The sequence below is a fragment of the Acidobacteriota bacterium genome (genome assembly GCA_016195325.1).
GTDB lineage: Bacteria > Acidobacteriota > Polarisedimenticolia > JACPZX01 > JACPZX01 > JACPZX01.
In genome coordinates this window covers 1-57,231 of record JACPZX010000078.1, presented here as the reverse complement: position 1 = coordinate 57,231, position 57,231 = coordinate 1, and the positions used below count along the sequence as shown (strand labels likewise).

The window sequence follows — 57,231 nt, the reverse complement described above, 5'->3', positions numbered from 1 at the left end:
TGACGCGTGCTCCACAGGATCCTCGCGAAGCTCCTGGACGCGATCCTCGCGCACCCCGGGCGGGCGCTCGGGTTCGGGATCGGCGCCACGGCGCTGGCCCTCGCCCTCGGGTCGCAGGTCGAGTTCCGCACGTCGCGCGCCGACCTCGCGCCCCCGGACGATCCCGACCAGAGGCGCTTCGACGCCTTCCTCGAGGAGACGGGCGGCGCGCTCGATCTCATCGCCTGCGTCGAGGCGGCGCCGGGGGTCGACAAGCCGCCCGACGACCTGCGCCGCTTCGCGGATCTCCTCGCCGCGGACTTCGCGAAGGACCCTCACGTCGAGCACGTCTTCCACAGGGCCAGCCTCGACTGGTATCTCGAGCGGGGGTTCCACCTCGCCCCCCCCGCGTGGATCCACCAGGCGGTGGCGGCGGCGCGCAAGGAGCAGGCCAGCTTCGACCTCATGCCGGCACTCACCGGCCTCGACGGCGTCAACAACGCCCTCGCCGCGCGGCTCGAGAAGGGGCTCACGGAGGGAGGGTCGGTTCCCGACGCCGCCGAGGCGGCGCAGGGGATCGAGCAGCTCACCGAGTTCCTCAGGCTCGAGCGGAAGTTCCTCGCCGATCCCGCCGGATCGGTCGCGGCGCTCGAGGCGGAGCCGCCCCTCGTCAGCCTCGCCGGCGACCGGCCGGAGATCGCCGCGCGCGGGTACCTCACGACGCGCGACCGGAAGACCCTCTTCATCCTGATCTCCCCGAAGAGCAGGGACGATTCCCTGCCGGTCCTCGAGGAGCTCGTGGGTTCGATCCGCGCGCGCGCCGCGGCGATCTCGCGGTCCTCCCCGGGTTTCCACGTCGCGTTCACCGGCGAGCCGGCCACCACGGTCGAGGAGATGGAGGTGGTCCAGCGCGACACCTGGTTCACGTCGTGCGTGGCGGCGGCGGGGGTCACGCTCCTCACGCTCTTCGTCTTCCGGTGGAAGAGCCACGCGCTCCTCGTCCTCGCCTCCCTCGCCATCGGCGTCGCGTGGGCCTTCGGGGCCGTGAAGCTCGAGCTCGGGTATCTGAACCTCATCACGTCGTCGTTCATCTCGACGCTGGTCGGCCTCGGCATCGCCTACGGGATTCACCCCGTCTCCGAGTACGAGCTGCAGGGGGCGCACTCTCTCGACCCCGCCGCCGCGATCCGGAAGGCCTATCTCGCGACGGGCGCGGCGGTGACCGTCGGGGCGGTCACGACGTCGGCGGCGTTCCTCTCAATCCTTCTCATGAAGTTCAAGGGGTTCGCCGAGCTGGGGCTCGTCGCCGGGATCGGCGTGCTGTTGTGCCTCCTCGCCTCGCTCCTCGCGCTGCCCGCGATCCTCATCCTCTACGGCCGCTGGCGACACGCGCGGGATCGCGAGGGGAGGGGCCAGGACGCGCTTGCGGCGGTGGACAGGCTGTGGGTCGAGCGGGGCGCGGGGCTCGTGTGCCGCCACCCGTGGACCGTGACGATCCTCTCGCTGGCGCTGACCGCGGTTCTCGGATGGGAGGCCCTCGGCGTCGGCTTCGATCCCAACATCCTCGCTCTCCTGCCGCGGAACTCCGAGTCGGTCCGGTACCAGAACCGGATGATCCTCGAGTCGAACCTCTCGCCGAACTTCACCGTGGTCGTCGCCCCGGACATCGCGGCGCTCCGCGACATCCGGGATCGCGCCGCCGCCGACCCGGCGATCGAGCGCGTGGACTCCGCGCTCGAGCTGATGCCCGACGACCCCGCCGCCTCGCGCGCCGCGGTCTCGGATCTGCGCGCCTTCCTCGACGGCGTGAAGCTCCCCTCGAAGGTCGCCGCCGCCAATCGGCCGGCGCTCGAGGCCTCGTTCCGGCGGCTCGAGGAGGCCTTCGCGCAGGCGGGGGAGGCCGCGTTCGGCGCCGGCCTCGGCGCTCTCGCCGGCCCGCTCGAGGGGGCGCGCGCGGAGGCGGAGTCGGCGCGCGCGCAGGTCGCCGCCGCCCCCCCCGGCAGCGAGGCGGCGTGGGAGGACGGGGAGCGAAGGCTTCTCGCGTGGGCGGGCCGTGCGCTCGAGGATCTGAGGCGCGCCTCCCGGACCGAGCCGCCGGCCCCCAAGGACCTTCCGGCCGAGGCGCGCGATCACTTCGTGAAACAGGACGGCCGCTTCTTCGCGTACGTCTACCCGAAGGGAAACGTCTTCGATCCCCCGTTCCTCGACAGGTTCGTGGCGGGGAGCCGCCGGCTCTCCGCCGACGCGCTCGGCTTTCCGATCGTCTTCCAGAGCATGACCGGCCGGATCACCTCCGGCTTCCACCGGGCGGCGACGGCCGCCGGGATCCTCGTCCTGGTGCTCCTGTACGCGAAGTTCGGCAACGTGAAGGACACCTTCCTCGCGCTCATCCCGAAGCTGATGGGGGTGGTGTGGATGATGGGAGGGATGCGCCTCCTGGATCTCTCTTACAACTTCGCGAACCTCGTCGCGATCCCCCTCATCCTCGGCGTCGGGATCGACACCGGGGTGCACATCATCCACCGGATGCGCGCGGAGGGAGAGGGGGGAATGACGCTCGTCCTCCGGCACACGGGGCGCGCCATCCTCATCGCCGGCCTGACGACGATGCTCGGCTTCGGGAGCCTCGCGCTCGCGTCGCACCGCGGGCTCGCGAGCCTGGGGACGGTTCTCCTCCTCGGCCTCGGCTCGTGCATCGTCACGGCGACGATCGTCCTGCCGAACATGCTCGTCGCCTTCAGGCTCGTGAAGCGGTGAGGCCACCGCGTTATGATGCGCCCGTGGTGCGCCTCCGTTCGCTCCTGCGCCCCCTCCTCGCCGGCGCTCTCGCGCTTGCGGTCTCCGCGCTCGCCGCGGCGACCGGCGCGCGCGTCGCCCTCGTCGTCTGCGCCCCTGGTTTTCCCGGAAACACCGAGCAGGCGAAGCCGACGATGGACGCCCTGGCCGGCGAGATCACCAGGGCCGCGTCCCTTCCCGGAGGCGGCGCGATGGAGGCGGCCTACTACGAGACCGAGGAGGGGGGGATCGCACGGCTCGGCAGGGGAGACGCCGGGCTCGCACTCGTCCCCCTGCCTTTCTACCTCAGGCACGCGCGCGATCTGGCGCTGGCGCCGAAGCTCCAGGTGGTCCAGGAGAAAGGGGCGACGCAGGTCTGGAGCCTCGTGGCGAAGAAGGGATCGATCCCGCGGGCTGCCGCCCTCGCGAGGTGGGAGGTCACCGGAGTTCCGGGGTACGCCCCCGCCTTCGTCTCGGCTGTCGCGCTCGGCGGCTGGGGATCTCTTCCGGCGGACGCGAAGATCACCTTCACCCCGCGCCCGCTGTCGGCGCTGAGGCGGGCGGCCGCGGGGGAGAAGGTGGCGGTCCTCCTCGACGGCGAGCAGACCGACGCGCTCGCCTCGCTCCCCTTCGCCGCGGATCTCGAGGTCGTCGCGCGCTCGAACTCCCTCCCCGGAACGCTTCTCTGCTCGGTCGGTGATCGCGTCGCCGGGGCCGATCTCTCGAAGCTCCTGGCCGCCCTCGCGGGCCTGTCCGGATCGCCTTCGGGGGTCGCCGTCCTCAAGGAGCTTCGGATGAAGGGGTTCGAGCCCGCCGATGCCGCCGCCCTCGACGCGCTCCTCAAGACCTTCACCGCCCCCGCAGGCCGGTGACGTTTCCTCGCGCTCTCGCCCTCGCCTCCCTCTCCCTCCTCGCGACCCCCGGCTGCGTGAGGGCGCTCCGCGAGCCCCCTCCTCTCGCCACGCTCGGCGGGGCCGACACCCTCGAGCCCGCGGAGACGGCCGTCCCGGAGCTTCTTTCGAGGGCCGAGTTCCTGTATGCTCGCCGGACTCTTCCCAGTGTGCACGACGCCTCCGAGACCTGGCTTGCGGCCGCCCGGGGCGACGCGAACCGCATCGAGGGCCTCATCGGGGCGGCGCGCGCCGGCGTGTGGCTCGCCGATCACGAGACGACGGGGAAGGGTCGGGAGGAGGCCGCGACACTCGCGGTGCAGTCGGCCCAGTGGTGCGGGCGGACGGCCCCGGGGAGCGCCGCGTGTGATTTCTGGCTGGGGGCGGCTCTCGGAGTCCAGGCCCGGGAGCGGCGGACGACGGCTCTCGACGCGCTGCCGAAGATCGAGGCGGCGTTCCAGAGGGCGGCCGCGGCCGACCCCGGGATGGAGGAGGGGGGGCCCGATCGAGCGCTCGCGCTGCTCTACGCGAGGGCGCCCGGCTGGCCGGCCGGTCCGGGGGATCCGGACCTCGCGCTCGAGCACGCGCGGAAGGCGGTGGAGCTGAGACCGGATTTCGCGCCCAACCACCTCGCGCTCGGGGAGGCGCTGGCGGGAACGGGGGACAGGGCGGGGAGTCGGGGGGAGTACGAGCGCGCGCTCGATCTGTCGCGCGACGCCCTGCGCGGTGGGGACGCGGAAGCGCGGGAGTGGATCGAGGAGGCCGAGAAGGCGCTCAGGTGAACGCGGCGCGCGACGCTGTGCTCCTCATCGTCATAATTCCGGTCGCGTGGTTCTTAGTGTCGATCGTCAAGGGAGTGGCGGTTGGCCGATTGAGACCGTCGCTGCTCGTCACCCACTTTCTGTTCGGGCTCCTGGGCGCGCTCGCGTTCCTCGCGTACGGGTTGACGAGGGGATGCAGGTAGCGACGGAATCTCACAGTGGGGAGGATGACCGAACATGCGCGCCGGCCACGCCGACGATGTGCACAGGCGATCATTGGACTTCGTATTGCCCAAGCGCCCCGCCCGCGCTCATCGGGAATCGCGGGTCGGAGCTCAACGAGGATGCCTGGCGAACATGAACCGTTGCGCATTCATATGAATCGATGGAGAGCACACGGGAAGAGTCACCACTCAGGAGAGTGAACCTGGTGAAGGCGGCGCGGGTGGATGTCGCGTGTCTAGTTGTTGCCGTGGCACTGTCGCTGCGTCGGTGGGCGCACGGAAGTAGCCTTGAAAGTGCGCTCGTCATTTCAGGCGCGGCGCTCCATCTAAGCATTCGGATTGCGGCAAGATCGTCGCGGCTTGAGCGGTTTCGGGGCGGCCTACACGCCGTCGGGGGACTCACTCGATCTCTCCTCATCGCAGGCATTCTCTGGGAGGCGGTCAGTGCTCCTTCCTGAAGTGTCTCGTACAAACTGGCGCTCTCGCGACATGTGAATACCGCGCGGCCATGGAACAGTTTGGTCATCCCTTGGGCGCGGAGGACTTCATGCGAATTCTGAACGGAGACCGCCAGGATTCTCGGACTGGACGGTGACGCGTCCAACTGATCAGCCCCCGCCCCCTCTACCCCCAGATCTCCCTGAACATCTTCAGCATCGCCGCCCACGACTTCGCGTCCGCGTCGGCGTCGTAGGCGAGCGCGGCCATGCCGGCCTTCGCGGCGTCGGGGTTCGTGAAGCTGTGCTTGGCCCCCGGATACGACACCACCTCGAACTTCGCCCCCGCCTCCGCCATCTCTTTCTTGAACGCCTCGACCGTCGCCGCCGGGACCATCGGGTCGTCCTCGCCGGTGAGGACGAGGATCCGCGCCTTCACCATCCCTTTAGCCGCGGGAGTCTTCGTGCCGATCGCGCCGTGGAAAGTCACCACGGCCGCGAGGTCCGCCCCCGCGCGCGCCTGACCCATGACGACGCTCCCGCCGAAGCAGTAGCCGATCGCGGCGATGCGCGAGGGATCGACGTGAGGATCTTTCTTCAGCTCCGAAAGCGCCGCGTTGAAGCGCGCGGTGACGACCTGCGGATCTTTCGTCGCCTCCGCCACGAAGGCCTGGGCGTCCGCCGGATGCGTCGCGACCTTTCCCTTGCCGTACATGTCGAGGGCGAACCCGACGTACCCCGCCTCGGCAAGCCTTCGGGCCTGGTTCCGCGCGTGCTCGTTGTGCCCCCACCACTCGTGAACCACGAGGACGCCGGGGCGTTTGTCCTTGAGGGCGTCGTCCCACGCGACGAACCCCTGGAGGACCGTCTCACCCTGCCGGTACTCGATCTCGCGCGTCATCACGGCGGCGCGCGCCGGCGCGATCAAGGCCACGAGCACCGTCGCGACCAGCCATGTCATCCCTTTGCGCATGATTCACCTCCTCGCGCGCATTCTTGCACGCCTCCCGTTATCTCCGCCTCCCCGGTTTCACGCCATCACGAGTGACACCGCGCGGCTCGCGCCGCTGGCGGACACGACGCCGGCCGCGCCGGCCACAACTGAAAGGGGAGGAGCCACCATGCGCATCCGCACGCTCACCCGCGTCGCCGCCGCGGCGCTCGTCATCCTGGCGAGTCCGGCCGCCCGCGCGGTCCAGATCGCGCCGTACCAGTGTCCCGAACAGCTCACGAACGAGACGAAGATCAGCCCCTCCGACGGGAACCTCGGAGGGTTCTTCGGCCAGGCGGTGGACGTCGACGGGGACTTCGCCGTCGCGGCGGCGCCCGGGGACGACGACGACGGCGTGCCGAACGCCGGCGCGATCTACGTCTACCACAAGGATGCGGGCGGCGTCTGGAACCAGGAGGCGAAGCTGAGGCCGCTGCCGTCGCAACTGGGGGATCTCTTCGGCCAGTCGGTCGCGATCAGCGGCGACACGGTCGCGGTCGGCGCCCCCGGGACGACCCTGGCCGGTCTCCCGCGCACCGGCGCCGTCTACGTCTACCGGCGCAACGTTGCGGGGATCTGGGGCCTCGAGGCGTTCGTGACCGCGATCGATCCCGGGCCCCAGATCGGGCCCATCGGCGACCAATTCGGGTTCGCCGTCGATCTGCGCGGCGACCGGCTCGTGGCCGGAGCGACGAACGACGACGACATCGCGTCGGACGCGGGGGCCGCGTACGTCTTCGACCGCACGGGGACGACCTGGACGCAGACCTCCAAGCTTCACGCGGGGGACGGAGCCGGAATCGACTCCCGGTTCTACGGGAACGACGTCGCCGTGGACGGGAACACGATCGTCGTCGGCATCACACACGATCACACGCTGGGGCTCGACGCCGGCGCGGCGTACACGTACGCCTTCAACGGGACGTCATGGATCGAATCGAAGATCTTCGCGGCGGACGGCAAGGCATTCGATGTCTTCGGGCGGAACGTGGCGGTGAGCGGCACGTTCCTCGTCGCCGGCGCCTACGGCGACGACGACAGTCCGGCCGGCTCGCAGCAGCTCTTCAAGGGAGCCGCTTACGTCTTCGAGAGGAACGGGGCGGGCGCCTGGATCCAGAAGGCGAAGCTCGTGGACCCGAACGGCGGGAACCAGGACTACTTCGGGACGCAGGTCGCCATCGCCGGCTCGACGGTGATCCTCGGGAACGAGGAGCTCCCGTCGGCTTTCGGCCACGCGCACGCCTATCGGAGAAATCCCACGACGGGCGCGTGGCAGCTCCTGGCGCACTTCCAGTCGAGCGACATCGCCCCCGGTGACGGGTTCGGCATCGCGGTCTCGGTACGTGGGAAGACCCTCATGGTCGGGGCTTTCGGCGACGACGGGGTCGCACCGAACTCCGGGTCGGTCTACTTCTACGACGTCGTGGCGATCTGCCCGACGGTACCCTGAAACTCCGGAACGGTTATCTCCGGCGCGCGGTTTTCGCGCCTTCGAGGGTGACGGGGTGCGGGTCGGTCGTTCCCGGTGTCTCCGGGAGAAAAGGTGGGGGAGATGGGCGCACGAGGGGGTCGAGTGAGAGCAGGCGGGTCGCTGGCGTGGGCGGCCGTCCTCGCCGCTTGTCTCGCCGGAACGGGGGTGGCGATCGCGCAGGAGGAGGAGCCGGTCCCCTGCGGGACTCACCAGAGGTGGGTCGCCTCCGGCTCCCCTTCCTCAGGCCTCGCGCTGGACTCGCTCGGGTGCCAGAGGAACGGGTCGTGCGACGACCCAAACATGCGCGACCAGCACATCCCCTCCTCCTCGGCCCCCGTGACGGCGGTCACACTCCAGATCAACGTCTTCTGCAATGACGCGGGGACCTCCTGCCGCGCGACGCCCGCCCTGGTGACGAACGCGATGACCTTCCTGAACATCGACTACGCCGACCTGAACCATCAGGGGGTCGACTCGAGGATCCGCTTCATTCCCTTCGTCCGGTTCATCAACGATTCCCGATTCATGACGCTGACGAACTTCAACTTTCCGAACCCCGACGACTTTCCGATGAAAGATCTGTACGCGCGGAGCCCGCAGACCCTCCTGAACGTCTACGTCACCGACATGAGCCCGTCGGTCACCGGGCTCCGCGGACTCTCCACCTACCCGTGGGATCCCCTCGCCCTCCAGCCGCACGGAGGCATCGTCGTCGACTTCCGCGAGTTCGGTCTCGGCCGCGCCGTGCTCACGCACGAGATCGGGCACGCCCTCGGCCTCTACCACACGCACCGTGGTGGGACGACGGCGGAAGGGGAGTCGCAGTGCGGCCCGTGCTGGGAGAACCAGCACCAGGTTACGAGCCTCGCCGCGGACTTCGTCGGCGATTTCTGCCGCGACACCTTCGCGACCGATCCGACGTTCTGCGCGACGTCGGGCCTCATCAACCCGTGCTTCCTGAACGGAGGCGCTTGGACGTCCCTGGGATTCGACTTCGAGAATTTCATGGGCTTTGGGGCGCTGAACGGACCCTGCCGCGATCACTTCACCTCTCAGCAGCTGGGGCGGATGCACTGCTGGCTGCGGGACGCCGCGCCGGGGTGGATCAGCGGCGAGGCCGATACGTGTGCGGCGGCGGGGACGATTCTCCCGGGGCGCAACTTCGGCACGACGTTCGGCGCGACATCGACGATCCCGGCGATCGAGTCGAGGTGCGACAACGGGACCGACGACCTCCCCGACGTGTGGTACCGCTACGTCTCGGCCGCCGGCGGCCCGGTCACGCTCTCGATGTGCGGGACGTCGGCGTCGTTCGATTCGCAGGTGTCGGTGCACACCGACTGCGGGGCGCCCTTCCTGGCCGAGGTCGGCTGCTCGGAGGACTACCCGAACTGCGGCACGTTCGGCGCGCAGGCCCGGATGACTTTTCAGGCGGTGGCGGGACAGCCGTACTTCGTCAGGGTCACCTCCGACAGCGCGGCGCGCGGCGACTTCGAGCTCCTGCTCTGCGAGACGGGGAGCTCGGGGTGCGAGCCGCCCCCGAAGATCCGGCGGGCGGGCGCGCCCTGAACGGTCCGGCTCTCCCCGCGACCCCATCTGGTATCCTCGCTCCGGGGCCGAACGGCGCAGGGTTAGCCCCGGGAGCGCCGTACCCGAGGGGGACCGGCCGGATGCTCGAAGGGAATGAGCCGCCGCACGCGGGGGAGATCACGGTCCTCCTCGCGCGGTGGGGCGGGGGTGACGCGGCGGCGCTGGGCGAGATGATGCCGCTCGTCTACGCGGAGCTGCGGAAGATCGCCGGCCTGTCCATGCGGCGCGAGCGCGCCAATCACACGCTCGAGCCGACGGCGCTCATCCATGAAACCTACCTCCGCCTGGCGCGCGGGATCCCGCAGGAGATCGAGGACCGGCGGCATTTCTTCGCCCTCATGGCTCGGCTGATGCGGCACGTGCTGGTGGACCACGCCCGGCGGATCGTGGCCGGCCGGCGCGGAGGAGGAGCGCGTCGCGTTCCCCTGGAACAGGCCCCGTCGCAGACGGCGGACGGCCTCATCGATCTCGTCGCGCTCGGGGAGGCGCTCGACGTCCTGCGCGCCCTCGACGAGAGGAAGGCCCGCGTGATCGAGCTACGGTTCTTCGCGGGGCTGGACGTGGAGGAGACGGCGGACGTCCTCAAGGTGTCCGTGCCGACGGTCGTCAACGACACGCGCATGGCGCGCGCCTGGCTCTGCGATCGGATGCTCCGGGACTCGCCTCCGTGACCCCCGAGCGCTGGAGGCAGCTCGAGTCGCTCTTCCTCGAGGCGACGGCCCTCCCGCCCGCGGAGCGGATCGGCTTCGCCGCGCGCCGGTGCGCGGCGGACCCGGTGCTCGGCGAGGAGCTCGCGCGGCTGATCCGCGCGGAGGCGCGGCCTCCCGAGTACCTCGAGTCGATCGTGCGGGACGGAGCGGCCACCATGACCATTGCCCTCGCCGCCTCGCGACTAGGATCGCGCGTGGGCCCTTACCGCCTCACGGAGATCCTCGGCGAGGGGGGGACGGGGACCGTATTCCTCGGGCGTCGCGACGACGCGCAATACGAGGCCGTCGTCGCGATCAAGCTCCTGCACTCCGGCATCTCGCACCGGGTCCTCCTGGATCGGCTGAAGGCGGAGCGCCAGATCCTCGCGCAGCTCGATCACCCGAACATCGCGCGGCTCTACGACGGCGGGACGACGGACGACGGCGAGCCGTATCTCGTCATGGAGCATGTGAACGGGATCCCGCTCCTCGAGTTCTGCGAGCGCGGCGCCCTCCGCGGGCGCGCGCGCCTCGGGCTCTTCCTCGTCGTCTGCGGTGCCGTCGAGCACGCCCACCGCCATCTCATCGTGCATCGCGACCTGAAGCCCGGGAACATCCTCGTCACCCCTGAGGGGGTGCCGAAGCTCGTCGACTTCGGAGTGGCGAAGCTCCTCGAGGAGGCTCGCCCCGGCGCCGCGGCGGCGGAACGCACGCTCGCCCCGCTCAGGATGCTGACTCCTTCGTACGCCAGCCCGGAGCAGATCCGCGGAGATCCGGTGACGACGGCGAGCGACGTATACTCGCTCGGCGTCCTTCTCTACGAGATGCTCACGGGTTCGAAGCCCTACGCGATCGACCCCGCGATGCCGCTCGCCGAGATCGAGCGGCGGATCTGCAGCCTCGAGCCTCCCCGCCCGAGCGCCGCCACCCGGTCGGCCGCCTCGGGACGCTGGCTTCGGGGGGATCTCGACACGATCGTCCTCAAGGCGCTCCGGAAGGATGCGTCGCGCCGGTACGCCACCGTCGCCGAGCTGCGAGAGGATATCGAACGCTTCCTGACCGGCCATCCGGTGAAAGCGCGCCCCGAGAAGCTGGCGTATGTCGCGGGCAAATTCGTCTCGAGGCACCGGGCGGGGACCGCGCTCGGCCTCCTCGCGATGATCGCGATCACGGCCTCGGCCATCCTGGCGTGGGTTTCCGCCGCCCGCGCGCGCGACGAGCGCGACCGCGCGTCACGCATCGCGTCGATGCTGGTCGGAATGTTCGAGATCGCCGAGCCCGGCCACGGCTCCGAGCTGACAGTCCGCCGTCTCCTCGATCACGCGGCGAAGCAAGTCGAGACCCTCTCGGGGCAGCCTGAGACGCAGGCGTCCCTCACGCAGACGCTTGCCGGGCTCTACGAGAAGAGCGGCGATTTCAAGGAGGCCGCCGATCTTTACGCGAAGGTCCTGGCGCTCCACGAGGAGCGCGGGGCCGACCCCTCGACGATCGCGGCGTCGCTTCACCAGCTCGCGCGCGCGGTTGCCCGGGGGGGAGGGTACGCGCGCGCGGCCGCTCTCTTCGGACGGAGCCTCGAGATCCGCCGCGCGATCCGCGGCGGCCGCACCCCCGAGGTCGCGTCGACGCTCAACGCACGGGCGCTGGCCCTCCACGAGCTGGGCCGCTTCGATGAGGCGGAAACGCTTTACCGTGAGTCGCTCGCGCTGGACACCGAGCTACTCGGCGCCGGCCACGAGCACACCATGCTCGTCCGGGGAAACCTCGCGCTCCTCCTCCACGACACCGGCAAGCCGGTTGAGGCGGAATCGCTCTACCGCGCGATCCTCGCCTCGATCGAGTCGAGCGCGTCGGGAGGAGGCGACGAGCAGGAGGCCGAGATGCGCGACGGTCTAGGGCTCGCCCTTTTCGCTCAGGGGAGGTTCGAAGAGGCCGCTGGGGCGGCCTTGCAGGCGCTCGAGATCCGCCGGAAGCTGTACGGAGCCGAGCATTACCTCGTCGCCCGGTCGATGAGCCACCTGGGGGTCGCGCTCGTCCGACGGGGACGGCTCGCCGAGGCGGAGGCTCTCGTGGCACCGGCCGCCGACCAGCGTCGCCGGCTCCTCGGCGAGAGGCACATGGAGTACGCCGAGAGCCTGGTGGCGGAGGGGCTCCTCCTGGCGGCCGAGGGGCGCCCCCTTGCCTCGATCGATCTTTTGGATCGCGCCGTCGAGATCTACCGGGTGGCGCTCGGCCCGCGCCACCCTCTCGTGGCGGAAACGCTCGTCGAGCTCGGCCGCTCCCAGCGCACCGCGGGCCGTGAGGACACAGCCTGCCAATCGTTCGCCGCGGCGCGCGAAATCTACTCCGAGCGGGATCCCCGTGCGGCGCAGGCCGGGATCGAGCTCGCCTCGTGCCGCTGACTCAATGTCGCGTGGATCACCCCGCAACGCTCCCCATCGTCGCAACTGTTACACCCGCGGGAGCGAGGTGCTTCGCCATCGCCTCGCGGGCGCGCTCGACGTGGGCCTGCATCGAGGCGCGAGGGGTCGCAGGCGGCGCGAAGATCACCATCCAGAGCGACGTCGTCGAGGGAGTGACCGACGTCCGCAGCGAGTCCGACGTCGGGTTTCCGAACGGCCCCGTCTCGTCGCAGAGGACCGGCCGTCCCTCGAGGTTCACGTCGTCCTTGCGGATCCCGGGATACGACTCGCCGCGTTTCCCGCGCCGCAGCGTGACATTCCCCCGGATCTTCCCGACGTCGTAGAGGCCGATCGGGAGGAGGAAGATGAGAGAGCAGAGGGTGCAGACGTCGACCGCGTTGAGGATCTTCGGCATCGGCTTCGCCTGAAGGGCGCGGCGCACGAGCGCCTCGGAGGAGGGGCGCGTGTGCGTCGGGTCGATGCCGAAGGCGCGGTACAGCTCGCGCGCGGGGGCGAGCCCTTCGATCCCGCCCGGCGGCTTCCCGGCGTGCTGCGCGACCAGCCGGCTGCACTCCTCGACGATTTCGGCGGTGAGGGCGTCGCCCGCCGCGCCGACGGCGACGGGCTCGGCCCGCACGAGGCCGAGGAGCGGGCGGACGGGGAGGTCGGTGGAATGCTCGAACGCGACGGGGTCAATCATCGAGACCCAGTCTGAGTCAAAGCTTGAGCCTGCCTCCCGAGCCCTTGGATCGGCTTGGCGGCGACGTGTCGGCCTTCTTGAACTGCTTTCCGCACCATTCCATCCACGCTTGCGGATCCTTCCCCGTGCCGACCGGCAGAGCGCCGGCTACGTGCTCTCCCAGGGCGCGATACGCCTCGAACTGGTCGTCGTCGAAGAACTGGTCCGCCGTGGTCTGGTGGGGAAACGCCGGGTTCGCGTCGCGGTAGCTCCTCACCGTCACCGCCTCGTCGCCGGTGACCGACGTCTTCAGGTAGATCAAGTACCCGGTCTTTGCGACCAAGTCGGGATCTCCCGATTCGGGAGAACTCGTGCACTGAGGATAGTCGATCTTTCCGATAGCGATGTGGGACGTACTCAGTTTCGGGTCCCCCTTCGGCCGAATCTCGTTCGGGTCGATGGTGACTTTGATGTTCTCGTCGATGTTGATCATCTGGATCGCTGCGGAGAGCTCCGCCATCGCGTACCCGGGGTCGCACCCGGCGTCGGAAGCGATGATGATGTCGCATCGCCTCTGGAGCAATGGGTAGATGCCGACGTTATCCCCAGTGTGCCCTCCGTCCGAGAGGTGAACCATCTCGCGCTCCGCGTCGGTCTGCGCCATCATCTCGTGGAAGAGCCACTTGGGCCAGAAGACGATTTCCCACGCGCGCTCGAACTCAAGAAGGGCGGCGTGGGATTTCTGGATCTGCCGCATCTTTGTCGCAAAGAAATTCAATTTGGTTTCAGCCGGAGGTTCCGGGTCTTCTTCCTCGTGCGCCCCGGTGTACTTTCCAGGGTTGGTCATCCACTGACCGAGTCGCGCGTTGAGAACGGTCATGAGAAACGCCGCAGCGGTGTTTGTGTAATACCCCATGGCCGGAGAAGCCGCGGCCCCCGAGATTGTCATCGCACGGGCAAGATCGGTACGCCCATCGCGGTATTCCTTGGTCTGGACGTAGCCGGTCGTGGTCGATCCGCAGTAGTACTTTGAGAAAAGGAAGTGATCGGACTTCCGCGTACGGCGTGTGAGGTCGTTCGAGCCGGCGAGATTTAGGGCGCACACGATCAAATGGTACGGCCCGGCGCTTCCACTGCGGGTTTCCTCTCCGGGGTTGTCGTGGAGCTCGACGAGATTCATCATCCTGTCGTCGCGAAGAACCACTTCGCCTACGGCCGAGTCACCGACCGTCTCGGGATGAGTCCGTGTGGGACTGTGGTCGCGAAGGACTCCTTCGGTCTCGCCCGCCTTGCCGTCCGTTTTCAGATAGGCCTCACCCAACCTGTCGCGATAAAAGGTGTGCGGTGACACGCGATTGAAATTCACCAGGATGCCGAGGGCGAGGAAGGCCAGCGCGGCTGCGACCAGCGGGACAGAGAATTCGCGCACGCCAATCGTTCCGCCCGAGTTCCACACGATTAGGCTGGAGAGACCGATCAGGGTCACGAATACGAGCACGACGACCAGCAAATTGAGCGCGGCACCCCGAGCGGCACTCAGCAGGCGGTCGAGCGTGCCCGATGGAGCCTCTCCCGCCGTCGCGGGGGATGGGAGAAGGAACTTCCCGGCGAGAAGCGAGAGGAAAGCGCTCAGAGGGCCGTACCACTTGCCGGCGTCGAAGCGGCAGGCCGCGGCCACGAGGAACGGCGTGATCGCGAACAGGAGGGCTCCGTAGAACGAGTAGAGCGCGATCGCCTGCATCGACGCGAAGACGGAGCGAAACGTCGGCGACCATCTCTCTTTTCCCCTCGCGAAGAACGGATACGCGACGAGCGCCGCGATGCGCGCCCCGAGGAAATAGAAGGCGGGAATGAGCAGCCAGCCCGGATGACCATCGACCGGGACCCGCTGCCGCTCCGACTCTGAGCCGGCCCCGGTCGGGCCGCCTCGGGACTGATCGGTGGCCCCGGGCCCCGTCGCGGGCGCTGCCGCTGGCGTCGTTCCACTCTCGTCCATGCAGCAACAGGAGCCCGGATTGACAGGGGGCGCCTGACCGGGGGGCCTCGGAAACCTGTTCTCGTATTCCGACCGGAGATCCCTCAATTCGGCCGCGCCCGAGGGTGAGGCGGCGTCCGAGTGAATTCTGTCATAGAACGGCGTGAACGGGAGCAAGCATGCCAGCGCGAACCCGGCGAAGAAGATTCGATTAAACCTGTACCGCAGGAATTGCTCTTCGCGCGAAGAGTCGCTCGATCTCTCGGTCTGATTGGGGATCCGCCCGAATCTTGCCGAGTACGCCCCGACGGAGATCAACGCCATGAGACCGGCTCCGATCAGCGATGCGGTGATCTGCGGCGCGACGCTTTCGAACTCCGGGTGTGGCAGCAGCAGGAACCCCGCTCCGCGCCACCCCAGGTTGCGGTTGGTCGACCAGAGGAAACCCCACATGCCGTCTCCGGCAATCAGCCATGTGTAGCCGACGATTCCCGCGGCGACCGTGAGCGCGAGCATGATGAAAACGAGGAGAGACAGGATCATGTTGCTCACCTCGTTTCCGATCGCCCGGAGAGTCTCGATCGACAGCATTCGCCGGCGGACGATGAGGAAGTCACCGTGCTTGCGGAGGTGGTGCACCTGATCGCGATCCAGGAAGGGCATCGTGGCATTCGCGGGCAGCCGCGACAGCAGCGACGAGAGGCACGAGCCGATGTACCCTCCGCCCGAGACCGTGCTCATGTAGTCGATGAACTTGAAGGCGCCGCCCACGGCGAGCCGCTGGAGGACGCCGAGGTTGAATGTAGCCGACCGGATGCCGCCTCCCGAGAGGGCCAGCCCGACCCGGAGCGCTTCGCCGTTCGCCGGCTCCGGCACTCCAGCAGCCTGGCGTCGGGACCTGAGGTAGTCCCTTTCGGCTTTCCGCACCTTCCGGGGGAGTAGCAGTCGTCCGCGCAGAAACTCAGGTGTATTCAATGTCATCTCCGAGGACAAAATGCGACATTATGAGACATGACAAGTTCAACACAGTATAAACTATTTTTTTCGTTGACAACACCCCGCTCATCGCCGATAGTCAGGTCCTCACCCTTGGGGCGACCGGTCGCGTGTGGCGGCCGAGCCGCGCTCGGGTCCGGGGAGGTCTTCGATGAATCGTGCGGCTGGCATCATCACCATTTCACTCGTGCTCGTGATCTGTGGAGCGTCTCTGGGTCCAAGGACGATCGCGGCGTCACCGAACGACGGCAGGAGCTGCCAACTCAAGTCGGCGGAGGTCTGCGAGACGGTGTGCCAGTCGAGCTGCGCGATCGAAGCCGTGGACGCAAACACGAGCTGCCTGAGCGCGTGCGACGCGACGTGCGACGCCGATCCCAACACGGCGACCGACTGCAAGAAGAAGTGCGGGCCGTCCTGCACTGTCGATGTCGCCGCATTCCATCAATCGTGCGATGAGGAGTGCGTGGCCGTCTGCCGCAAGTCCGGCAAGAAGGCGGCCGGATGGCTGTACAGCGACTGGGACAACTCTTGCCGGAGCGTCTGCACCCGCGCATTCCCCGCGGATGCGGTCAACGAATTTGTCAGCGATCCAAACAAAGATCCCAACAGCGGTACACCCGGCGATTCACAGAAGCCGAGTTGTCGCGAGAACTGCCTCGCCGACTGCAAGAACGACAAGCCCGGCTTCCGCGGCTGGCTCCGATCCATCAACGATGGTCGGGAGAGGTTCGAGGCCACGGCGTACACCGGGTTCGCGATCGACACGTTCGCGGCGGGAGAGGTCAATAGCTACATCAATCCGAACGATTCGAGCCAGGTGAAGGAGCGAGCCGTCGCCGGTTTCGATTTCGCGTACCGTCTCGTCGGCAATGCAGGGGGCTCGCAACAGGTGTGGTTGTTCGGGGAGACGGTGCATGGCGTCCGCAGTGCCGAGACCGACTGCGGGAACCCGAACAACGCCAAGGCGCTTCCGGCCTGCCACTCGGGTCAGTTCCCGAGCGCGACAGGCGGGCTCGGCATCATCCGCAACGCGACGAGCCTCGAGGCGTTCGCAGGCCTTCGGTACGAGTTCTTGAGGCTCCAGGACAGGTGGAGCCCCCATCCCGCGAGCCTCTATCTCAAGGCGCAGGCGGGATTCCTCACGGTCGCGGGAAACGGCGGCGACGTCATCGACGTGCGGCATGTGGCGCTCGGTGTCGTGGCCACGAACGGGCGGTATCAGGACTCGTACTTCGAAGCCGGGGCCGGGCGCACGGATCTATTTCAGTTCCACCCCGGCCGGCGATTCAAGGTCGACGGGTACCTGACCTGGCGTCCTCGGACGGCCTCCGGTCGGCGGCCGCTCGTCCAGCCATTTGGTGAGATGACCGTGGACGCCGACCTCGGCCCCGGCTCGGACAGCATCCAGACATACGTCGGCTTGAACTTCGATCTCGACGAGCTGGGCTGGAAGTAGGACCCCCAGGCACCGCAGCCACGCTCTCGAAGCGGCCCCCCGGACTCCTCCCCGGGGGGCCCAAACCCCTGACCCTCCGCGATTTCTCGTCTATCGGGCCCCCGCGGCTCGATCGGGGCCTCCCGCCCGGACTTGCGACCAAACCCCGGGCTGATGCATCTATGAGGGCGTGATGACGTCGGCGTTCACCATCACGACGGACGAAATCGTCGTGACCCGCGCCCGGGCGGGCGACCTCGAGGCCCTCGAGTCCGTCTACCGGACGTTCGAGGGGCCGGTCTTCAACCTCGCCCGGCGACTCTGCCGCAATGCGGAGGACGCGGAGGACGTCATGCAGGAGACGTTCATCGAGGTGATGCGCAGCATCCACCGGTTCCGAGGGGACGGTCCCCTGGCCGGATGGATCCGGAAGGTCGCGGCGAGCAAGGCGCTCATGAAGCTGCGTCGCGGCCGCACCCGGATGACCGAGGCCCTCGACGACGACCTCGGGGATCCGGCGACGGGATCGGCGTCGGCCTCGGGGTGGCTCTCGGGGCTCTCCCACGACCGGATCGATCTCGACACGGCGCTCTCGACTCTGTCGGACACCGCGCGCAGCGTCGTCTGGCTCCACGACGTGGAGGGGTACACGCACGAGGAGATCGCCGAGCTGATGGACAGGACGCCGAGCTTTTCGAAATCGCAGCTCGCGAGGGCGCACGGGCGCCTGCGGCGCTGCCTGACGACGGGGAAGGAAGAAGAGGTCTGACAATGCACGCGACACTGGAACAGCTCCTGGCCGTGAGGGACGGGGAGGCCGCGCCCGGGACATCGGCGCACGTTCTGGCCTGCGCCGCCTGCGCGGGCGAGGTCGAGAGGCTGCGGCGCACCGCGGCCGCGCTCCGGGCGCTCCCCGAGATTCGCCCCGCGGCGGATCGGTGGCCCGCGGTCCGGGCGGCCTTCGAGGCCCGGCAGCGCCGCAGGAGGATCGAGTGGATGGGCGGCGCCGCCCTCGCTCTCGCCGCGTCGCTCACGCTCGTCGTCGTCGCCCCCCGCGCCCTCCGGACGATGCTCATCCCGACCACCGCACCTCCCACCGGAAGCGTCACCCGCACGGGCGCCGTGGGTTCGGAGCAGCTCGACGCGCTGGTTCGCCGATCGCAGCGGCTCGAGGCCGAGCTGCGAGGGGGAGAGCCCCAGGGGCGCGTCATCGACGCGGGGACGGCGAGCACGGTGGCCGACCTCGAGGACTCCATCGCCCTCATCGACGCCCGCCTCGCGTCGGCGCCGGCCCGCCGCGCCAGCTCGAGCGACGTGATCGGTCTCTGGCGCGAGAGGGTGCGCCTCATGAACGCGCTGGTCGACACGCACGACGCCCGTCCGGTCTACGCAGGTCTCTGACATGCCCACACCCAGACGTCACAGGAGTCTCCCGATGAACTCTCTCAAGCGAATCGTCGCGGTCGCCGCCTTCCTCGGCGCCGCGCTCGCGGCCCCGGCCATCACGGCGGGCGAGGCCTCAAGCGGAGATGCCGACGCGCGGGCGCAGCGGCGCGCGCGCGAGGCGGTCATGCGCGAGCTGGAGGATCAGCTCCGGGCCGCGCAGCTCCAGATGAAGGACGCCGCGCGCCGCCTCGCGGATCTCCAGGTTCAGCTCGACGCGGAATCCCAGAGCTCCGGCCGCGAGCGGACGCGGGCGTACGCCTGGCGCGGCACGGGGGGCTCGGGGAGCGCCTCGGGAAGCGGCACCGGCGGCTCGTGGAGCACGTCGTGGAGCGGCTCGTGGGGGAACCGCGCGGTCCTCGGCGTCGTGGTGCGCACGGCCGACGATGGAAGCGGCGGAGCCGAAGGGGCCAAGCTCGAGGCGATCACCCCCGGGGGCCCGGCGGAGCAGGCGGGGCTGAAGGCGGGCGACGTCATCACGTCGATCCAGGGAGTCAGCCTCGTGAGGAAATCCGGCGAGGCGCGGGTGCGCGCGCGGGATGACGCCGACGAGGACACCGCCGATGGGGACACCGACATCGACGAAGCCCGGCGCCTCTACTCGTCCGCCCTCCTGATCCGCGAGGTCTCGAAGCTCCACGACGGGGACAAGGTCGCGATCGAGTACTTCCGGGGCGGAGAGAAGCGCACGGCCACCGTCGTCGCCCGCGAGATCCCATCGACGTTCAAGATGATCGGCCCGCTCGCGCAGCTCGCCGGGCCCGGCACGCGCATCGAGATCAACGCCATCCCGGCGCCCGAGGTGCCGCCGACGCCGGTGACGCCGGAGGCCCTCTCGTCCGCCGCGCTGGCGGCGATCGCCCCCCTCGGCTCCTGGTCGCAGATGGAGCTGGTGGCCCTCAATCCGGATCTCGGCTCGTACTTCTCGACGGATCGCGGCGTCCTCGTCGTGCGCGCGCCGCGCGACGGCGCGCTCAAGCTGAAGGGGGGGGACGTCATCCTCCAGGTGGACGGCGAGGCCGCGGAGTCTCCGTCGAGCGCCATGCGGCTCCTCAGGTTCGGCCGCGCGAGCGAGCCGGTCCAGGTCCTCGTGCTCCGCAAGGGGCAGAAGCTCACGGTGTTGACCGATCCGGCGGCCGCGCCGGCGGCGGCGCCCGGGCCGCGACCCCGGCGCGTGGCCGCTCCCCGCGCCCCCGCGCCGCCCCCTCCGCCTCCGCCGAAACCGGGAGGCGCCGGCAACGATCTCTAGGCTCTCGGGTCCGCGCGGCCTTGTGGTACCATGACGCCTCGACCGGAGCCCGGCGCGGTGGACCCGTCATGAAGAAGTTCGACTTCGAGGCCGGAAAGAGATTCCGCAAGGAAGGCGAGATCGTCGAGGCGCTGCGGTGCTTCCGCGCGGCGCTCGACGAGGATCGCGACTCGGTCGAGACCTACCTCGAGCTCGCCGCCACGTACATCCTCGCGTTCGAGGGCTCGGGTGACCCGCTCTGCCTCGATTCGGCCAGAAAGGTCTGCCTGGCCGGCCTCAAGCGCGATCCCAGCGAGAAGCAGCGCCTCCATCTCCTCGGCATCCAGGACCGGATCGAAGATCTGATCCTCGATTCCGAGAAGGCCGAGGCCGACGCGATGTCCGATGCCATGGACGCCGGCGCCGTCTCGATTCCGGAGCCCGGCCCGGGGGACCTCTCGTCCGACGCAGCTCTCGAGGACGACGAGCTCGAGGGGCCGGACGAAGAGCGCGGCCACTGAATCGCCCTTAGACACCCCATCACGATTCGACCAGGAGCATCCGTGACCTCGAAGCGCCTCGCCGCCCTCACGTTGCTGACCATCGCGTTCGCCGTCGCGGCGTCCCGGCATGCCGCCGCCGTCCCCGACAAGCCCGCACCCGCCGCTCCCGCCATCGTGAAGCCCGAGACGATCGCGCGGGGGAAGTACTTGGCCTCGGTCGGAGGGTGCAGCGACTGCCATTCGCCCAAGGTCTTCGGACCCAAGGGTCCCGCCTCGGATCCGGCCCGATTGCTGTCGGGGCACCCGCAGGGCCAGAAGCTTCCGCCGATGCCCGCGGGTCTCATCGGTCCCAACGGTTGGGGTGCGGTGTGCAACAACGACGGCACGGCGTGGGTCGGCCCGTGGGGGACCAGCTTCGCGATGAACCTCACCCCGGACATGGACACAGGGATCGGGGGCTGGAACGAGGCGATGTTCATCAGGGCGATCCGCACCGGCAAGCACATGGGGGAGGGGAGGCCGATCCTTCCGACGATGCCCTGGGCCGAGTTCGCCGAGATGACCGACTCCGATCTGGGCGCGATCTTCGTCTATCTCAAGTCGCTCAAGCCGGTCGCGAACGCCGTCCCGAATCCGGTGCCCCCTCCGGGCCCCCCCGCGAAGTAGCGGCGGGCTTCAGTCGATCAGCGGCGCGAGCCTCTCGAGGATCGGGCCGTCGGCCGGCGGCAGCGTGAGCCCGGCGATCTCACGGGCGCTGAACCACCCGAGGTCGCGGACGCCGAGGCGTCTCGGCTCGCCGTCGAGACGCGCGAGGTAGGTGAGGAGGAGCACCTGCTTCTCGCCGTAGTCGTGCCAGTTGAAGGCGAAGGGGGCTTGCACCTCGGCCGCGACCCCCAGCTCCTCGCGGATCTCGCGCGCCAGCGCCTGGGGGGGCGATTCCCCCGGCTCCACCTTCCCGCCGGGAAACTCCCAGTGGAGCGCGAGGTGCGCTCCCTCCCCGCGCTGCGTCATCAGGACGCGCCGATCGCGGATCACCACGGCGGCGACGACGGTGATCGTGCGGAAAGGGGCGGCGGGCATCGGGCCATTATAGATGTGGGGGGCGGGGCGGCCGTTGAACCCCCCGCGCCTTTCCTGTAGCTTACGCCCATGATGGTACATCCGAAGAAGAAGGCCGCGCGTCCCAACCCCTCGAGGATCGCAGCCGTCGCCGAGATCGACCGCCTCGCGCCGTACGCGATGCGGGCGGAATCGACGCGCGGGCGCCGCCACCCCGAGAAAGAGCACCCCTTCAGGGGCCCCTTCCAGCGCGACCGCGATCGGATCATCCACTCGCGCGCCTTCCGGCGGCTCGAGTACAAGACGCAGGTCTTCGTCAATCACGAGGGGGATCACTTCCGGACGCGCCTCACGCACAGCATCGAGGTGTCGCAGATCGCGCGCACCGTCGCCCGCGCGCTCGGAGTGAACCAGGATCTCTGCGAGGCCCTCTCCCTTTCGCACGATCTCGGCCACACCCCCTTCGGCCACCTCGGCGAGGAGGTCCTCCACGCGCTGATGATCAAGCACGGGGGGTTCAACCACAACCGCCAGTCGCTCCGGATCGTCGAGTGGCTCGAGGACCGTTACCCCGAGTGGCCGGGGCTGAACCTCACGTACGAGGTCCGCGAGGGGATCGCCAAGCACTCCGGGCCGATCAATCTCAAGCTCGCGCCGGAGTTCGCCGAGTACGGCGCCGCGATCGCCCCGCCGCTCGAGGCGCAGATGATCGACCTCGTGGACGAGATCGGCTACAACCACCACGACGTCGACGACGGCGTGAGATCGGGGCTGTTGCCGGCTGATCGCCTCGCCGCCGACGTCCCGCTCTTCGGCGAGCCGTGGGCGCGCGCCCGGAAGGAATACCCGAAGGCCGCCGACCGGCAGATCGTCGCGGTCGCCCTCACGGGGATGATCGACTACCTCGTGACGGATCTCATCGAGACGTCGCGCCAGCGCATCCGGGCCGCCGGCGTCGCGTCGCTCGACGACGTGCGCGCGCACCCGTCGTGGCTCATCGGCCTTTCCGAGCGCGCGGCCGCGCGGAACGCCGCACTGAAGCGCTACCTCCACGAGCGGCTCTACCGGCATCACAAGATCGAGCGGATGAAGGACAAGTCGCGCCGGATGCTGAAGGCCCTCTTCGAGCGCTACATCGACAACCCGCGGCTCCTCCCCGAGTCCTTCCAGGAGCGGATCGCGCGCGACGGGAGGGAGCGCGTCATCTGCGACTACATCGCCGGCATGACCGACCGGTACGCCCTCGACGAGTACCGGCGGCTCTTCGATCCCGACGCGAAGCCTTGAGCGAGGGTTCCGCGCTCCGGGCCGCCTTCACAGGAGACACGATGATCGATCGAATCCGTGCCGCCGCGGTCGCCGCGGCCCTGGTCGCCGCCACCTCCGCGGCCGGCGCGCAGCCGGTCTCAATTTTCGTCGATGCGTCCGAGGCGCCGCGGAAGATCTTCCACGCGAGGCTGACGGTGCCCGTGGCCGCAGGGCCCGTGACGCTCCTCTACCCGAAGTGGCTTCCCGGCGAGCACGGACCGACGGGGCCGATCTCGGATCTGGCGGGGGTGAAGATCTCGGCCGGCGGGAAGGAGATCGCGTGGCGCCGCGACTCGGTCAACATGTACGCCTTCCACCTCGACGTGCCGGCGGGGGTCGCGTCGATCGACGTCGCGATCGACTTCCTCTCCCCGGCCGCGACGTCGGGCTTCTCGTCGGGGGCCTCCGCGTCGTCCCAGCTCGCCCTGCTGAGCTGGAACCAGCTTCTCGTGTACCCCGAAGGGGCGAAGGGGGACGAGATCCCGTATACGGCGTCGCTCCGCATCCCCTCGGGATGGAAGTTCGCGACGGCCCTCGGCGCCGGGAAGGAGTCCGCGGGGACGATCGAGTTCCCGACGGTGCCGTTGACCTCGCTCATCGACTCCCCCGTCCTCATGGGAGCGCACTTCCGCGTCTACCCGCTGGGTGACGATCTGGGGGCGGCCCACGAGCTGGACGTCGCGGCCGAGGACGAGGCCGATCTCGAGATGCCCGAGACCTGGAAGGCCGGGACGAAGGGGCTCGTCGCCGAGACGGGGGCCCTCTTCGGCGCGCGCCACTACCGGCACTACAACTTCCTCCTGACGCTGAGCGATCAGGTGGCGCACTTCGGCCTTGAGCACCACGAGTCGAGCGACGATCGCGTCCACGAGCGCACCTTTCTCGACGACGAGCCGCGCCTCATCCACACCGGCCTCCTCCCGCACGAGATGGTCCACTCGTGGAACGGGAAGTACCGGCGGCCGGCGGGGCTCAAGCCGGGGAGCCTCGATCAGCCGATGGAAGGCGATCTCCTCTGGGTGTACGAGGGGCTCACCCAGTATCTCGGGCACATCCTGACGGCGCGGAGCGGCTTCCTCACTCCCGAGCAGTACCGCGACAGCCTCGCGATCGTCGCCGCCGATCTCGATCACCGCGCGGGGCGCCAGTGGCGCCCCCTCGCCGACACCGCCGTCGCCGCGCAGATTCTCTACGGCACCGGCGGCGCCTGGACGACGTGGCGGCGGGGCGTCGACTTCTACGACGAAAGCGACCTCATCTGGATGGAGGCCGACACGATCATCCGGGAGAGGACGAAGGGGGCGAAGTCGATGGACGACTTCTGCAAGAGGTTCCACGGCGCCGCGGGCGGCCCCCCGGCGGTGAAGCCGTACAATTTCGACGACGTGGTCGCGACGCTGAACGACGTGACCCCCTACGACTGGAAGGGCTTTCTCAGATCGCGGCTCGACTCGACGGGGTTGAAGGCGCCGCTCGGCGGCCTCGAGGCGGCCGGCTGGCGCGTGGTCTACACCGACGCGATCTCCGAGCGCCTCGGCGCGATCGAGAAGCTCGACGAGATCGTCGCCCTCGACGACTCCCTCGGGATGACGCTCAAGAAGGGGGACGGAAGCGTCGTCGACGTCGTCCCCGGCCTTCCCGCGTACGCGGCGGGGATGGGGCCGGGGATGAAGATCGTCGCGGTGAACGGCCGGAAGTTCTCGAAGGACGTCGTCAAGGAGGCGGTGGCCGCGACGAAGACGTCGACGTCGCCGCTGGATCTCCTCGTCGAGAACGGCGAGTACTTCAAGACTTTCTCGATCGACTACCACGGCGGCGCGCGCTACCCGCACCTCGAGGCGATCCCGGGGAAGCCCGACGTGCTGGGCGACATCATCAAGCCGCACGCCGCGCGTCCCGCGGGCGCGTCGAAGTAGCGCGTCAGGCCCCGGCCCGGTGCCTCCCGAGAAGGTCGCGCGGGTCCACGGCTCCGCGATCCGCTACGTCGAGGCGGGGACGGGGGAGGCGGTCGTCCTCCTCCACGGCCTCGGCGGATCGCGCCTGAGCTTCAGCGCGAACCTCCGCGCCCTCTCGGCGCGCCACCGCGTCGTCGCGGTGGACCAGGTAGGCTTCGGCCGATCCGACAAGCCCCCCCTCGACTACACGTCGGCCACCTTCGTCGATCATCTCTCCGGATTCCTGCGCGAGACCGGGATCGACAGGGCGTCGCTCGTCGGCAACTCGCTCGGCGGGGAGGTCGCGATGCGCTTCGCCCTGAGGTGGCCCGGGCGCGTGGCCCGGCTCGTGCTCGTCGCGTCGGGGGGCATTCGCCACGATGAAGGGGCCGAGTGGGGGGAGGTCGATCCGACGCCGCCGACGATCGACGGGATGCGCGAGTTCCTCCTCTCGCTCTTTCACGACGCGGCCCTCGTCACCGACGATCTCGTGCGCCTCGCCTTCGAGAACCACGAGGCGTACGGGGACGCCGCGACGATCCGGCGCTTCCGCGATCGGCGCAAGCAGGACCAGCCCCTGCGGGAATCCGAGCTCGCCTCGATCCGGGCGGCGACGCTGATCGTCTGGGGTCGCGAGGATCGGCTCACCCCGCTCTCGCTGGGCGAGCGGCTCCACGACGCGATCCCGGGTTCGCGCCTCGCCGTGATCGAGCGATGCGGCCATCTCCCGCAGGTGGAGCGCGCGGCGGAGTTCAACTCCCTCGTCGCCGGATTCCTCGCCGAGCCATGACGCTGCTGCTCGCCGCGACGGCGGTCGTGGGAGCGCTCGGTCCCCTCGTCCTCACCGCCGCCGGGGCGCGCGTCCGGAGCCGCGCGCGACTTCCGGTTCCGCCTGCGCTGAAGCTCCCGATCGACTTCCTGATCGGCGCATGGGGGCTCGCCGTTCTCGCGCTCGCCGCCGGGCTCGCCGGGTGGTTCAGCGCGCCGGTCCTCGCCGCGATCGCGGGCCTCCTCGCGCTCGGCGGGAAGTGGCGCGGCAACGGGTGGCGGTTCCGGGAGCCGCTCGCCGTCGCCGTCCCCTCGGTCGTCTTGATCCCGGTGGCCCTCGCCCCTCCCTTCTTCTACGACGCGCTCGTCTACCACCTCGGGCTGCCGTGGCAGGCCCTTCGCGAGGGGAGGATCGCCCCGCACCCCGAGAGCGTCTTCGCCGCCTTCCCGCCGCTGGCGCAGCTCGTCGGCGCGCCGTCGCTCGCGCTTCACCTCACCGGCGTCCCCGCCCTTCTGCACCTCGCGAGCACTCTCGCGGCGGGGGCGATCGCCGCGTCGCTCGCGCGCCGCCTCGGCGCCCCGAGGGCGACGGCGTGGCTCGCGGGAAGCGGGCTCGCGCTCCTCCCCGCGGTGGCGCTCGTCCCGGGGCTTCCCGCGGCGGAGGGGTGGCTCCTCGCGCCGGTGCTCGCGGCCGTCGCGATGGTGATCTGGCGCAAGGAGTTCGGGCCGCGCGCCGCGCGCACGGCGGCGATCCTCGCCGGCCTTCTCTGCGGCGCCGCGTGCGCCGCGCGACTCCAGGGGATCGCGTGGAGCGCGATCGTCCTCGTCCTCCTCGCCGCCCGCGTGAGGAAGATGCGGCCGATCGCGCTCGCGGCTGCGGCGTGGATCTGCGGGAGCGCGCCGTGGTGGCTGAAGAACCTCGTCCTCCTCGGCGACCCGCTCGCCCCGATCGGCTGGCGCCGGGAAGGGATGGAGACGCTCTGGCGCGACGCGCAGAGCTTCACGGGAGTCACCGCTGTCCTCACCGCCCTCGCCCCCCACGCCGCGTACGCCGCCCCTCTCGCGCTCGCCGCGATCCTGGCCGTGTTCGCGCCGGGAGATCGACGCCCGGCATGGCTGTGCCTTCTCGCCGCCGCCGGGGCGACGGCGTGGGGCGCGACCGGAGTTCTGGCGCGCTTCCTCGAGCCGACGCTCGCGATTCTCCTTGTGGCGGCCGCTTCGGCAGGGCGCACGCGCGCGGGGAGATGGATCGGAGGCGCGGCGCTCGCGGTGTCGCTCGCGCTCGGGCTCGCCGCGACGGCGCGCGAGATGAGCCGCTGGGGCGGCGTCGCGATGGCCTTCGAGGAGTCGGGCTCGGACGTGGGGGGAGCCGTGACCAACAACCCGGCCGCGGCGTTCGCGGAGGCGGTGCGTCTCCCTCCCGCCTCCCGCGTTCTCTTCATCGGCGAGGCGCGGGGGTTCGGCTTCCCGAGGCCCTTCGTGGCGCCGTCGCAGCACGACGTGTCGCCCCTCCGCGAGCCGATCGAGACTCTTCCCGACGCCGTTGCGACGCGAGCGTGGCTCAAGGGGCAGGGGTTCACGCACCTTCTGATCAACTACGCCGAGCTGGGGCGGCTCTCGAGGAGCTACCCCGTCGCGCCGTGGCGCACAGAGGAAGGGAGGCGCCGGTTCCAGGCGCTCGTGGATCTCCTCGGCCCGCCGGTAGTTCAAAGCGGAGAGGTCGCGATCTTCGCGCTGTAGTGAGGCCCACCGGCGAGCCTCCGTCTCCTCCGGAAGCTTGCGGCGCGGAGCCGCGAAGGCGCGCCCCCCCAGATGGCCAGGTCGCCTTCGCGTCGGGGCTGGTGCTCCGCGCCGCCTTGCGGAGGGGATTCAGCAAGGCGCGTGCCCTCGCGCGTGCGGCGGACGACAGAGCGGAGGCGGGTCGTGACGCGCCGGCCTCGGGTCGTTTATTGCTCGGCGCGCGGGAAGTTTTCCCCGCCGCGCACCGGCTATAGTGACGCTCACTCTTCCATCCCATCCCGAACACGGAGGCCTCCATGCCGAACCCCGCCGCGCCCGGAGCACACCCCTCGCCGCAGCTCTTCTTCGACACGATCACCGCCTACCAGACGACGGCCGCGCTGAAGGGAGCGATGGATCTCGACCTCTTCACCGCGATAGGCGACGAGGCCATGACCGCCGCCGAGGCGGCCGCGGCCTGCCACGCCGACGCGCGCGCGATGCGCATCCTCTGCGACTATCTCGTCACGCTCGGGTTCCTCAACAAGCAGGCGGATCTCTACGCACTCACGGACGACTCGAAGATGTTCCTCGACCGCAAATCTCCCGCCTGTCTCGCGGGGACGCTCGGGTTCCTCCTCTCTCCGGGGATCACCGCGAACTTCGAGGACGTGGCGGCGGCGGTCCGCAAGGGAGGGACCGTGGCGCCCGAGGGGGGGACGATGTCCGTCGAGAACCCTGTCTGGGTGGAGTTCGCGAGGGCGATGGCCTCCATGATGGTTCCCGTCGCGAACGCCATCGCCGGCTTCGTCCCGGCGGCGCCCGGGAGGAAGCTCAAGGTCCTCGACATCGCCGCCGGGCACGGCATCTACGGGATCACCGTCGCCGTGAAGCACCCGGGGGCGGAGGTCGTCGCCGTCGACTGGCCGGGCGTTCTCGCGGTGGCGAAGGAGAACGCGCGCGCTCACGGGGTCGAGGGGCGCTACCGGACGATCGCGGGGAGCGCCTTCGACGTGGATCTCGGAAGCGGGTACGACGTGGCGCTCATCACGAACTTCCTGCACCACTTCGATCCGCCGACCTGCGAGATCTTCCTCCGGAAGATTCACGCCGCCCTCGCGCCGGGGGGAAGAGTCTTCACCGCCGAGTTCGTCCCGAACGACGACCGGATCACGCCCCCCCAGGCGGCACGGTTCGCCCTCACGATGCTGGTGGGCACCGACCGCGGGGACGCCTACACCTTCGCCGACCTCGATCGGATGTTCCGTGCGGCGGGATTTGGCGGCAGCGAGCTGCGCCGCCTCGACCCGCTGCCGAGCGCGGTCGTGATCTCGCGAAAGTAGGCGGCCGGCGGCCCTCGCGCGGGGAGTTTTCCGGCCCTATATTCCGCCGGCATCTGAACGGGGGAGTGGGGAGCGGAGGCATCGATGCCGAAGAAGCTCCTTCTGGTCGTCGTCGCGGCTCTGGCCGTCGTCGTCGGCCACAACATGATGACGTCCGGCTCGAAGAATCTCTCGCCGGACGAGCAGCAGATCGCCGCGCTCGAGTCACGGGTCCATGCGGCGCAGGACGCCATCTCGCGGGCGAGTCACTCCGCGGGGATGACCGGGATGGACGCGACCGCCGACGCCGACGCGGCGATGCACGATCTCGAGCGCGCCGAGAAGGAGATCTCCGCGCTGGGGGACAGGACCCACGACGCGGCGGTGCGATCCCGGTGCGAGCGGCTGATGGACGAGTCCCGTTCGGCGCGCGGCGCGAGGGACTGAGGGGTCACCAGCCGTACGCGGAGCGTCAGCGGAGGCGTAGACTCCTCATTCTGCGGCATTCTTCCGTGATAATCTGACCCCATGCCCGACCCGGAGGAGCTGGACACCGTACCGCCGCCGCTCCGCGAGACGCCGCCTGCCCGCGAGCCCGCGCCCCCCGAGCCCCCGCACGTTCCGGTGCACGTCGATTCCTTCGGCCTCTCCGATCGGGGGAAGCTCCGCGCGGACAACCAGGATCACTTCTACATGGCGCGGCTCGGAAGATTCTCCCAGACCGTCGCGACGAGCCTTCCCGCCGGAGAGCTTCCGGATCGCCTCGAGGACACCGGGCTCGTCGCCGTCGTCGCCGACGGGATGGGGGGGCACGCCGGAGGCGAGGTCGCGAGCCGCACGGCGATCGTCCTCTTCTTCCACCTCCTGTTCGACACCCCCGACTGGGTGCTGAAGGTGGACGACGCCAGCGCCCAGAAGATCCTCGACCGGGCCGCGAGCCGGTACCGGAGCCTCGACTCGCTCCTCGCGGAGCGCGGGCGCCTCGATCCCAAGTTGAAGGGGATGGGGACGACCATGACGCTGACCTACAGCATCGGCCTCGATCTCTTTCTCGCGCACGCGGGGGACTCGCGCGCCTACCTGTGCCGCGATGGCTCGCTGCGCCAGCTCACGCGCGATCACACGCGGGTGCAGGCGCTCGTGGACGAGGGGCTCCTCACGCGCGAGGAGGCCGCGACCCACCGGCTGCGCAACGTCCTCACCAACGTCGTCGGCGGGGGCGCTCCCCTCATCGACGTGGACGTGCACCGGGTCCCCCTCGAGATCGGGGACGCGGTCCTCCTCTGCTCCGACGGGCTCCACGGCGTGGTGAAGGACGAGGAGATCGCCTCGATCCTGGGCTCCTCGGCCGCGGCCGAGGCGGCGTGCCGCGCGCTGGTCGCTCTCGCCCTCGAGCGCGGCGCCCCGGACAACGTGACGGTGGTCGTCTCGCGGTACGAGACGCCCTGAGGGCGGGCGGGACTAGGCCGCGTCCGCGCCAATCTCCTCCGGGCTGCACACCGACATCTGGAGCGCGCCGAACTTCTTTGCGTAGGCGTGACCGTCGCGCGGGGTGACGAGATAGTTCCGCCCCTTCGGATAGTGGGAGCGGAACAGCTCCAGGGACGCATGGTTGAAGTCGGCGGCGCTCCACTTGCACTCGACGGCGTCCACGCGGTCGCGCGGGCGCTCGATCACGAAGTCCACCTCGCGACCCGCCTTGTTCCGCCAGTAGCGAACCGGCAGATCGGGGAAGTGCGCCTGGAGATGCTCCAGCACGAGGTGCTCCCACAGCAGGCCGTGCTCCGCGGGGCGCAGCGGATCCCAGCCGCGCGCGAAGCTGACGAAACCGGTGTCGAAGCCGTAGACCTTGGGCATCCTCACCAGCTCCTTCTGGCCGCCTCCGTGGAAGGGGCGGACGAGCGTGATGGCATGGGTGATCTCGAGGGCACGCAGATGGCTCTCGACGGTGGGCCGCGAGATGCCGAGGGCGGCCGCCGCACGGCTCTTGTCCATTTGCCCGCCGCTCTGGCGCAGGACGTACTCGAAGAGGGCGGTGAATCTGTTGACGTCGCGGAAGGCGAACAGTCGTTGGATGTCCCTCGCGAAGAACGAGTCGATCCACTCCCGGTAAAGAGATGGCGCCTTGGCGTCGGCGAGGAGCGCCTGCGGCAGTCCTCCGTGGTAGAGGCGCCTTGGCAGCGTCACCCCGAACGCGGAGAGCTCGCTCCACAACGCGGGCACGAGGTGCACCTGCCGTTTCCGGCCCGCAAGGGTGTCGCGGAACTTCCTGCTGGCGGCGAGCGTGGAGGACCCGGTCGCCAGAATCCTGAGCCGCGGGAACATGTCGGCCCCGACTTTCAGGACCCGGCTCGGGTCGCGCAGCTGATGGATCTCGTCGAAGACGACGACCGGCGCGGAGCAGTTTCGGTAGAAGAGGGCGGGATCGCGAACCATCTCCTCCACGGCCGGCAGGTCGCAGTTGAGGTAGAGGGTTCGCCCGGCGTCGAGGCCCCGCGCGAGAGTCGTCTTGCCGGAGCGTCGCACCCCCGAGAGCCAGGCGATGGGGGCCTCACGCCAGGCGTCTTCGATGCGGGCGGTCCAGAACGGTCGATCAATCATGGAACCATACTTTACATTTAGACCGACCATGCGTCAAGTATAGATTCTTTGCAGCGGAGCTCATCGCGCGGAGGGATGGCGCCCTTCCAGCGCGTCGGAGACAAGTCGGCTTGACACGTGGCCTCTCCCGCCGTACGATACAATGGAAAGTGAGCTTGTCATGGCGCCCAGAGTCACGAATCGAATCAAGGAGCTCCGCACCGATCGCGGATGGACCCAGGCGCAGCTCGCCGACGCCGTCGGGGTCTCGCGGCAAAGCATCAACTCGATCGAGTGCGACCGGTACGTGCCGAGCCTCCCCCTCGCGCTGACGTTCGCGCGAGTTTTCGAGCTTCCCGCCGACAGGATCTTCACCCTGGAGAAGAAGAGATGAGGATTCCCATCCTCGGCATCATGATCGATGAGCGCTTCCTCGAGCACCGGCGGCGCTCCACGAGCCTCGGCGGGATCGCCGGGGGGCTTGTCGCCATGTCGCTGTTCGCCTGGCGCTGCTACTTCGACCACGTCGTCGCCTGGGACCTGCTCGCCGTCGGGGTCACCATCGCCGTGGTCAAGCTGGTGGTTCTGACCTGGTATCTACTGACCGACTGATCGTAACGGGGGGACTCGAGATGCTGCTTCGGACGCGCACCAACGGCGCCAGGCGCCTCCTGATGATCGGCATGAGCTTCCTGGCCCTCGCCAACGTCTGGCACCAGTTCCTCGTGCCGGTGAGCTCCGTCGGGGCGGGTGCGGCCGACGGCATCTTCGGGTTCCTGATGGGGATCTCGATCGGCTGCAACCTCGTGAGCGTGATGCGCCGCCGCGGCCCGCGCGAGGAGGCCTAGGCGATGCGCATCACGATGATCGGGCATTGCACCCTTCTCCTCGAGGGGGCTGGGACGAGGCTCGTCACCGACCCGTTCTTCGGAACCTGGGGCCACGTCGCGTACGCGCGGCGGCGGCCACCGGCTGTGACGCGGGAGGGAGTGGGCGCCGTCGACGGCGTCCTCCTCTCGCACGGCCACTGGGATCACACCGACCGGAAGTTCCTGCGGCGTCTCGACGCCTCGATCCCGGTCCTCGCCCCCGCGGGAGCTTCCATCGTGATGAAGCTGAAGGGGGCGCGTCACCTCGTGCCCATTGGGCGGTGGGAGTCGGTCAAGATCGGCGCCGCCGTGGTGACCGCCGTGCCGGCCGTGCACCTCGCGATCGCCCTCGGGTACGTCGAGCAGGTGGAGAGCCTCTGCCTCTACTTCTCGGGGGACACCTATCACCGGCCGTTCATGGCCGAGATTGCGCGCCGGTTCCGGGTCGACGTCGCCCTGATGCCGGTGACGACCTTCCGGGCCCCCATGACGATGGGAGAGCGCGGCGCCGTGGCGGCGGCGCGGGATCTCCGGCCGGCGACAATCATCCCCATCCACCTCGGCATCGAGCCCCGATCTCCGCTGCTGCGGACCGGTCAGAGCGTTGCCGGCTTCACGCGTCGTCTGCGGGAGGCCGGGCTGACGTCCGAGGTCGTCCAACTGGCGGAGGGGGAGAGGTGGGAGTCCGGCGGGGAGGCGCCCACCGCGGGCGGGGAGCGAGCGACGACGGCTCTCGCGGGCCGTTAGGGGACGAACCGCCTGAGGTTGTTGCGCCAGAAGGGCCAGTCGTGGCCGAAGGCCCCCTGCCAGATCTCGCTCTCGAGCGCGGCGCCCCGGACAACGTGACGGTCGTCGTCGCGCGGTACGAGACGCCCTGAGGGGGGCGAGTCTAGAGCCGAAGGAGGCTCCCGGGTCGACGCAGGAGTTCATCGGCAGGCAGCGCCAGGACCCCCTCTCCCAGCGAGTAGCGCTCGCCGCCCCGATAGACCACGTATCCGCGCTGCAGATCCAGGTCACGCATGCACCGCTTCAGTCTGGATGCGTCTTCCCGGGACGGCGACGAGTGCAACTTGATCTCGAAGGCCACGTGCTTCAATCCCATGTCGATGACGAGATCGACTTCATCCCCCACGGCGGTGCGCCAGAAGAACGGCTGGCTTCCCGGCGCCAGGCGCTGGCAGGCCGAGACGATCTGATCGATGACGAACGCCTCGAAGCTCAGCCCGCGGCCGGGATGCGCGTCGAGCACGCTGGAGGAGCGAATGCCGAGGAAGTAGTGCAGGAGTCCCGTGTCTCTGAAGTACAGCTTCGGGCTCTTGACCAGTCGCTTGCCGACGTTGGCGAAGAAGGGAGGCAGTTTCCTGATCAGGAACGCCTGCTCGAGGATGTCCACGTAGCGATTCACCGTGTGGTAGCTCACGCCGAGCGACTGCGCGATCTGTGAGGCGTTCCACAGTCCTCCGTTCGCGTGCGCGAGCATGGTCCAGAGTTTCCTCATCTGCGGGGCCGACACTTCGATGCCAAGCCCTGGAAGGTCCCGCTCGATGAACGCACGCGTGTACGCTTCGAGCCAGTCATGGCGCCGTTCGTCGTTCGGCTCAAGCAACGCCTCCGGGAATCCTCCCCGGAACCAGAGCGCGGCGAGGCCGGCCTTCCCGAGACGCCGGCTCACCTCGTCCAGACGGAACGGCGGCAGATCCAGAAACGCGATGCGGCCGGCGAGGGACTCCGAGATGCCGCGCACGAGCGAAGGCGAAGCCGAGCCGAGCAGCACGAAGCGACCGTTCCTTCGCCGCCGCCGGTCGATCGCCCCGCGCAGAATCTGAAAGATCTCCGGCAGGCGCTGAGCTTCATCGAAGATGATCCGATCGCCAAGTTGCGCAAGGCGCGCCTCGGGATCGGCGGCGAGCGCGGCCACGTCGCGCGGCCTCTCCACGTCGAGATAGCTCCACCCGGGGAGCGCCTGCCGGATGAACGTCGTCTTGCCGCACTGGCGCGGCCCGAGCACCGCCACCGCGGGAAAGCGGCGGAGGAGCCGCAGGAGGGGCGTCCTGTACGCACGGGCCAGCATGCCTTGCAATATAGAAGCCTTAGTTCTAATTTGCAACAGAGGCCATGGCGTGGTGGCGGGAAAGGTCGAGGCCCCTACGGCACGAACCGCCTGAGGTTGTTGCGCCAGAAGGGCCAGTCGTGGCCGAAGGCCCCCTGCCAGATCTCGCAGTGGACGGGGATTCCCTTCGCCGAGAGGAGCGCCGCGAAGTCGCGGTTCGCCTGCACGAGGTGGTCGTGCTCTCCCGTGGCGACGACGACGCCGAGACGGCTCACCTTCGACACCCAGTCCCCGTCGTAGTTCGGCACGTAGGCGACGGGGCAGTGGAAGTAGCAGAGGTCGTCCCAGTACCCGTCGAGAAAGCGGTGGATGTCGTAGACGCCGGAAAAGGCGACGACGCGCCCCGCCATCTCGGGGTGGCGGAACGAGAAGTTCACGGCGTGGTAGGCGCCGAATGACGCGCCGAAGACGACCGGGTCGTCGCGCTGGGCCTTGTTGCGGATGAGCGGGATGACCTCGTTCGCGAGGTAGCGATCGTAGGCGTCGTGGCGCCTGACGCGATCGGCCGGATGGGCGCCGCGGTTGTACCACGACTCGCCGTCGACGCCGTCCACGCAGGCGACCTGGATCTCGCCGGAGTCGATCTTGTCGGCGAGCCCCGAGATGAGCCCGTTGTCCTCGTTCTGCGTCGCGCTGCCGAGCGAGGTCGGGAAGGCGAGGACGGGTCGCCCCCAGTTCCCGTACCAGATCACGTCCATCGGCCGTCCCAAAGACGGCGAATCCCAGCGGTGGCGCTCGCGGATCAATCTCACCTCCCCGGCCGTGACGGCGTGGCCTCCGCGCCGCGGTTCGGGGTATATTACCCGTTCACCATCCGAGAGTTCGACGGGGAGGAGAAGGGACGTGGCGGATTCCGTCCGGAAGATCGGCATTCTCTACGGCATGGAGCGGAGCTTTCCGCCCGTGCTGGCCGACGCCCTCAACAGGATGGGCGGGGGTCGCGTCGAGGCGTCGCCGGTGAGGATCGGCGCGCTGCGGCAGGACGTCCCGGCGGAGTACCACGTCATCCTCGACCGGATCAGCCACGAGATCCCCTTCTACCGCACGTACCTCAAGGCGGCGGCCGCGACCGGGACCGAGGTCGTCAACAACCCCTTCTGGTGGAGCGCGGACGACAAGTTCCTCAACAACGTCATCGCGCGCGCGGCCGGAGTCGCCGTCCCCCGGACGGTGCTCCTCCCGCACAAGGCCCACCCGCCCAACACGTCGGACGCGTCGTTCTCGAACCTGACGTACCCCCTCGACTGGAACGAGATCTTCGACCACCTCCGCTTCCCCATCTTCATGAAGCCGGCGAACGGGGGCGGGTGGCGCGACGTGTACAAGGTGGATGACCCGATCGGCTTCTTCAACGCCTACGATCAGACGCACACGCTCTCGATGATGGCCCAGGAGGCGATCGAGTTCTCCGAGTACTACCGGTGCTACGTCCTCGGCCGGAACCGCGTGCACGTGATGCGGTACGACCCGAAGGCGCCGCCGGAGCGCCGCTACGTGCAGGACGCGCCGCCCACGGAGAAGTCGCTCCTCGCGCGGATCGAGAGGGACTGCGTCACGCTCTGCACCGATCTGGGGTACGACTTCAACACGGTCGAGTTCGCGGTGCGGGACGGCGTTCCCTACGCCATCGACTTCATGAACCCCGCCCCCGACTGCGACGCCGCTTCCGTCGGCGCCGCCAACTTCGACTGGATCGTGAGGAACGCGGCCGAGCTCCTGCTCGACCGGGCCCTCAAGCCGCGGCCCATCGAGACGGCCGGCGCGTGGCCCCGCCGCGCCCCCCGCGCGGCGTCGCCCGCGCCGCGCGTGTAGCCAGGATGGCGCCTCGCCCGTCCTTCACCATCGGCATCGAGGAGGAGTTCCAGGTCATCGACCCGGAGACGCGCGAGCTGCGCTCGCACGTCTCCGAGATCTTCGACCAGGGGCGCAAGGTGCTGAAGGAGCGGATGAAGCCCGAGCTCCACCAGTCGGTCGTCGAGATCGGCACCGAGATCTGCAAGGACATCCAGGCGGCCCGCCGCGACGTCACCGCGACGCGCTCGTACCTGGCGCGGCTCGCGCGCGAGAACGGTCTCAGGATCGCGGCGGCCGGGACGCACCCCTTCTCGCACTGGTCCGCCGTCGCCATCACGGGGGGGAACCCGCGCTACGAGAAGCTGATCGCCGACCTCCAGGTCGTCGCGCGCGCGAACCTCATCTTCGGCCTCCACGTGCACATCGGCGTCGAGGACCGCGAGCAGCAGATCAAGATCATGAACGCGGCGCGCTACTTCCTGCCGCACATGCTGGCCCTCTCGGTGAACTCCCCCTTCTGGCTCGGCCGCGACACCGGGTGGAAGTCCTACCGGTGCAAGGTCTTCGACAAGTTTCCCAGGACCAACATCCCCGAGTTCTTCGAGTCGTACAGCGACTACCGCGGGTTCGTGGACCTCCTCACGAAGACGAACTGCGTCCTCGACGGACGGCAGATCTGGTGGGACCTGAGGCCTCACGAGGTCTACCCGACCCTCGAGTACCGGATCTGCGACATCCCGATGCGCGTCGACGAGACGATCGCCATCGCGGCGCTCTTCCAGGCGATCACGGCGAAGCTCTGGCTCCTCGGCAGCGGCAACCTCACCTTCCGGCACTACCGGCGTGCCCTCATCCAGGAGAACAAGTGGCGGGCGGCGCGGTGGGGGGTGAGCGACAAGCTGATCGATTTCGGCAAGGAGGAGGAGGTCCCCACGGCGGCGCTCGTCCAGGAACTCCTCGGGTTCGTGGACGAGGTGGTGGATGATCTGGGCTCGCGGCAGGAGGTCGCGTACGCGCTGAAGATCCTGGAGAACGGCACCGGCGCCGATCGGCAGCTCGCGGTCTTCGAGCGGACGAAGGACCTGCGCGCGGTGATGGACTACGTCGTCCGAGAGACGGAGAACGGACTCAACGTATGACCGACTGGGCGCACGTCCCCTACGATCCCGCCTTCGTTCCCGGCGCGAAGAGCGCCGTCGCCACGTGCCTGAGGGTCCAGCCCGGGGAGCGCACCGTGCTCATCACGGACCAGCTGTGCCTCCCGATCGGCGCCGCCCTCCACGAGCAGCTCCTGGCCGCCGGGTCTACGGTCGATCCCTTCATCCTCGAGGAGGCGGGGTGGCGCCCGCTCGCGAAGTTACCCGACGTGATCGGCGAGGCGCTCGAGAAGGCCGACGTCAGCGTCTTCGCCGCGAGCGCGCAGGAAGGGGAGCTCAGATCCCGCATCCAGATGACCTCGATCGTGAACCGGAGGAAGATCCGCCACGCGCACATGGTGAACATCACGCCGCGGATCATGGTCGAGGGGATGCGCGCCGATTTCGCGAAGGTGGACGCCCTCTCGCGCTGGGTCCTCGAGAGGGCCTCGCGGACGACGAAGCTGACGGCCTCGACGCCGGCGGGGACGCACTTCGTCGCCACCTTCTCCCCGAGCCTGAAGTGGCTGAAGACGTCCGGGATCATCAGCCGCGAGAAGTGGGGGAATCTCCCCGGCGGCGAGGTCTTCACGGCCCCCGCGCGCGTCGACGGCGTCTACGTCGTGGACGGGGTCCTGGGCGACTGGCTCGCCCCGAAGTACGGCGACATGCAGGCCCACCCCCTGCGCGTCGAGATCGAGGACTCGCGCATCGTCGCGGTGGCCTGCGATCGCCCCGAGATCATCGCCGACTTCGAGGCGTACACGGCCACCGACGCCAACTCGAACCGCGTCGGCGAGCTCGCCCTCGGCACCAACCTCGCGGTGAAGGACGTGATCGGCCAGATCCTCCAGGACGAGAAGCTCCCCGGGCTGCACCTGGCCTTCGGCCACCCCTACGCCGAGCACACCGGAGCCGACTGGAAGTCCTCGACGCACATCGACATCGTCGGGCGGCACTTCGACGTCGAGCTGGACGGCGTGCCGATCATGAAGAACAGCCGCTACCTCGTCGACTACGACACCCTCGAGGTCTAGCGGCGCGGCGCATGGACCCCCACCTCCGGCCCATCTTCAACCGCGGATTCGACGCGAGCCTGTACGCGCGGATGGCCGCGCTGATGGACGCGCGCCTCGCCACCCCCCGGTTCGAGTTCCGGCTCGCCGAGACCCCCGTCTTCCTCCCCATCGACCTGCGCGCGCGCTGCGAGATGACCGCGCTCGAGATCCTCGACATCATCCGGCGCCCCGACGTCATCGCGAGGTGCCGCGCCGCCGTCCCGGCGCGCTTCGACGCGCCGCGCCCCGACGCGCTTCCGCACTTCCTCGCGATCGATCTCGCCATCTGCCGGGACGCGTCGGGGGAGTTGGTGCCGCGCCTCATCGAGCTGCAGGGGTTCGCGTCGCTCTACGGGATGCAGCTCGTGCAGGGGGAGATCTGGGGGGAGGTGGCCGCGGGGATTCCGGGGATGCCGCCCGCCTTCACGAACCTCTTCTCGAACCTGGGGCGGGAGTCGTACGTCGAGCTGCTGCGCCGGACGATCATCGCGGACGCCGATCCGGCCGAGGTCATCCTTCTCGACCTCGATCCGGCGAGCCAGAAGACGCGTCCGGATTTCCACGCCACCGCCCGGCTCCTCGGGGTGCGGGCGGTCTGCGTCTCGGAGCTGACGCGCGACGGGCGCCGCCTCTTCGCCCCCGCGGAGCCCGGGAGCTCGAGGAGGGTCCCGGTCCGCCGCGTCCTCCACCGCATCGTCTTCGACGAGCTGGAGCGCAAGCCCGTGAAGCTGGTCTTCGACTACCGCGACGACCTCGACGTCACGTGGATGGCGCACCCGAACTGGTACTGGATCTGGTCGAAGTACACGCTGCCGTTCATCGATCACCCCGCGGCGCCGAAAACGTGGCGGCTCGGCGATCTCGATCCCCTGCCGAAGGATCTGTCGCGGTTCATCCTCAAGCCGATCTTCTCGTTCGCGGGGCAGGGGGTGCGGGTGGACGTGGACGCGGCGACGATCGAGGCGATCCCGCCGGCCCGGCGCGGGGAGTACCTCCTCCAGGAGAAGGTCGAGTACGCCCCGGCGCTCATCGCCCCCGACGGCACGGGGGTGAAGGCCGAGATCCGGATGATGTTCCTGCGGCCGGACGACTCCGACCGGCTGATCCTGGCCATCAACCTCGCGCGCCTCTCGCGCGGCAAGATGCACGGCGTCGATCACAACAAGGGGCTCGACTGGGTCGGCTCCTCCGTCGCCATCTGGCCGTCGGGCGCCGGGGAGCGGGCCGCGCTGCCGGAAACCCCCTCCCTGCGCCGCGCATCGTAACCCTCGAGATGAAGCGAAGGCCGGACACCTCACCCTGCCCGCTCTGCGGGACGCGCGCGACGAAGTCCGCGCTCCGCGAGGCGGGATGGCTCGCCCCGGAGATCGCCTCCCGCGTGGCGCGCGAGCACCCCGACTGGCGGCGCGAGGACGGGGCCTGCCCCGCCTGCGTGCAGGAGATCCTCCTGCGCACCCTGCTCGAACGGGGAGACGCCGCGCTCCACGCGACGATCCAGCAGTCCTGGCCCCTCGACTCGGAGGCGGCCTTCGGCGTCCTCCCGACGCCGCTGCGGCTCCACGCCGATCCGCGCTACACCGGGTCGGGGGTGACGATCGCCTTCGTCGACTCCGGCTTCTACCCGCATCCCGATCTCGTGGAGCCTCTGAACCGGATCCGCGCGTGGGTCGACGCCGCCGACGAGCCGGTGCGCGAGCGGCGCTTCGATCCGGCGACCGCACCGCGATGGCCGGGTTGGGACGCCGCCTCCGCGCCGCAGTGGCACGGCACGATGACCAGCGGGTCGGCGGCCGGCAACGGGAGGCTCAGCCGCGGCCTCTACCGCGGCCTCGCGAGCGAGGCCGACGTCGTGCTCGTGCAGGCGCGCGGCGCCGATGGACACATCGGCAACGCGGCGATCACCCGGGCCCTGAAGTGGCTCCGCGCGAACGCCGCCGATATGAATCTGCGGGTCGTCAGCATCTCGCTCGGCGGCGATCCGATCGACCCTCTCGCCGGGAACGCGGTCGACGAGGAGGTCGCGGCGCTCGTGGACGCGGGGGTCTCGGTCGTCGTCGCGGCCGGCAACGACGGGGCGCGGCGCCTCGTCCCCCCCGCGACGGCCCCCCGCGCGCTCACCATCGGCGGCCTCGACGACAAGAACACCTTCGACCACCGCGAGGTCGAGCTATGGCACGGCAACTACGGCGAGGCGGCCGGCGGGGCGGCGAAGCCGGAGCTGGTCGCGCCGAGCATCTGGGTGGCGGCCCCGGTCCTTCCGGGGACATCCGTCGCGAAGGAGGCGAAGGGGCTCTTCTCGCGGCGCGCCGCCGGCGACGCGGCGGCCGAGGGGCGGATCGCGGATCAGAAGCTCGTCACGCCGCACTACCAGCACGTGGACGGCACCAGCTTCGCCGCGCCGCTCGTCGCGAGCGTCATCGCGTGCATGCTCCAGGCGAACCCGAAGCTGACGCCGAAGGTCGTTCGCGACGTCCTCCTGAAGGCGGCGAGGCCGGTCCCCGGCGCGCCCAAGGAGCGGCAGGGGGCCGGGGCGGTGGACGCGGGGCGCGCGGTCGCCCTCGCCCTCAGGGAGCAGCATGGGGCGCTTCGCGGCCGCGCCCTCTCGCCCGTCGTGACCGCTCAGGGGATCGATTTCACGCTTCACGATCACGACGTCCGCGAGGTCTGGATCCTCGGGAGCTGGGACGCGTGGAAATCCCCCGGCCTCCGCGCGCGCCTCCTCGAGCCCGGGCTCTGGCACGCGCGCGTCGACCCGCTCCCGCCGGGGCGGCACCTCTACAAGTTTCTCCTCGACGGCACGCGCTGGCTCGACGACCCGGACAACCCCGAGAAGTCCCCCGACGGGTTCGGCAGACTGAACAGCGTGCTGGCGGTCTAGACGTCGATGGGCATCCGCTCCGCGGGTCGCCGATTTCTCTTCGCGGTCACGCCGCCGGCGCGGCGGCTGGTGCTCGAGCTGGCGATCGATCGCGCGACCGGGCGAGCCCCCGACGAGCTTCGAATCCTCCCTTCGCTCGCGAGGCCGGGGTCTACGGCGATCGACGTCGGCGCGAACCGGGGGCACTACGCGCTGGCGATGACACGATGCTTCGGGACCGTCGTCGCGGTGGAACCTAACGCCGAGCTGACCGGAGATCTCGAGCGTTGCGGCGCAAGGAACCTGACGATCCACCACTGCGCCCTCTCGTCGGAGTCGGGGGAGGCGGAGCTTTACATCCCGCGGATCGAAGGCAGGGAGCAGGCCGGGTTCGCGAGCCTCGACAGGAAGGCGGTCGGCGCGGCCGAGAGCGTCCGGGTGGTGAAGGTGCCGGTTTGCCGGCTCGACGATCTGGGGCTCTCACGCGTCGGTCTCATGAAGATCAACGCCCCCGGCCACGAGGTGCCGGTGCTCGAGGGGGCGCGGAGGACGATCGAGGCGGATCGCCCCACGGTCATCTCGCAGGTCTGGCCGGAGAGCCGCGCGACCGTCGAGCGCTTTCTCGGAACGGTCGGCCTCCTCCCCCACGTCGTCGTCGCGGGCCGGCTGGAGCACCTGAAGGAGGGTCTCGGAGGCTACCGCGGCGACAGGGTCGTCTTCGTCTTCACCCTCCCCTTCACGGACACGCGACGAGCGTGACGTCGCGATCCCCTTGCTGCGCGCCGTCGTCCCACGTGGCGCCGTCGCAGCGGACGAGGTAGTACGCGCCGGCGGTCGGGGGAGGCGTGGACGGATCGATCGTCGACGTCGCGACGAGATTGTTGCGGAGGCAGAGCGCCGCGCCGAAGTTTCCCGCCGTTGAGTGAAGCGTTCGGAGGTCTCCCCGCACGACGTCGAACGGCCCCGGCAGGATCCCCTCCCACGAGATGGTCTTCGCGTCCGCCGCGATGCGCACGGAGTCCACGGTGAGGGAGCACGAGGCCGGGGGGGCGAGAAACCACGCCGTGTAGGGGGACGTCTTCATGAACTGGAGCAGCATCGAGGCGACTTTCTGCTCGGCGTGGACGCTCGGGTGCGTGCACTCGTTCACGCCGGTACCCGTCGAGTAGGGGTAGCGGAAGTCGCGGTTCTCCCACACCAGGCCATCCGAGCGCGGGGTCGTCGCATTGGCCCAGAGGTACGGCCCCCACGCGATCCACGGCGCGGCGAGCGTTCGGTAGTCGAGATCGCCCGCGTTCGGATCCGGCGCCCCTCCGCGGATCTGCTGGATCTGCGAGTTGACGAGCCACTTGATCGAGAACCCCTGCTCGTAGGCGTACGGCTCGGGGTTGAGATTGTTCGGAGGGGTCGCCGTGTTCGCGTACCCGCCGTAGATCCGCGAGCTGATGAAGACCTGCCGCGCGTTGGGATATCGGAGGCGGATCGCGCGCAGGATGTTCCCGATGGATCGCTCCTCGAGGACCGCCTCCGGAGGATTGCCCGGGGTCCCCGTCGCGAGCGAGACGGTGGGGGCCGCCTCCCCGTCCTTCACCCAGATCGATTGCACCTGCGCCTCGCTCAAATTGGACGGGAGGAGGATCTGGTTGAGGACCCGGTCGTACTCGCCGTACCCCGAGACGGTCGGATCCCAGTCGGAGAACGTCACGCCTCCCTTCGCGCCGTCCACCAGGACGACGGCCGAGTGGTTGACCGCCGGATCCGCGAGCGCCTGCGCGATGAAGGATTCCGTCTGGAGGTAGGGGACGGGCGCGGTCGGGAGGGGGCACGCCGTCGCGGCGGGGTCGTCCGGATCGCCGCCGATCCCCGCGCCCCCGCAGAACTCGATCGTGTTGTTCGAGAAGCCGATGGAGAGAAAGGCGATCTTGCAGTCGGCGGTGAGAGCCCCGCACGCGGCGCCGGTCCGATCGCGCGGCACGATGCCGGCGGCGAGCGTCCGGCCGTCGGCGTCGTGATCCGTCGGCGCCTGGTTCGAGCCGGGGTAGAGGAACCCCGGGTAGGTGCCGAGGTAGAGGTAGCCCGGCGGGAAATCCGTCAGCGGAGGCACCCCCGCGAGAGGGGACCACGGGGTCGTGGTGCACGTATCGGCGCGGGCGGGCTGGAAGGCGACGATTCCGGCGAGGAGAACCGACGCGGCGAACCTGGGGCGCATGGTGGAATCCTAGATCGCGGCGGGCTCGGGCACCAGACGCTGTCGATCGCGCCGGCCACCCGGCAGGAGGCGGGCCGGCGCGATCGCGTGCGGGGCGATCTGCGGTTACGGCAGGTACGATTCGATGAAGCTCAGGATGTCGGCCTTGTCGATCCTCTGGCCCGCCTCGGTCTTGCCGCAGCTGTCGAAGGTGCTCATCAGGGAGAGAAGCTGTCCTGACGTCGTGAAGTTCCCGCCTCCGTCGTCGGCGAAGAAGGCGTAGCAGGACTGACTGTCCGCGATCTGCGTGACATGCCACCACTGGCTGCTCGCCACGCTCTGTCCGACCGTCGCGCGCCGGGCCGTCTGGAGGACGTTGTAGAAGCGCCTTCCGAACTGCCCGTTCGAGCCCTGCTGGAAGTCGAGGTTCGTCGGGGAGAAGCCGACCGAGACGACCGGCGTGCCCGAGGCCACGGAATCAATCGAGTCCTGCGCGGGCAGGGCCGACGGCGCCGGCAGCGTCACGCCGGCGCGAGGCTGCAGGAAGAGAAGCGCCACGTTGTGCTTGTCGCGGGAAGAGTTGCTGCTGTAGCTGCCCGGCGTGTAAAGAGGATGGACTGCGACCGGGAAGATCACTCGGAGCGCGTTCAGGTGGGCGTCGGGATCGGTCACATCCCCGCACGTCCACGGATCCGGGTCGTTGAATCCGACCCACGCCTCCACGTTCACCTCTCCGCCGGCGACGTTGGCGTCGAAGGTGTCCCGTACTGCCAGGGCGCAGTCGGCGGTCGTGAGGGCGATCGCCGGATTGGCGGAGTCGCCCCGGGAGATCAGGACGGCGCCGCATCCCGTCGTGACGTTGAAGGCGTTGCAGGTCGAGCCGAAGGAGAGGTACGCCATCCCGACCGTCGGGTGATTTCCATTGTCGGGCGGGCCGTTCTGGATGGCGAGCGCCGGAACGATCGCGAACAGGGCGAGTGCGAGGGCGAGGACGCTGAATCTGCCTGCGTTTCGCATCGGGTCTTCCCCCACGGGGATGCAATCCCCGTTCAGTTCGCTCCGGCGCTCCCTGCCGCGGCGCCGGGGCGGCATCAAAGGCCGGACGACTCCCATCGAGCCGTCCGGGGATTTTGTCGATACGACATACTACCTTGAGGGGCCGGGAGCGGCCACAGGAAAGATAGCGAAGGGAACTCTTTACCCTAAAGGAAGAGACGGCGCGCGTTGCCGCCCATGATCTTCGCGCGGGCCTCGGGGGGCAGGGGGATAGACGCGACGCCGTCGAGGATCTCGCGAAGCGACGGGACGCCGGGGGCAGGCCAGTCGGAGCCGTAGAGGACCTTTTCGGCGAAGTCCGCGAGCCGCGGAAAGTAGTGCAGCAGGCGCCGGGGAGGGATCCCCGAGATGTCCATGTGCACGTTCGGGAAGCGGCGCAGGAGGAAGATCGCCGTCTCCCCCCAGAGCGGCCGGCCGCCGTGCGCGAGGATGACCTTCAGCTCCGGGAAGTCGATCGCGACGTCGTCCACTCCCATCGGATCGCCGAGGCGGCTCCGCGCGCCGGGGAAGATCGACGTCCCGGTGTGGATCATCACCGGCACCTTCCGCTCCTGCGCGATCGAGAAGATCGTCTCGAGCGACTTCAGCCCCTTCTCGCGGTAGTCGGTCAGCTCGAAGACCTGGTGGGGCGGGTGGAGCTTGATGCCGCGGATCCCCATGTCGAGGATGCGGTTCATGTCGTCCCTCGCGCTCTTCGTGAAGCGCGGGTGGACGCCGCCGAACGCGATCAGGCGGTCCGGGCGCACGGCGCACCAGCGGGCGCAGAACGCGGTCGCGCGGTCGTCGAAGCCCATGATGTCGGGGGAGGGGTAGTTGATGATCCCGGCGCGGGCGACGCCGGTCGCGTCGAGGTGGTCGAGGAAGACCGCCGGGTCGGCGATCATCCGCTGGATGAGATCGAAGTCGCTCCGCCCGAGCGCCATCCGCTGCTGCACGGCGGGCCGGAGCTGATCCCAGGGCTGGATGTGGACGTGGACGTCGGTGATCTCGGGCGGAGTCTTCAGCTCTTCGGCCACTTGTAGAACCCTTCTCCGGACTTCTTCCCGAGCTTGCCGGCTTTCACCTTGTCCCTCAGGAGATCGGGCGGGCGGAAGTGCGCTTCTCCCAGCTCGCGCTGGAGCGTCTCGGCGATCGCGAGGCGCACGTCGAGGCCGACGAGATCCGAGACGCGGAGCGGCCCCATCGGGTGGCCGTACCCCAGCTCCATCGCGCGGTCGATGTCGGCGGCGTCGGCCACCCCCTGCTCGACCATCCTCATCGCCTCGAGGCCGAGGGCGAGGCCGAGGCGCGACGTGGCGAACCCCGGCGTGTCCTTCACGACGACCGCCTCCTTGCCCATGCGCTTCGCGACGGCGACGGCCGCCGCGACCGCGCCGTCCGAGGTCTGCCACGCGCGGACGATCTCGATCAGCTTCATGATGTGCGGGGGATTGAAGAAGTGGAGCCCGAGCACCCGCTCCGGCCGCGGCGCCGCCGAGGCGATCTTCGAGACGCTCAGCGACGACGTGTTGCTCGCGAGGATCGCCCGCTCGGAGCAGATCTCGCCGAGGCGGCGGAAGAGATCGCGCTTCATCTCGAGATCTTCCGGCGCCGCCTCGACGACGAGATCGGCTGAGGCCGCCGCGGCCGCAAGGTCCCCCGTGGGGGAGATCGCGCCGAGCGCGCGGTCGCGGTCCTGGGGAGTGACCTTTCCCTTCGCCACCCCCGCCTCGAGGTTCGCGCGGATCTTCGTGAGCCCCGCCGCCGCGAGCTCGGCGGTGACGTCGTACAGGTGGACCGAGTACCCGGCGAGCGCCGCGACGTGCGCGATGCCGCTCCCCATCGTCCCGGCGCCGATCACGGCGACGCGCTGGATGGAATCTTCTGACTGGACGCTCATCTCAGTTCCCTTCGTCGCCGCAGTTGTGGCAGGAGAGGCGCGATTCTAGACGCCAGGCGCGCGGCGATCAACGGGCGGCCCGCGTGGCCTCAGGGATGATCGTGCGGCGGAGGCAGGGCGGGCGGCGGCGGAGGGGGGGGCGGCCGGATCCCGCGGAGGCGCTCCTGCTGCTCGTCCGTGAGGAGGTTCTTGATCCGGATGACGAGAGCGAGGTGCGTCTTCTTCACTTCGTTCTCCATTCCCATCACCCTCTCCGCCTGAGCGAGGGCGGCGGTCTCGTCCACGCGAGGCGACAGAAGCATGCGGCCGAGCTTCTCCACCTCCCCGCGCATGTCCCACTGCGCGTCGAGAAACTGCGACTGCGCCCTCTTGATCTCCGACTTGACCGCGTCGCGCTGGGCGCTGGTGAGCCCGATCTCCTGCTGGTGCTCCATGATGAGCTCGGGCGGGAAGAGGTACCGCTGGAGCCAGTCCACGCCGTCGGGCGACTCGGCGCCGGAGCTGGTCGCGAGGGCGGCGAGGGCGAGGGTCGGTGCGATCATCCATGCTCGTCTCATCTTCCAATCTCCTTCAATCGACGTGGGCGTCTTCATGCGAAGAGCTCCAGGACGTCGGGGTGAGCGCCGTCCGTCCGATGGCGGGAAGCGTGGTGAGGATCTCGATTCCGGGCGTCTCCAGGAGAGCGTCGGTCGGCGCCCTCCAGGATGTGATGTCGGCCTCCGCCTCCGTCGGCTGCGCGCGCGGGGGCCCCCCGCGCCGGGTCACGAAGAGGAGTCCGGCCGCGGCGACGGCGACGATCGCGGCGGTCGTCACGGCGAGGGGCAGCCACCGCGGCGTCCCGCGAGTGCCCGCGGCAAGCCGGCCGGCCTCGCCCCACATGCGCGAGAACTTCGGCGCGCGGCGTCGCGCCTCGTCGCGGGCGATCGAGAAGGCGCGCTCGATCTCGCGATCGTCGCCCGGGCGGGTCACCGGCTCTTCTCCCGGAGCAGCCGGCGAAGGCTCTTCTTCCCCCGCTCGTAGTGAGTCCGCGCGGAGCCGAGCGTGATGTCGAGCACTTTCGAAGCCTCCTCGACGCTCATCTCCTGGTAGAAGACGAGGTGCAGCACCTCTAGCTGTCTTCTCGAAAGGCGCCGCAGGGCCCGCGTCAGGCTCGAGCTCCTCTCCGAGGCGGCGAGGAGCGACTCCGGTGTCTCGGGTGAGGGGGGAGCGGAGTGTCCGTTCGCGCTCGCGCGAAGGAGGAAGCTCCGCACCGCGGCGCGACGGCGCCTCTCGGCGGCGGTCCGGTGGATGACCGAGAAGAGCCACGTTTTCAGGCTCGAGCGTCCACCGAACCGCGCGCGCCCGTCGAGGATCTTTACGTAGGTGGTCTGAAGCACTTCCGTCCCTTCATCCCGGTCCCACCGGCAGCATGCGAGGGCCCAGGCGTAGGCCTCGTCGTGGAGCCGCTCGAGCTCGGGGGCCAACTCCGCGGGATTTGCCATCGCCGGCTCCTGGCCTCACGCCGCCCCTGGGTTCACGCGAGATGAGTGCCCCGAGAGGGGAATCTATAGGACACGATCCTCACGCGAGGCTAGACTCTCCCGGCGCGCGACCAGGATGCGCGTCAGGAGATCGCCGTCGTGGCCACGATCCGGTTCGTCCTCAACGGGAAGGCGCAGGACGTGAGTGTCCCCGACGAGATGCCCCTCCTCTGGGTGCTCCGCGACACGCTGGGGATGACGGGGACGAAATTCGGCTGCGGCGCGGGGCTGTGCGGGGCGTGCACCGTCCACGTCGACGGCGAGGCGGTTCGTTCCTGCCTCACGCCGGCCTCGACGATCCCCGGGAAGAAGATCACGACCATCGAGGGGCTCTCTCCCGACGGATCGCACCCCGTCCAGAGGGCGTGGATCGAAGAACAGGTGCCGCAGTGCGGCTACTGCCAGCCCGGGCAGATCATGTCCGCCGCGGCACTCCTCGCCGCGAAGCCGAAGCCGACCGGGGCCGACATCGACGACGCGATGCAAGGGAACATCTGCCGGTGCGGCACCTACAACCGGATCAGGCGCGCGATCCTCCGCGCCTCGGGGCCGCGATGACGACTCTGGATCGCCGCGGGTTTCTGAGGGCGGGCGTCACCGCCGGCGCCGGGCTCGTGGTGGGGTTCACCCTGGGCGGAGCCTCGGAGGGGGCGGAAGCTCCCGCCGCGGGCGCGGCCGCGGCGACGGGGTTCAAGCCGAACGCGTGGCTCCGCGTCGCACCCGATGGCGAGATCACCATCTGGTTCGCGAAGTCCGAGATGGGGCAGGGGGTCATGACCGCCCTCCCGATGATCGTCGCCGAGGAGCTGGACGCCGACTGGAAGAGCGTCCGCGTGGTTCAGGCCGACCTCGACGACGCGTTCGAGGATCAGGACACCGGCGGGAGCTCGGGAGTGCACGACTCGTTCACGCCGCTGCGGAAGGCGGGGGCCGCCGCGCGCGAGATGCTGGTGGCGGCCGCGGCGGCGACATGGGGCGTTCCCGCCTCCTCGTGCCGCACCGAATCGGGATCGGTGATTCACGCGGCCACGAGCCGGAAGCTCGGCTACGGATCGCTCGCCGAGCGGGCGTCGAAGCTCCCCGTGCCCGCCGCACCGCGTCTCAAGGACCCGAAGACCTTCTCCATCGTCGGCCACGCGACGCCGCGAGTCGATCTCCCCGACAAGGTCCGCGGGGCCGCGATCTACGGGATCGACACGATGATCCCCGGGATGCTCTACGCCGCCGTCGCGCGCTGCCCCGTGCTCCGGGGGCGCCCGGCCTCCCACGACCCGACGAAGACCCTCGACGTCCCCGGCGTCACGCAGGTCGTCGTCTTCCGATCGGGGGTCGCCGTCCTCGGCAAGACGATGTGGGCGGTGCTCGAAGGGCGCCGCCGACTCGAGATCGACTGGGACGAAGGGGAGTACGCAACCCTCGGAAGCGACGCCATCCGGAAGCAGTGGGAGGAGGCGGGCGCCTCCGAGGGGGCCGTCGCGCAGAAGGCCGGGGACGCGAAGGTGGCGCTCGCGAAAGCTGCGACGAAGATCGCCGCGGTCTACGAGCTCCCCTTCCTCGCGCACGCGCCGATGGAGCCTCAGAATTGCATCGCGGATGTGCGCGAGGATCGCTGCGAGATCTGGGCGCCGACCCAGGTCCCCGCCAGCGTTCTCGCGACGGCTCAGCGAATCACGCGCCTTCCCGCGAGCGCGATCCGCGTGCACGTCACGCTGATCGGCGGCGGGTTCGGGCGCCGTCTCGAGGCCGACTACGCGGCCGAGGCCGTCTACCTCTCGCAGCTCGCCGGCGCGCCGGTGAAGCTCGTCTACGATCGCGAAGAGGACATGAGGAACGATTTCTACCGCCCGGGCAGCCGGCATCAGCTCGCCGGGGCCGTCGGCGCCGACGGGGCGATCATCGCCTGGACGCACCGGGTCGTCGCGCCGTCGATCCGCGGGCAGCGAGGGGCAGGCGCCCCGGGGGGCCTCGACACCCAGGCCGTGGACGGCGCGGCGGACTTCGGCTACGTCATCCCGAACCACCTCGTCGACTACGTCATGTCGAACACGCCGGTCCCCACGGGGTGGTGGCGGTCGGTCTACGCGTCGCAGAACGCCTTCGCCACCGAGTCCTTCTTTGACGAGCTGTGCGCCGCGGCGAAGAGGGATCCGCTCGAGATGCGGCGCCGGCACCTCGCGAAGGCGCCGCGCCTCCTGCGTGTCCTCGAGCTGGCCGCGGCGAAGGCCGGATGGGGAACGCCGGTGACGGCGGGCCGGGGGCGCGGGATAGCCGCCGCGGCGTCGTTCGGCAGCTACGTCGCGCAGGTGGCCGAGGTGAGCGTCGCGGACGACGGGACGATCCGGGTGCACCGGGTCGTCTGCGCCGTCGACTGCGGGCGCGTCGTGAACCCCGACACGGTCGCCGCGCAGATGGAGGGGGGGATCGTCTTCGGCCTCTCGGCCGCGCTCTACGGCGAGATCACGCTCGACAAGGGGCGGGTGCAGCAGCGGAACTTCGACGAGTACCCGGTCCTGCGCATGGACGCGATGCCCGAGGTCGAGGTGCACATCGTGCCGAGCGACGAGGAGCCGAGCGGCGTCGGTGAGCCCGCGGTCCCCGTCATCGCCCCCGCCGTGGCGAACGCCCTCTTCGCCGCGACGGGGCGGCGACTCCGGCGCCTTCCGCTGCGCGCCGCCGCGCGGCTTCCCTCACCGAGGCGCGCCACGTCGTGAAGCACCTCGTCTTCGGCCTCGGCCTCGCGGTGGCGCTGGCCCTCGCCGCCGCCCCGCTCGCGGCGGCGGACCTTTCGTGGGAGGAGCGGGCGAAGGCCTTCGACTACGACGCCGCGGCGCCTCTCGACGTGAAGATCGCGAGCCCGCTTGCGCGCGAAGGCGCGAAAATCCTGGATATCTCGTACGCGAGCCCGAAGGGAGGGCGCGTCGCGGGGTACCTCGTCGTGCCGGACGGGAAGGGGGCGTTCGCGGGCGTCGTCTTCGTGCACGGCGAGGAGGGGAGCCGGGCCTCGTTCCTCCCCGAGGCGCTCCACCTGGCCCGCACCGGGGTCGAGTCGATCCTCCTCGACGCGCCGTGGCGCGTTGAGGACGGAGATCTCTCGAGTCCCGAGACTCACCGCGCCGCCTGCGTCAGGACGGTCGTGGCGATCCGGCGCGCGGCCGACGTGCTGCTGGCGCTCCCGGAGGTCGACCCCGCGCGCCTCGCGTACGTCGGCCACGGCGTCGGCGCGACATGGGGGGGAGTCGTCGCCGGTGTGGAGAAAAGGTTCAAGGCTTACGCCCTCCTGGCCGGCGAGCTGAACGAGCCGCTCGACGCCGTCCACTTCGTCGGCCGCTCGTCGCCTTCCTCCATCTTCTTCCAGTGGGCCCGGTTCGACATCGGCGTCCGCGAGACAGACTCTCTCGCCTACGAGCGGGCGGCGGGGGAGCCGAAGGTATCGAAGTGGTACGACAGCGGCCACGAGCTGAACGACCCTGCCGCGGCCGAAGATCGCGACGCGTGGCTCACAGCGCAGCTCGGAGTCGGGGTGAGCCGATCGAGCGAGCCGAAGGTCGCGGCCGTACCCACCGAACTGAGCGCCAGCGAGATCACCCCCTCCATGGTCGCGCGCGGCGTCGCCTACAGGATCGCCGGGACCGACGCGGTCCGCGTCACCCGCGACGTCGCCTGCGGCCGGGGGGGGAAAGCGCCCCTTCTCGCGGATCTCTACTCCCCGGCGGCCGCCGGCGCGCGCCCCCCGGTGATGATCCTGGTCCACGCCGACGCTCCCGACGGCGCGGCGGGAGATCCTCCCGACTGGCCCATCATCTCTTCTTACGGCCGCCTCCTCGCGGCCTCGGGGGTCGCGGCGCTCGCCGTGCGCCATCGCTCGTCGGACGAGGGCTTCAGGCTCCGGGAGGCGGCGGCGGACGTCGAGAGCGCGATGCGGTGCGCGCGGGATCGCGCCGCGGAGCTCGGAGTGGACGGCGATCGCGTGGCGGTCTGGGCCTTCGGCTCGGCCGTTCCCTACGCGATGACGGCGGCGCTCGACGCCCCGCAGAAGGGCGTGCGATGCGCCGTGGCCTCGTACGGCCCGCTCGACCTGCGCCCCCTCCGGAAGCGGTTCCCCCTGCGCGTCCTCGACGACACGCTCGCCAACTACAGCCCCGCGGCCTACCTCGCGGCCGGGAAGGGGGCGCCGCCGCCCTTCCTCGTCGTGCGCGCGGATCTCGACGACGCGAGGATCCTCGAGACGATGAGCCGCTTCGTCGACGCGGCGCGCGCCGCGGGGGGGACCGTCGAGGTTCTCGATCACCCCCGGGGGCGCCCCGGCTTCGACGTCCTCGCCGACGGGACGGCCGAGGAGATCGCGGCGAAGACGATCGCTTTCATCCGGAAGAAGCTCGGATTGCCGGCGGACTGAGAGCGGGGGGGCGGCACCATGTGCGGCATCGCGGGGGTGTACCGGTCGGGGGATGCGGGGGACGACCGCCCCGTCGTCCAGTCGATGCTCGACGCGATGAAGCTCCGCGGCCCCGACGGCGAGGGGATCGCCTCCGAAGGGCCGGTGACGCTCGGCCACCGGCGGCTCGCCATCGTCGATCTCTCGGCGAACGGGAGCCAGCCGATGCGCTCCTCGCGCGGCGATCTCGTCGTCACCTTTAACGGCGAGATCTACAACTTTCGCGAGCTGATCGACGAGATGGGGATCGACCGGCGGGCCCTCCGCTCCACGTCGGACACCGAGATCCTCCTCCTCGCGTGGGAGAAGTGGGGGAGCGCGTGCCTCGACCGCCTGGCCGGGCAGTTCGCCTTCGCGCTGTACGAGTCGGGGGCGCGGCGGCTGTGGCTCGCCCGCGATCGCTTCGGCGAGAAGCCCCTCTACTACCACCGGGCGGCCGGAACGCTGGCCTTCTCCTCGAGCATCGGGGCGCTCCTGAAGGCCGGATGGGTGTCGCGCGAGACCTCTCGCGCGTCGCTGGTCGAGTACCTCGCCCTCCGGTACGTCGTGAGCCCACGCACCGTCATGAGCGAGGTGGTGAAGCTCTCCCCCGGTCACCTCCTGAAGATCGACGCGGGAGGCATGGAGATCAGGAGGTGGTGGGCGCCGCGCTTCCGTCGCGCGGGAGAGGGCGCCCGCCCGCTCACCCGCCACGAGGCGGCGGAGGAGTTCGGACACAGGCTCGTGCGCGCGGCCCGCCGATGCACGGTCGGGGACGTCCCCGTGGCCCTGCTCCTCAGCGACGGCATCGACAGCAACGGCATCCACGCGGCTCTCGGCGAGGCCGGCGTGGACGTCACGACGTACACGTACAAGGCCGTGAGTGAAAACGCGGCGTCGGGAGCGGCGGGGGCGGCCGGCGGCCGCCACGCGGTCAGCTACGACGAGATCCTCGCGCAGCTTCAGCCCGCCTTCTCGAACCTCACCGAGCCGATCGGCGACGGGGCGGCCTTCGGCACCTGGTCGCTGATCCGCGCGGCGCGCCCCACCGCGACCGTCTTCCTCTGCGGGCACGGAGGGGACGAGGTGCTCGGGGGCTACCGCCTGAGCCAGGAGCGCTTCCGCCTCGCCGCGCTCAGCCGCGCCTGCGCGATCCCGCTTCCCGCGCTGATGCGGTGGGTGGACCTCCTCACCAACGGCGACGAGCCCGTGGCGCAGAGGCGGGCCGCCCTCCTGCGCGCGCCGCTGAGGCTCGTCCCCGCCGCCGCCCGGTATCTGACGCAGCGCCCCCTTCCGCCCGGCGACGTCGCGGATCTCTTCGCCCCTGCTCTGCCGCCCGAGCGATACCTCGGCGTCATCGATCGTCTCTACGGCAACTGCGACGGCGAGGCCTCGGCGCTCGATCGCATCCAGGAGGTCATGCTCCACACCTTCCTGTCGGCCCACGTCGTCTCGTATGCCGACTCGGCGTCGATGGCCTCGTCGGCCGAGCTGCGCCTCCCGTACCTCGATCGGGATCTGGTCGACCTCATCCTCTCGCTTCCCCCCTCGATGCGCGTGAGCCCCTGGCCGGGCGTCGCGAACACCAAGCGGATCCTGAGGTGGTGGGCGAAGGGGAGGGTCCCCGAGACGTCGCGCACGCAGAGGAAGCGGGGGTTCCGGTTCGGGAACATGCGCGAGCTCCTGGGCCGCCGCGGCGACTGGATTCGCGGCACGATCCTCGGCTCTGCCGCGCTGCGCCGGCACCTCCCGGGTCTCCCGGGGTGGATCTCCCAGCCCGTCGAGGTCTATCGGCGCGGGCGGGAGGGGACGTTCTGGGCTCTTCTCGCCTACGCCATCTGGGGCGAAGCGGCCGGGGTGACCTGAGCGCCGCTTGCGGGACAGCGACGTCCCAATTGCGGACACTCCACCACTCCGCGGCGAGGCCCGGCGCCGGCGCAACTCACTCAATCACCAGCGCTTCTCCCCAAGCTCCGACATGGCACACGCCTTGACATAGGATCGGCTGAACGCCCGCGTCTGAACGCTCGTGAAGGGAGCCCCGATGGATATCGCAAGGCCGGAACTGGCGCAACAGCGGAAGCGGCGCCGCATCATTATTACTGCCGCCACCGTCGTCGCGCTCCTGGCGGTGACGCTCGGGCTCTCGCGCCTGAAGCCTGCCGCCCCGGGGGTCGACAAGGGGACTCTCTACATCGACACGGTGAAGCGCGGCCCCTTCCTCCGCCAGGTGCGAGGGTCGGGGACGCTCGTCGCCGAGGACGTGAACTGGATCCCGGCCACGACCGACGGGCGCGTCGAGAAGATCCTGCTCCGGCCCGGCAGCACGCCCGTCACGCCGGAGACGGTGATCCTCGAGCTCAGCAATCCCGAGCTGGAGCTGAGCGCGCAGGACGCCGCGCTCAACCTCAAGGCGGCCGAGGCCGATCTCACCGATCTGAAGGTGAGGCTCGAGAGCCAGCTCCTCACCGAGCAGGCGGCTGCGGCCCAGGTGGAGGCCGAGTACCACCAGGCGAAGCTGCAGGCCGAGGCCGACACCGAGCTCGGCAAGAGCGGCCTCGTCTCCGCGCTGAACGTCAAGCTCTCGAACGTGCGCTCCGACGAGCTGGGGAACCGCACCGAGCTCGAGAAGAAGCGCCTCCTCATCCTCGAGGACTCGAACGCCGCGCAGCTCGCGGCGCAGGACGCCAAGCTCTCGCAGATCCGCGCCCTCGCAAATTTGCGCCGGACCCAGTTCGAGGGGCTGAGAGTGCGCGCGGGGAAGGACGGCGTCCTCCAGCAGCTCCCCGTCGAGGTCGGCCAGCGCGTGACCCCCGGGACGATCCTCGCCAAGGTGGCCGAGCCCGGGCATTTGAAGGCCGAGCTGAAGATCGCCGAGACGCAGGCCAAGGACATCCTCCCCGGGCAGCCGGCGACCATCGACACCCGCAACGGCGTGGTGGCGGGGAAGGTGTCGCGCATCGATCCGGCGGTGGTGAACGGCACCGTGACCGTGGACGTCCGGATGGAGGGGGCGCTCCCGAAGGGGGCCCGCCCCGACCTCTCCGTCGACGGCGCGATCGAGCTCGAGAACCTCAAGGACGTCCTCTTCGTCGGGAGGCCGGCGTTCGGGCAGGAGCAGAGCGTCGTGAGCCTCTTCAGGCTCGACCCGGACGGCGCCGGCGCCTCGCGGATCCAGGTGAAGCTCGGACGCAGCTCCGTGAGCTCGATCGAAATCGTCGAGGGGCTCAACCTCGGCGACCGCGTGGTCCTCTCCGACACCTCGGCGTGGGACGCCTTCGACCGCATTCGACTCAACTGACGCGACAGACGACGCGACGCAGGAGAACTCGATGACACGACCCGGCAAGCCCGTGATTCGGCTCGAAGCGGTGAAGAAGGTCTTCTTCACCGACGAAGTGGAGACGCACGCTCTGTCCGGAATCCAGCTCGACATCCACCCCGGTGAGTTCGTCTCGATCGCCGGCCCGTCGGGATGCGGCAAGTCCACGCTCCTCTCGATCCTCGGCCTCCTCGACACGCCCACCGACGGCATGTACGCCCTCAACGACAAGCCCGTGCAGAAGCTCAACCTCAGCGAGCGCGCGCGGATCAGGAACCGCGAGATCGGCTTCATCTTCCAGAGCTTCAACCTCATCGGCGATCTCACCGTCTACGAGAACGTCGAGCTGCCGCTCACGTACCGCGGCATGAGCTCGGCCGATCGCAAGACGCGCGTCACGGAGGCGCTCGAGAAGGTCGGCATGGCGCATCGCGCCAAGCACCTCCCGAGCCAGCTCAGCGGGGGTCAGCAGCAGCGCGTCGCCGTCGCCCGCGCGGTGGCCGGCAAGCCCCTCATCCTCCTCGCCGACGAGCCGACCGGAAACCTCGACTCCCGGAACGGCGACGCCGTGATGGATCTGCTCAGGGATCTGCACCGGGAGGGGGCGACGATCTGCATGGTCACGCACGACCCGCGCTTCGCCCGGCACGCCGAGCGGACGATCCACCTCTTCGACGGCCGCGTCGTCGAGGAGGTCGTCGAAGCGCAGGCCTGATGAGGCTGTTCGAAGATCTGGCGCAGGATCTCCGCTACGGCGCACGGTGCCTCCGCGCGACTCCGGGCTTCACGCTCACCGCGATCCTCTGCCTGGGCTTGGGCATCGGCGCGAACTCGACGATTTTCAGCCTCGTCAACGCCATCTTCCTGAGACCGCTCCCCGCGAAGGACCCGTCGCGGCTCGTCCGCCTCTACACGCGGGCGGTGCGGCCGGAGGCGCCCGAGCGCGCCACGGTCACCGGATCCTCGCACCCCGACTATCTCGATCTGCGGGACGGTGGGGGCGAGGTGCTCGCCGGCCTCGCGGCGGAGTTCCCCACGCACGTCAGCCTCCTGCGCGGCGAGCAGCCGGAGCGGGGGACGGCGGCCCTCGTGTCCGGAAACTACTTCGACGTGCTCGGCGTGCCGGCGGCGCTCGGCCGCACCTTCGTCCCCGAGGAGGATCGTGCGCCCGGAGCGCATCCGGTGGCCGTGCTGAGCTACGCCGCCTTCCGGGATCGCTTCGGCGCGGACCCCGCCATTCTCGGGCGGTCGCTCGTCGTGAACGGAAAGCCCTTCACCATCGTCGGCGTCGCCCCGCCGTGGTTCGCCGGGATCGAGGTCGAGCGGGTCCCGGAGGCCTGGATTCCGCTCGCGATGCAGGCGGACGTGATCCCGGGGAGGAACTGGCTCGGCGCGCGCGGCTCGGCCTGGCTCGGCCTGATCGGAAGGCTCCGGACCGGCGTGACGCGCGAGGCGGCCGCCGCGGCGCTCGGGGTGATCGCAGACCGGATCGACGTGGCGCACCCCGAGACGAACCGCGGCCGCACGCTGATCGTGGAGGCGGCGTCGCGCGTGGGCCACGCGGATCGTGACAACATCCTCGCCATCCTCACGCTTCTGACGGGGGTGGCGGCGCTGGTCCTCCTCGTCGCGTGCGCCAACGTCGCGGGGCTCCTCCTGGCCCGAGCGGCGTCGCGCGGCCCGGAGCTGGCGGTGCGGGTCTCTCTCGGGGCCAGCCGCGGGCGGATCGTGAGGCAGCTTCTCACCGAGGGGTTCCTCCTGTCGCTCGCCGGTGGCGCCGCCGCGATCCTGATCGCCGGCTGGAGCGCGGATCTCCTCCACGCGATCGAAATCCCGGCGACGATCGACCTGGGCGTGGACGGCCGGGTCGTGG

General features: G+C 69.8%; 52 protein-coding genes. 38 read left to right on the top strand and 14 right to left on the bottom strand.

Annotated features, from left to right (window positions below):
* The first annotated feature begins 6 nt into the window (after positions 1–6).
* From HY049_14905 to HY049_14890, 4 genes are read left to right on the top strand one after another with little or no spacing between them, the layout of a single operon-like run.
* Entirely contained in the window at positions 7–2,736 is a 2,730-nt protein-coding gene (locus HY049_14905) for an MMPL family transporter (protein MBI3450191.1), read from the top strand.
* 23 nt (positions 2,737–2,759) lie between these two features.
* The gene (locus HY049_14900; protein MBI3450190.1) at positions 2,760–3,626 is read left to right on the top strand and encodes a hypothetical protein; all 867 of its coding nucleotides are present in this window, start codon (positions 2,760–2,762) and stop codon (positions 3,624–3,626) included.
* On the top strand, positions 3,623–4,426 hold the full coding sequence (locus tag HY049_14895) for a hypothetical protein (GenBank protein MBI3450189.1): 804 nt from the start codon (positions 3,623–3,625) through the stop codon (positions 4,424–4,426). Before HY049_14900 ends, HY049_14895 begins: the two co-directional genes overlap by 4 nt.
* Entirely contained in the window at positions 4,423–4,608 is a 186-nt protein-coding gene (locus tag HY049_14890; protein ID MBI3450188.1) for a hypothetical protein, read from the top strand. Before HY049_14895 ends, HY049_14890 begins: the two co-directional genes overlap by 4 nt.
* A gap of 645 nt (positions 4,609–5,253) precedes the next feature.
* Here HY049_14890 and HY049_14885 read toward each other — a convergent pair.
* On the bottom strand, positions 5,254–6,027 hold the full coding sequence (locus HY049_14885; GenBank protein ID MBI3450187.1) for a dienelactone hydrolase family protein: 774 nt from the start codon (positions 6,025–6,027) through the stop codon (positions 5,254–5,256).
* Positions 6,028–6,187: 160 nt separating this feature from the next.
* On the opposite strand from HY049_14885, the gene HY049_14880 reads away from it, so the two are divergent.
* The 4 genes from HY049_14880 (at position 6,188) to HY049_14865 (ending at position 12,206) form a co-directional block, all read left to right on the top strand.
* Positions 6,188–7,507, top strand: coding sequence for a hypothetical protein (locus HY049_14880; protein MBI3450186.1), 1,320 nt, complete (start codon positions 6,188–6,190; stop codon positions 7,505–7,507).
* A gap of 123 nt (positions 7,508–7,630) precedes the next feature.
* On the top strand, positions 7,631–9,097 hold the full coding sequence (locus HY049_14875) for a hypothetical protein (GenBank protein MBI3450185.1): 1,467 nt from the start codon (positions 7,631–7,633) through the stop codon (positions 9,095–9,097).
* Between the two features lie 101 nt (positions 9,098–9,198).
* Positions 9,199–9,789, top strand: coding sequence for a sigma-70 family RNA polymerase sigma factor (locus tag HY049_14870; protein MBI3450184.1), 591 nt, complete (start codon positions 9,199–9,201; stop codon positions 9,787–9,789).
* Positions 9,786–12,206 carry a tetratricopeptide repeat protein gene (locus HY049_14865; protein ID MBI3450183.1) on the top strand — a complete coding sequence of 807 codons (2,421 nt, stop codon included), beginning with the start codon at positions 9,786–9,788 and terminating at the stop codon, positions 12,204–12,206. The genes HY049_14870 and HY049_14865 overlap by 4 nt, the downstream gene beginning before the upstream one ends.
* 16 nt (positions 12,207–12,222) lie before the next feature.
* On the opposite strand, the gene HY049_14860 is transcribed toward HY049_14865, so the two are convergent.
* The gene (locus HY049_14860; protein MBI3450182.1) at positions 12,223–12,906 is read right to left on the bottom strand and encodes a hypothetical protein; all 684 of its coding nucleotides are present in this window, start codon (positions 12,904–12,906) and stop codon (positions 12,223–12,225) included.
* 16 nt (positions 12,907–12,922) lie between these two features.
* Positions 12,923–15,841, bottom strand: a complete 2,919-nt coding sequence (locus HY049_14855) for a patatin-like phospholipase family protein (GenBank protein MBI3450181.1) — start codon at positions 15,839–15,841, stop codon at positions 12,923–12,925.
* 166 nt (positions 15,842–16,007) lie between these two features.
* On the opposite strand from HY049_14855, the gene HY049_14850 reads away from it, so the two are divergent.
* The 6 genes from HY049_14850 (at position 16,008) to HY049_14825 (ending at position 21,131) form a co-directional block, all read left to right on the top strand.
* Positions 16,008–17,312: a hypothetical protein gene (locus HY049_14850; protein MBI3450180.1), complete on the top strand. Its 1,305-nt coding sequence runs from the start codon at positions 16,008–16,010 to the stop codon at positions 17,310–17,312.
* A 172-nt stretch (positions 17,313–17,484) separates the two neighbouring features.
* A complete protein-coding gene (locus HY049_14845) occupies positions 17,485–18,060 on the top strand; it encodes an RNA polymerase sigma factor (protein ID MBI3450179.1) in 576 nt (191 codons plus the stop codon).
* A gap of 2 nt (positions 18,061–18,062) precedes the next feature.
* Positions 18,063–18,692, top strand: a complete 630-nt coding sequence (locus tag HY049_14840) for a hypothetical protein (GenBank protein ID MBI3450178.1) — start codon at positions 18,063–18,065, stop codon at positions 18,690–18,692.
* A gap of 34 nt (positions 18,693–18,726) precedes the next feature.
* Positions 18,727–19,983 carry a PDZ domain-containing protein gene (locus tag HY049_14835; GenBank protein ID MBI3450177.1) on the top strand — a complete coding sequence of 419 codons (1,257 nt, stop codon included), beginning with the start codon at positions 18,727–18,729 and terminating at the stop codon, positions 19,981–19,983.
* 68 nt (positions 19,984–20,051) lie between these two features.
* Positions 20,052–20,483, top strand: coding sequence for a hypothetical protein (locus HY049_14830; GenBank protein MBI3450176.1), 432 nt, complete (start codon positions 20,052–20,054; stop codon positions 20,481–20,483).
* 42 nt (positions 20,484–20,525) lie between these two features.
* On the top strand, positions 20,526–21,131 hold the full coding sequence (locus tag HY049_14825; GenBank protein MBI3450175.1) for a diheme cytochrome c-553: 606 nt from the start codon (positions 20,526–20,528) through the stop codon (positions 21,129–21,131).
* A gap of 9 nt (positions 21,132–21,140) precedes the next feature.
* Here the strand turns inward: HY049_14825 and HY049_14820 are convergent, their stop codons facing one another.
* A complete protein-coding gene (locus HY049_14820; protein MBI3450174.1) occupies positions 21,141–21,545 on the bottom strand; it encodes a (deoxy)nucleoside triphosphate pyrophosphohydrolase in 405 nt (134 codons plus the stop codon).
* 72 nt (positions 21,546–21,617) lie between these two features.
* Here HY049_14820 and HY049_14815 point away from each other — a divergent pair, with 72 nt between their 5' ends.
* From HY049_14815 to HY049_14785, 7 genes are all read left to right on the top strand, one after another.
* Positions 21,618–22,811 (top strand): deoxyguanosinetriphosphate triphosphohydrolase, encoded by a 1,194-nt coding sequence (locus tag HY049_14815; GenBank protein ID MBI3450173.1) that lies wholly within the window; start codon positions 21,618–21,620, stop codon positions 22,809–22,811.
* A gap of 41 nt (positions 22,812–22,852) precedes the next feature.
* The gene (locus HY049_14810; protein MBI3450172.1) at positions 22,853–24,748 is read left to right on the top strand and encodes a M61 family metallopeptidase; all 1,896 of its coding nucleotides are present in this window, start codon (positions 22,853–22,855) and stop codon (positions 24,746–24,748) included.
* A 19-nt stretch (positions 24,749–24,767) separates the two neighbouring features.
* Entirely contained in the window at positions 24,768–25,556 is a 789-nt protein-coding gene (locus HY049_14805; protein MBI3450171.1) for an alpha/beta fold hydrolase, read from the top strand.
* Positions 25,553–27,274 carry a hypothetical protein gene (locus HY049_14800; protein MBI3450170.1) on the top strand — a complete coding sequence of 574 codons (1,722 nt, stop codon included), beginning with the start codon at positions 25,553–25,555 and terminating at the stop codon, positions 27,272–27,274. The genes HY049_14805 and HY049_14800 overlap by 4 nt, the downstream gene beginning before the upstream one ends.
* 296 nt (positions 27,275–27,570) lie before the next feature.
* Positions 27,571–28,596, top strand: a complete 1,026-nt coding sequence (locus HY049_14795; protein MBI3450169.1) for a class I SAM-dependent methyltransferase — start codon at positions 27,571–27,573, stop codon at positions 28,594–28,596.
* A gap of 84 nt (positions 28,597–28,680) precedes the next feature.
* The gene (locus HY049_14790) at positions 28,681–29,022 is read left to right on the top strand and encodes a hypothetical protein (GenBank protein MBI3450168.1); all 342 of its coding nucleotides are present in this window, start codon (positions 28,681–28,683) and stop codon (positions 29,020–29,022) included.
* A gap of 81 nt (positions 29,023–29,103) precedes the next feature.
* Complete coding sequence (locus HY049_14785) at positions 29,104–30,024, top strand: serine/threonine-protein phosphatase (GenBank protein ID MBI3450167.1); 921 nt, start codon at positions 29,104–29,106, stop codon at positions 30,022–30,024.
* Between the two features lie 12 nt (positions 30,025–30,036).
* On the opposite strand, the gene HY049_14780 is transcribed toward HY049_14785, so the two are convergent.
* Entirely contained in the window at positions 30,037–31,176 is a 1,140-nt protein-coding gene (locus HY049_14780; GenBank protein MBI3450166.1) for an ATP-binding protein, read from the bottom strand.
* A 142-nt stretch (positions 31,177–31,318) separates the two neighbouring features.
* Here HY049_14780 and HY049_14775 point away from each other — a divergent pair, with 142 nt between their 5' ends.
* Genes HY049_14775 through HY049_14760 form a run of 4 tightly spaced genes read left to right on the top strand, consistent with a single transcriptional unit; the run spans position 31,319 to position 32,771 of the window.
* Positions 31,319–31,549: a helix-turn-helix transcriptional regulator gene (locus HY049_14775; protein MBI3450165.1), complete on the top strand. Its 231-nt coding sequence runs from the start codon at positions 31,319–31,321 to the stop codon at positions 31,547–31,549.
* Positions 31,546–31,767: a hypothetical protein gene (locus HY049_14770; GenBank protein MBI3450164.1), complete on the top strand. Its 222-nt coding sequence runs from the start codon at positions 31,546–31,548 to the stop codon at positions 31,765–31,767. The genes HY049_14775 and HY049_14770 overlap by 4 nt, the downstream gene beginning before the upstream one ends.
* A 20-nt stretch (positions 31,768–31,787) precedes the next feature.
* On the top strand, positions 31,788–32,003 hold the full coding sequence (locus HY049_14765; protein MBI3450163.1) for a hypothetical protein: 216 nt from the start codon (positions 31,788–31,790) through the stop codon (positions 32,001–32,003).
* Positions 32,004–32,006: 3 nt separating this feature from the next.
* Positions 32,007–32,771 (top strand): MBL fold metallo-hydrolase, encoded by a 765-nt coding sequence (locus tag HY049_14760; protein MBI3450162.1) that lies wholly within the window; start codon positions 32,007–32,009, stop codon positions 32,769–32,771.
* A 142-nt stretch (positions 32,772–32,913) separates the two neighbouring features.
* Here the strand turns inward: HY049_14760 and HY049_14755 are convergent, their stop codons facing one another.
* A complete protein-coding gene (locus HY049_14755) occupies positions 32,914–34,095 on the bottom strand; it encodes an ATP-binding protein (GenBank protein MBI3450161.1) in 1,182 nt (393 codons plus the stop codon).
* 74 nt (positions 34,096–34,169) lie between these two features.
* Complete coding sequence (locus HY049_14750) at positions 34,170–34,880, bottom strand: esterase family protein (protein MBI3450160.1); 711 nt, start codon at positions 34,878–34,880, stop codon at positions 34,170–34,172.
* 97 nt (positions 34,881–34,977) lie between these two features.
* Here HY049_14750 and HY049_14745 point away from each other — a divergent pair, with 97 nt between their 5' ends.
* The 6 genes from HY049_14745 to HY049_14720 are packed head-to-tail and all read left to right on the top strand — an operon-like array spanning position 34,978 to position 41,738.
* Entirely contained in the window at positions 34,978–35,946 is a 969-nt protein-coding gene (locus tag HY049_14745) for a hypothetical protein (protein MBI3450159.1), read from the top strand.
* Between the two features lie 5 nt (positions 35,947–35,951).
* Positions 35,952–37,067: a carboxylate-amine ligase gene (locus HY049_14740; GenBank protein MBI3450158.1), complete on the top strand. Its 1,116-nt coding sequence runs from the start codon at positions 35,952–35,954 to the stop codon at positions 37,065–37,067.
* Positions 37,064–38,101, top strand: a complete 1,038-nt coding sequence (locus tag HY049_14735) for an aminopeptidase (GenBank protein ID MBI3450157.1) — start codon at positions 37,064–37,066, stop codon at positions 38,099–38,101. The genes HY049_14740 and HY049_14735 overlap by 4 nt, the downstream gene beginning before the upstream one ends.
* Before the next feature lie 11 nt (positions 38,102–38,112).
* A complete protein-coding gene (locus HY049_14730; GenBank protein ID MBI3450156.1) occupies positions 38,113–39,387 on the top strand; it encodes a hypothetical protein in 1,275 nt (424 codons plus the stop codon).
* A gap of 8 nt (positions 39,388–39,395) precedes the next feature.
* Positions 39,396–41,000 (top strand): S8 family serine peptidase, encoded by a 1,605-nt coding sequence (locus tag HY049_14725; GenBank protein MBI3450155.1) that lies wholly within the window; start codon positions 39,396–39,398, stop codon positions 40,998–41,000.
* A 6-nt stretch (positions 41,001–41,006) separates the two neighbouring features.
* Positions 41,007–41,738, top strand: a complete 732-nt coding sequence (locus HY049_14720; protein ID MBI3450154.1) for an FkbM family methyltransferase — start codon at positions 41,007–41,009, stop codon at positions 41,736–41,738.
* Here the strand turns inward: HY049_14720 and HY049_14715 are convergent.
* From HY049_14715 to HY049_14685, 7 genes are all read right to left on the bottom strand, one after another.
* Positions 41,716–43,188, bottom strand: coding sequence for a hypothetical protein (locus tag HY049_14715; protein MBI3450153.1), 1,473 nt, complete (start codon positions 43,186–43,188; stop codon positions 41,716–41,718). The two genes, HY049_14720 and HY049_14715, sit on opposite strands and share 23 nt — an antisense overlap.
* Before the next feature lie 105 nt (positions 43,189–43,293).
* Positions 43,294–44,184 (bottom strand): hypothetical protein, encoded by an 891-nt coding sequence (locus HY049_14710; protein MBI3450152.1) that lies wholly within the window; start codon positions 44,182–44,184, stop codon positions 43,294–43,296.
* A 185-nt stretch (positions 44,185–44,369) separates the two neighbouring features.
* Complete coding sequence (locus HY049_14705) at positions 44,370–45,239, bottom strand: amidohydrolase (GenBank protein ID MBI3450151.1); 870 nt, start codon at positions 45,237–45,239, stop codon at positions 44,370–44,372.
* Positions 45,224–46,102: a 3-hydroxyacyl-CoA dehydrogenase family protein gene (locus tag HY049_14700; protein ID MBI3450150.1), complete on the bottom strand. Its 879-nt coding sequence runs from the start codon at positions 46,100–46,102 to the stop codon at positions 45,224–45,226. The genes HY049_14705 and HY049_14700 overlap by 16 nt, the downstream gene beginning before the upstream one ends.
* Before the next feature lie 89 nt (positions 46,103–46,191).
* Entirely contained in the window at positions 46,192–46,659 is a 468-nt protein-coding gene (locus HY049_14695) for a hypothetical protein (GenBank protein ID MBI3450149.1), read from the bottom strand.
* A 13-nt stretch (positions 46,660–46,672) separates the two neighbouring features.
* Positions 46,673–47,071 (bottom strand): hypothetical protein, encoded by a 399-nt coding sequence (locus HY049_14690; protein MBI3450148.1) that lies wholly within the window; start codon positions 47,069–47,071, stop codon positions 46,673–46,675.
* Positions 47,068–47,583, bottom strand: coding sequence for an RNA polymerase sigma factor (locus HY049_14685; protein MBI3450147.1), 516 nt, complete (start codon positions 47,581–47,583; stop codon positions 47,068–47,070). Before HY049_14685 ends, HY049_14690 begins: the two co-directional genes overlap by 4 nt.
* A gap of 138 nt (positions 47,584–47,721) precedes the next feature.
* Between HY049_14685 and HY049_14680 the strand changes: the two genes are divergently transcribed.
* From HY049_14680 to HY049_14650, 7 genes are all read left to right on the top strand, one after another.
* Positions 47,722–48,180, top strand: coding sequence for a (2Fe-2S)-binding protein (locus HY049_14680; GenBank protein MBI3450146.1), 459 nt, complete (start codon positions 47,722–47,724; stop codon positions 48,178–48,180).
* On the top strand, positions 48,177–50,333 hold the full coding sequence (locus tag HY049_14675; GenBank protein MBI3450145.1) for a xanthine dehydrogenase family protein molybdopterin-binding subunit: 2,157 nt from the start codon (positions 48,177–48,179) through the stop codon (positions 50,331–50,333). Before HY049_14680 ends, HY049_14675 begins: the two co-directional genes overlap by 4 nt.
* Positions 50,330–52,018, top strand: coding sequence for a hypothetical protein (locus tag HY049_14670; protein ID MBI3450144.1), 1,689 nt, complete (start codon positions 50,330–50,332; stop codon positions 52,016–52,018). Before HY049_14675 ends, HY049_14670 begins: the two co-directional genes overlap by 4 nt.
* An 18-nt stretch (positions 52,019–52,036) precedes the next feature.
* Positions 52,037–53,902 (top strand): asparagine synthase (glutamine-hydrolyzing), encoded by a 1,866-nt coding sequence (gene asnB / locus HY049_14665; protein MBI3450143.1) that lies wholly within the window; start codon positions 52,037–52,039, stop codon positions 53,900–53,902.
* 178 nt (positions 53,903–54,080) lie between these two features.
* On the top strand, positions 54,081–55,337 hold the full coding sequence (locus HY049_14660; protein MBI3450142.1) for an efflux RND transporter periplasmic adaptor subunit: 1,257 nt from the start codon (positions 54,081–54,083) through the stop codon (positions 55,335–55,337).
* Between the two features lie 31 nt (positions 55,338–55,368).
* On the top strand, positions 55,369–56,073 hold the full coding sequence (locus HY049_14655; protein MBI3450141.1) for an ABC transporter ATP-binding protein: 705 nt from the start codon (positions 55,369–55,371) through the stop codon (positions 56,071–56,073).
* Positions 56,073–57,231, top strand: a 1,159-nt coding sequence (locus HY049_14650; protein MBI3450140.1) for an ABC transporter permease, incomplete at its 3' end; no start/stop codon positions are given. The genes HY049_14655 and HY049_14650, both read left to right, overlap by 1 nt.

Excerpts from the sequence above, each read along its gene's own strand:
- HY049_14885 (MBI3450187.1), bottom strand. The coding sequence starts at position 6,027 with ATGACATGGCTGGTCGCGACGGTGCTCGTGGCCTTGATCGCGCCGGCG.
- HY049_14880 (MBI3450186.1), top strand. The coding sequence starts at position 6,188 with ATGCGCATCCGCACGCTCACCCGCGTCGCCGCCGCGGCGCTCGTCATC.
- HY049_14870 (MBI3450184.1), top strand. The coding sequence starts at position 9,199 with ATGCTCGAAGGGAATGAGCCGCCGCACGCGGGGGAGATCACGGTCCTC.
- HY049_14860 (MBI3450182.1), bottom strand. The coding sequence starts at position 12,906 with ATGATTGACCCCGTCGCGTTCGAGCATTCCACCGACCTCCCCGTCCGC.
- HY049_14855 (MBI3450181.1), bottom strand. The coding sequence starts at position 15,841 with ATGACATTGAATACACCTGAGTTTCTGCGCGGACGACTGCTACTCCCC.
- HY049_14850 (MBI3450180.1), top strand. The coding sequence starts at position 16,008 with ATGAATCGTGCGGCTGGCATCATCACCATTTCACTCGTGCTCGTGATC.
- HY049_14845 (MBI3450179.1), top strand. The coding sequence starts at position 17,485 with ATGACGTCGGCGTTCACCATCACGACGGACGAAATCGTCGTGACCCGC.
- HY049_14840 (MBI3450178.1), top strand. The coding sequence starts at position 18,063 with ATGCACGCGACACTGGAACAGCTCCTGGCCGTGAGGGACGGGGAGGCC.
- HY049_14835 (MBI3450177.1), top strand. The coding sequence starts at position 18,727 with ATGAACTCTCTCAAGCGAATCGTCGCGGTCGCCGCCTTCCTCGGCGCC.
- HY049_14830 (MBI3450176.1), top strand. The coding sequence starts at position 20,052 with ATGAAGAAGTTCGACTTCGAGGCCGGAAAGAGATTCCGCAAGGAAGGC.
- HY049_14820 (MBI3450174.1), bottom strand. The coding sequence starts at position 21,545 with ATGCCCGCCGCCCCTTTCCGCACGATCACCGTCGTCGCCGCCGTGGTG.
- HY049_14815 (MBI3450173.1), top strand. The coding sequence starts at position 21,618 with ATGGTACATCCGAAGAAGAAGGCCGCGCGTCCCAACCCCTCGAGGATC.
- HY049_14810 (MBI3450172.1), top strand. The coding sequence starts at position 22,853 with ATGATCGATCGAATCCGTGCCGCCGCGGTCGCCGCGGCCCTGGTCGCC.
- HY049_14800 (MBI3450170.1), top strand. The coding sequence starts at position 25,553 with ATGACGCTGCTGCTCGCCGCGACGGCGGTCGTGGGAGCGCTCGGTCCC.
- HY049_14795 (MBI3450169.1), top strand. The coding sequence starts at position 27,571 with ATGCCGAACCCCGCCGCGCCCGGAGCACACCCCTCGCCGCAGCTCTTC.
- HY049_14790 (MBI3450168.1), top strand. The coding sequence starts at position 28,681 with ATGCCGAAGAAGCTCCTTCTGGTCGTCGTCGCGGCTCTGGCCGTCGTC.
- HY049_14785 (MBI3450167.1), top strand. The coding sequence starts at position 29,104 with ATGCCCGACCCGGAGGAGCTGGACACCGTACCGCCGCCGCTCCGCGAG.
- HY049_14780 (MBI3450166.1), bottom strand. The coding sequence starts at position 31,176 with ATGATTGATCGACCGTTCTGGACCGCCCGCATCGAAGACGCCTGGCGT.
- HY049_14775 (MBI3450165.1), top strand. The coding sequence starts at position 31,319 with ATGGAAAGTGAGCTTGTCATGGCGCCCAGAGTCACGAATCGAATCAAG.
- HY049_14770 (MBI3450164.1), top strand. The coding sequence starts at position 31,546 with ATGAGGATTCCCATCCTCGGCATCATGATCGATGAGCGCTTCCTCGAG.
- HY049_14765 (MBI3450163.1), top strand. The coding sequence starts at position 31,788 with ATGCTGCTTCGGACGCGCACCAACGGCGCCAGGCGCCTCCTGATGATC.
- HY049_14760 (MBI3450162.1), top strand. The coding sequence starts at position 32,007 with ATGCGCATCACGATGATCGGGCATTGCACCCTTCTCCTCGAGGGGGCT.
- HY049_14755 (MBI3450161.1), bottom strand. The coding sequence starts at position 34,095 with ATGCTGGCCCGTGCGTACAGGACGCCCCTCCTGCGGCTCCTCCGCCGC.
- HY049_14740 (MBI3450158.1), top strand. The coding sequence starts at position 35,952 with ATGGCGCCTCGCCCGTCCTTCACCATCGGCATCGAGGAGGAGTTCCAG.
- HY049_14735 (MBI3450157.1), top strand. The coding sequence starts at position 37,064 with ATGACCGACTGGGCGCACGTCCCCTACGATCCCGCCTTCGTTCCCGGC.
- HY049_14730 (MBI3450156.1), top strand. The coding sequence starts at position 38,113 with ATGGACCCCCACCTCCGGCCCATCTTCAACCGCGGATTCGACGCGAGC.
- HY049_14725 (MBI3450155.1), top strand. The coding sequence starts at position 39,396 with ATGAAGCGAAGGCCGGACACCTCACCCTGCCCGCTCTGCGGGACGCGC.
- HY049_14720 (MBI3450154.1), top strand. The coding sequence starts at position 41,007 with ATGGGCATCCGCTCCGCGGGTCGCCGATTTCTCTTCGCGGTCACGCCG.
- HY049_14715 (MBI3450153.1), bottom strand. The coding sequence starts at position 43,188 with ATGCGCCCCAGGTTCGCCGCGTCGGTTCTCCTCGCCGGAATCGTCGCC.
- HY049_14710 (MBI3450152.1), bottom strand. The coding sequence starts at position 44,184 with ATGCGAAACGCAGGCAGATTCAGCGTCCTCGCCCTCGCACTCGCCCTG.
- HY049_14700 (MBI3450150.1), bottom strand. The coding sequence starts at position 46,102 with ATGAGCGTCCAGTCAGAAGATTCCATCCAGCGCGTCGCCGTGATCGGC.
- HY049_14695 (MBI3450149.1), bottom strand. The coding sequence starts at position 46,659 with ATGAGACGAGCATGGATGATCGCACCGACCCTCGCCCTCGCCGCCCTC.
- HY049_14685 (MBI3450147.1), bottom strand. The coding sequence starts at position 47,583 with ATGGCAAATCCCGCGGAGTTGGCCCCCGAGCTCGAGCGGCTCCACGAC.
- HY049_14675 (MBI3450145.1), top strand. The coding sequence starts at position 48,177 with ATGACGACTCTGGATCGCCGCGGGTTTCTGAGGGCGGGCGTCACCGCC.
- asnB (MBI3450143.1), top strand. The coding sequence starts at position 52,037 with ATGTGCGGCATCGCGGGGGTGTACCGGTCGGGGGATGCGGGGGACGAC.
- HY049_14660 (MBI3450142.1), top strand. The coding sequence starts at position 54,081 with ATGGATATCGCAAGGCCGGAACTGGCGCAACAGCGGAAGCGGCGCCGC.
- HY049_14655 (MBI3450141.1), top strand. The coding sequence starts at position 55,369 with ATGACACGACCCGGCAAGCCCGTGATTCGGCTCGAAGCGGTGAAGAAG.